The sequence below is a fragment of the Bacillus sp. JZ105 genome (assembly GCF_053903125.1).
In genome coordinates, this window is the sequence record NZ_CP096387.1 from 865072 (window position 1) to 922742 (window position 57671).

The window sequence follows — 57671 nt, forward strand, 5'->3', positions numbered from 1 at the left end:
TATTTTTAGTGTTGAGGCCGCCTGTTGAATACTATAGACAATACTACGCTCAGTGGACAGGCAGTAAGGTATTATTTGATATTCGAGAAAAACTGTTCTCGCATATTCAAAAGCTAAGTCTTCGTTATTATGCCAACACGAGAACAGGAGAAATTATTTCAAGAGTGATCAACGATGTGGAGCAGACAAAGGAATTTGTCATCACAGGTCTCATGAACATTTGGCTGGATATGATGACCGTACTGATCGTGATCGCTATTATGTGTACACTGGATTTGAAGCTCACCATCGTGTCTGTCATTATTTTTCCGCTATACGCGTTTGCAGTAAAGTATTTTTACGGACGGCTTCGCAAACTGACGAAAGAGCGGTCACAGGCGCTGGCTGAAGTGCAAGGGCATTTGCACGAGCGTGTTCAAGGAATGCCGGTCATTCGCAGCTTTGCGATTGAAGAATATGAACAAGAGAATTTTCATGATGAAAACAAAAATTTCTTAAACAAAGCAATCAACCATACGAATTGGAATGCCAAAACATTTGCTGTCGTCAATACCATCACCGACATTGCACCGCTGTTAATCATTGCATTTGCGGGTTATACAGTAATTAACGGATCGCTGTCGATCGGGACCATGATCGCCTTTGTCGGCTATATTGACCGGATGTATAATCCGATTCGCCGTCTCATAAACTCATCTACGACGTTAACCCAGTCCGTTGCATCAATGGATCGGATCTTTGAGTTTATTGATGAGCCATATGAGGTCACAGACCGGCCGAATGCAAAAGAAGCCAATCATTTAAAAGGAGAGGTAGAGTTTAAACATGTGTCGTTTCGTTATGAACACACGCAGGAAGAGATTCTGCACAATATCTCCTTGAAAGTAGAAAAAGGACAAACGGTTGCTCTTGTAGGAATGAGCGGCGGAGGGAAGTCGACACTCGTCAGCTTAATTCCAAGGTTTTATGATGTCACAAACGGGTCACTTGAAATTGACGGCATTGATATCAAAGAGTACAAAGCAAGAAGTCTTCGAAATCAAGTCGGAATGGTGCTGCAGGATACATTCCTATTCAGTGACACGATTAAAGAAAATATTGCGGTTGGTGACCCAGAAGCATCTTTTGAAAAAATCGTGTCGGCTGCAAAAGCGGCAAACGCGCATGATTTTATTATGTCTCTTCCTGAAGGATATGACACGAAAGTAGGAGAACGGGGCGTAAAGCTGTCAGGCGGGCAAAAACAGCGGATTTCCATTGCAAGGGTATTTCTTAAAAATCCACCGCTGTTGATTTTAGACGAAGCGACGTCTGCACTTGATTTAGAAAGTGAGCATTACATTCAAGAAGCAATGCAAAAGCTGGCGAAGGATCGCACAACTTTTATTGTTGCACACCGATTATCAACCATTACACATGCTGACCAAATTGTGGTCATGGAACAAGGCGAAATTGTGGAAAAAGGAACTCATGAAGAATTAATGAACCGAGACAGCCACTATCGTCATTTATTTACCATTCAAACATTAAATTAGTAGAAGCCTATCCGATTCTAGCGGATAGGCTTTTTTATGCTTGTCAAAAACATGACATATTTCCCAGCTTGTCTCAATACAATTTTAAAAAGTATGACGGGGTGGTGAATATGTGAAAGAACAAGACGTGCTGCTAGATGTCAAACAGCTGTCCATTGCGTTTCAGCAGAAAAAGCAAAAAGTGCCCATCGTCCATCACATCTCGTTCTCGATTCAAAAAGGAGAAACGTTAGGGATTGTGGGCGAATCTGGCTGCGGGAAAAGTATCACAAGCATGTCATTAATGGGATTGAATCAGCAAACCGATACAACGGGTGAGGTTCATTTCGAAGGGCAAAATCTGCTGTCACTTTCAGAGAAACAGTGGCGAGAGATAAGAGGAAATGACATTTCGATGATTTTCCAAGAGCCTATGACCTCTCTGAACCCATTAATGACCATCGGCAAACAAATGACGGAAGCCCTTTTCACACATCAAGCAATCGGTCAAAAAGAAGCAAAAGCGAAGGCGGTTGACCTGCTTCAAACAGTTGGGTTGAAGCAAGCCGAATCGCTGCTGAAAAAATATCCACACGAATTATCAGGCGGCATGCGCCAGCGAGTCATGATTGCAATGGCAATGCTTTGTCATCCAAAGCTCATGATCGCTGATGAACCGACAACTGCACTTGATGTGACCATCCAAGCGCAAATCCTTCGTCTGCTCAAAAAGCTGAACGAAGAGATGGCCACTGCTATTTTATTTATTACCCATGATCTAGGTGTCGTGCGGCAAATATGCCAGCGAGTCATGATTATGTATGCCGGTCGAATTGTAGAAGAAGGAACCGTTGACCGTATTTTTCAAAAACCTCTGCATCCCTACACGAAAGGTCTTTTCGCCTCAGTCCCATCGTTTAAAGAGAAAAAAGAAAAACTCATCTCTATTGCAGGTCATGTGCCTAAGCCAGGGGCCATCCGGTCCGGCTGTCAATTTGCACCACGCTGCCCATATCAAATGCCGCAATGTCTTGAAAAAGATCCAGCCTTACAATCCATTGAACAGAATCACCGCGTGGCATGTTTTCTAATGGAAGGAGGAGAAGACACTGAGTCACCCACTCTTGCAAGTGAATCAGCTGACAAAACGGTATGACACAGCCGCTTTTTTTTCTAAACATAAACAATCGACTTTGGCTTTAAATCAAGTGTCCTTTCACGTGAAGGAAGGAGAAACGCTTGGCATTGTTGGTGAATCAGGCTGCGGTAAATCAACACTTGGCAAAAGCCTAATGAGATTGACTGAACCGACGTCAGGCTCTATTCAATTAAAAGGGCAGGAGATCACCCTTCTAAAAGAACGAGACATGCGTTCCTTAAGAAAAGATATTCAAATGATCTTTCAAGATCCATATGCTTCTTTAAATCCAAGAATGAAAATCAAAGATATTTTAGAGGAACCACTGATTGTCCATCAGCATGGGACGAAAGCAGAAAGACGGAAACGGGTAAAAGAGATGCTGCATATTGTTGGATTTGATCCTTCTTACGGGGAACGTTATGCGCATCAATTCAGCGGCGGGCAAAGGCAGCGTATCGGTATTGCTAGAGCACTTATTACACACCCAAGTCTTGTCATTGCCGATGAACCAGTTTCGGCTTTAGATGTATCCGTTCAAGCGCAAATTTTGAATTTGATGCTTGAATTGCAAAAGACGCTTTCTCTGACGTATTTGTTTATTTCTCACGACCTTGGGGTTGTCAGATATATGAGTGACCGGATCGCCGTCATGTATGCTGGGCGCATTGTCGAGATGGGACCTGCCGAGGATGTGTTTCACAGCCCGCTTCATCCCTATACATCGCTGCTTCTGACATCCATTCCACATATGGATCACGTACTAGAGGCGCAAGATGTGGCAGCAGAAGAGACCACAATGACGGAACGCGGCGGCTGTCCTTTCTACAAAAGGTGTCCAAAGAGATGGGAGAAATGCCTGAAAGCAGTTCCTGCTTTGTATGAGGAAGAACCGGGGCACGCGGCCGCGTGTTATTTATATCAAAAGGAGGAACACAATGAAGAAGACATGGTTATTCACTAGTTTCATTTTTGTGCTGGCACTGGCGCTCTTTTTAGGCGGATGCTCGTCTTCACCGACATCGGAAGAAAAGGCAACAAAAGATACCCTCGTATTTGGCAGAGGGGGAGATTCCACTTCACTAGATCCAATCACAACGACAGAAGGCGAAACCTTCAAGGTCACAGAGAATATATTTGAAAAGCTTTTGAATTACGGTGAGAAAGACACGACGATCCATCCTGGCCTCGCAACAGAATGGGATGTTGCAAAGGACGGAAAGTCATACACGTTCTACTTAAGAAAAGGTGTGAAATTTCACGATGGTACAGACTTTAACGCAGAAGCAGTGAAATTCAATTTTGAGCGCTGGATGAATGGAGACGCAGAAAAGTTCCCTTACTATGGTATGTTTGGCGGCTATAAAAAAGATAAAGGGCATGTCATTAAAGACATCATCGTCAAAGGCGAGCATGAAATTGAATTTCAGCTAAAGCGCCCGCAGGCGACATTCCTCAAAAACATTGCCATGTCACCATTTGGCATCGCCAGTCCAGCCGCAGTTGAAAAAAGCGGCGATTCATTTAGAGAAAACCCAGTGGGGACAGGACCGTTCAAGTTTAAAGAGTGGAAGCAAAACGACCGTATCGTGTTAGAAAAAAACAAGGATTATTGGCAGAAGGATAAACCAAAGCTGAATCAAATCATCTTCCGCTCCATTCCAGAAAACTCTGCTCGTTTAAATGCCCTTAAAACAGGCGAGATCGACTTAATGGATGGCGTGAATCCGTCAGATTTAGATGGCATTAAAACCGGCAAAGCACTCCAGCTCATTGAAAGACCATCGATGAACGTAGGCTATATCGGACTGACTGTCACAAGAAAGCCGCTTGATAACAAGCTGGTTCGTCAGGCACTCAATTATGCGGTCGATAAAGAATCGATTATTGAGTCATTTTATGGCGGACTTGCTGAGCCAGCAAAAAATCCATTGCCGCCAGCTTTAGAAGGCTACAATGACGACATTGAGCCATATCCGTATGATCCAGAAAAAGCGAAAGAACTATTAAAAGAAGCGGGCTTCCCTGACGGCTTTCGCATCAAGCTTTGGGCAATGCCTGTACCGCGTCCATACATGCCAGATGGGATGAAGGTGGCGGAAGTCATTCAGTCAAATTTTGAAAAGGTCGGCGTCAAAGCAGAAATTGTGACATATGACTGGGCGACCTACTTAGATAAAGCAAGTAAAGGGGAAGCAGATGTGTTCTTATTAGGCTGGACAGGGGACAATGGTGATCCTGATAATTTCATTTACACACTGCTGGACAAAGACAGCATCGGCGGTAACAACTATACATTCTTCGAAAACGATAAAATGCATGACATTCTTATTGAAGCGCAAACAGACACAGATCAAAAGAAACGAAATGAGCTGTATAAAAAAGCGCAGGAAATCATTCATGACGAAGCGCCTTGGATTCCATTGGTGCATTCGATTCCAATGCTTGCCGCTTCTAATGATTTAAAAGGCTATCAGCCGCATCCAACTGGTTCAGAAGCTTTAACTGACGTGTATTTCGAATAAGCAAATAAGGGGGATCTTGTATCTCCCTTATCAAACAAAGATAAAGGCGGTGAAAGCTGTTTGTTTGCTTATTGTATGAAGCGGGCAGGAATGCTCATCCCAGTACTGATCGGAATGACATTGGTCGTGTTTTCAATTATTCGTTTTATACCTGGAAATCCAGCGCAGGTCATCTTAGGACAGCGGGCAACGAAAGAGGCAGTAGAACAATTAACGATCCAGCTCGGTTTAGATCAGCCATGGTACGTTCAATACGGTCATTATATGCTTGGCCTTTTAAAAGGGAATTTAGGGACTTCCATTCGAACAGGAGCGGCGATTGCCCAGGAAATGAAGCCCTACTTATTTGCGACGTTAGAATTGACCTTTTTTGCCATGGTGCTGGCGATTGTCGTGGGAGTGAATGCCGGAATCATTAGTGCTTGGTTTAAGCATTCTTTCTTTGATTATGCCGCGATGTTTATTGCACTCATCGGAGTGTCCATGCCAATTTTCTGGTTAGGCTTAATGGGGCAGTGGCTGTTCTCGATCGAATTAGGTATTTTGCCGACGACGGGCCGAGAAGACGTAAGGAACCCAGTCGAATCGATCACGTATATTCATACGCTGGACACGCTTTTGCAGGGCCGGTTTGATCAATTCGCTGACAGCATCGAGCATTTGATCTTACCAAGTACAGCACTCGCCACAATTCCTGCTGCGATTATTGCGAGAATTACAAGGGCAAGTATGCTGGAAGTGCTTCATTCCGATTTTATTCGAACAGCAAAAGCAAAAGGAGTACGTTCATTTTTCATCATTTATCAGCATGGTCTGAAAAATGCGCTCATTCCGATCTTGACGATTATTGGTCTTCAGACAGGACTCTTGCTTGGTGGAGCGATTTTAACAGAAACCATTTTTGCTTGGCCGGGAATTGGCCGGTATATATATGACGCCATCAGTTATCGTGATTACCCAGTCATTCAAACAGGCATTCTTGTCGTTGCGCTTATATTTGTTCTGATCAATTTCATTGTGGACATCTTGTATGCGGTCATTGATCCAAGGATTAAATATTAGGGAGGGAGAGTGACAATATGGAAGCACAAAAAGAGCTTGAACCACCTCAGCCAAAAGATGAACGCTCTCAATCATTGATTCTTGAATCGGTGAAGCAGTTCTTTCAGCACAAGCTGGCGGTCATTGGCAGTGTGATAGTCTTTTTATTTCTAATCCTAGCGTTCTTTGCACCGCTCATTGCTCCTTATGGAATCAATGAACAATCACTCGGTGAGCGATTTAGTGCTCCTTCAGCTGCACACTGGTTTGGTACGGATGATTTCGGCAGAGATATATTTTCAAGAGTTGTGCATGGAGCGCGGATTTCCTTATGGGTCGGCTTCTTCTCGGTCCTCGGGTCTGTCATTTTAGGCACACTGCTTGGATTGATAGCAGGCTATGGCGGAAGAGTGCTAGATGCTGTGATCTCTAGACTGTTTGATATTTTACTCGCTTTTCCTAGCATTCTATTAGCGATTGCTATTGTCTCCATCCTAGGCCCCTCCTTACAAAATGCCCTTATCGCCATTGCGATTATTAATGTCCCAACCTTTGGACGGCTCGTTCGTTCAAAAGTGCTGAGTATTAAACAAGAAGAATACGTGCTGGCAGCAAAGGCGGTTGGGATGTCACACCGCCGCATCGTGCTGCGTCACATCCTGCCAAATAGTATGGTGCCGGTCATCGTACAGGCAACGCTAGCGATCGGAACAGCAATTATTGAGGCAGCGGCTTTAGGCTTTTTAGGATTGGGTGCACAGGCGCCAAGTCCAGAATGGGGGAAAATGCTCGCCGATGCGAGACCTTATCTCGTTCAAGCCCCCTGGACATTATTTTTCCCAGGAATAGCGATCATGCTGACGGTTCTAGGCTTTAACCTGATGGGGGATGGATTAAGAGACACACTGGATCCTAAAATGAAGAAAATAAAATAAGACCGATTCTCAGAATCAGTCTCAGCGCGCGGGCAAACCCTCGCATTCGGTGTCAGTCCTGCGTGCCGGTGCTCACGAATACTCAATTCGCTCCGCTCCGGTACTCGTTCTTCCTAGACTGCAAAGGTTTTCAGGTCACGCTGAAAAGAAGACAAAGAGCTAAAATCAAGATCATTTTAGCCCTTTGTCAACAATTTAAGGCCGATTCTCAGAATCGGCCTTTTCTGTTTATGCTTCTTTTTCTTCTGTCTCGATTTCACTATCTTTTGGGTGATACGTCTGGAAGCTTGTAATCAATGTATCTAAATGTTCTAATTCATCACGGTATTCGATGATGCTGGACATGACATTCAGCATGTTGTAATCGAGTAAGTCGTTTTCTTGGTTTTGCTGATGCTGAATAAATGATTTCGTTAACGTCTCAAGGCGAAGAGAGCATTCATCTTGAAATTCATCGTCCTGCGGCTTCATTTTTCCGACGAATTTCATCAAGGTGCGCTCATGCCAATACAGTAAATAATCAATTTCATCCGTTAAGCTTTCCCTGAAATGCTCTGGCATCAAATGAATTTCATTTTCTAATTTATGAAGCTTTTTCAGCAAATACAACGCGCGATTTGATGTCATAATGGCCTGCCTGAACAAAACAAGCTTTCTTGATTTGACATAGGTGGTTTTCTTTAAATAGCTTCGTTCCTCTTTGTATAACAAGTAAATGTGATCTAATTTGATCATGCGTTCTTTTATTTGATCGATGTCATCCTTTAATGTGGAATGATCAGTAGACTGTCTGGAGGTTAGACGAATCCATTTTAAAATCTCCTCCGTATTCTCCATAATGTGATGAACAAGCTTTGTTTCATACTTTGGCGGCAGGAAGATTAAATTCACTAAAAATGAAGAAAGAACCCCTAACACCACAGTAGCTGTTCGGATTAAGGCAAAGGAAAGGAAATGATCCCCTGCACTTTCTAAAATCGCGATGACGGTTACAAGTGCAATCGGAATGGTCTGTTCAATTTTCAGCTTTAAATTAATGGCGATGACCATGACGGCGGTTAAACCGATAATGACTGGTCCTGTGCCAAAAAGCAGACCGAAGGTAATGGCAAGCGCTGCGCCAATAATATTGGCTTGCACTTGATCAACAATGGTTAAAAAAGATCGATAAATAGATGGCTGGATAGCAAATACAGCTGCAATTCCCGCGAAGACGGGCGTTGGCAACCCAAGCCATGTTGCCAGGTAAAGCGCGAGTACAATGGCGATACCAGTTTTTAAAATACGGGCTCCAAGTTTCATTGGTTTTGTCCCTGCATTCCTTTCTTTTCGATAATAGATGATCACTCGTCATTTATCATGCATATTTTGATGAAACAACTAAGTAATATACAGCGGTCTTCCGAAATATTCAAGTGATTTTTGAAAGTTCATGAAAACATCTAAAGAAGGTATTGAGAAGAAATGTAACAGATTCGCACGCTTTTGACAAACAAGAGCTGGTAAATAAAAAAACAGGCGCATGTTTTTACGCCTGTTTTGGACTTCATGATGATTGTTTTAGCTGTGCAAATGCATGATCTACTGCTTGCAGCGTCTCAGAAATATCTTTTTCAGTATGTGCGATCGTTAAGAACCAAGCTTCATATTTAGAAGGAGCGAGGTTAATGCCTTGCGCGAGCATTAATTTGAAGAAACGTGCAAACATTTCGCCATCCGTATTTTCAGCCTGCTCGTAGTTCACAATCGTTTCTGTTGTGAAATAAATTGTGAGCGCTCCTTTTAAGCGATTCACTGTAATATCTACTTGATGCTTTTTGGCATGGGCTAAAATGCCTTCTTCTAACATAGCGCCAAGCTGGTCAAGACGCTCGTAAACACCGTCTTCTTTTAACACTTCCAAGCAGGCCATACCTGAAAGGATGGATGCAGGATTTCCTGCCATTGTGCCAGCTTGATAGGCTGGTCCAAGCGGAGCAACTTGTTCCATAATTTCTTTTTTACCGCCGTAAGCGCCGATAGGAAGTCCGCCGCCAATAATTTTTCCTAATGCAGTGAGGTCAGGTTTTACTTGAAGCAAGTCCTGTGCACCGCCATACATAAAACGGAAAGCGGTAATGACTTCATCATAAATCACCAGTGCGCCTTTTTCATGTGTGAGGTCATTGACCTGCTGCAAGAAACCGTCCTTAGGCTCTACGATGCCAAAGTTCCCGACAATTGGCTCGACAAGGACAGCTGCTACTTCATCTCCCCAGCGATCTAATGCTTCTTTATAGCTGTCAATATCATTAAATGGAACCGTAATGACTTCATTGGCGATACTTTTTGGTACGCCCGCGGAATCAGGTGTTCCTAAAGTGGAAGGACCAGAGCCTGCTGCCACCAGCACAAGATCAGAGTGGCCGTGATAGCATCCGGCAAACTTAATGATTTTTGTTCTGCCTGTAAATGCGCGAGCCACTCGAATTGTTGTCATCACCGCTTCTGTACCTGAATTGACAAAACGAACTTTGTCCAAAGCAGGCATGGCTTCCTTCAGCATTTTAGCAAAAGTGACTTCATGCTTCGTTGGTGTTCCGTAAAGGACACCTGTTTCAGCCGCTTTCGTGATGGCTTTTGTAATATGCGGGTGGGCATGTCCTGTAATAATTGGACCGTATGCTGCTAGATAGTCAATATAGCGGTTTCCGTCAACATCCCAAAAATAAGCGCCTTCTCCTCTTTCCATCGCAACGGGTGAACCGCCGCCTACTGCCTTATATGAACGAGACGGGCTGTTGACACCTCCAACAATGTGCTCCAGCGCCTCTTGATGTAATTTTTCTGATTCTGTGAATTTCATAAATAGCCTCCTATCTCAACGTATCACGTCGTCTAACATTATTTTAACATGCCGATGCAAGCGTCCTTAGTTGAATATCCTCTCAAAATTGGATAGGCTAATGAAAAAACAGGTTGGAGGGATTGTGTCATGACAATCGAAGTAGGGCAGCAAGTACCTGACATTGAATTAACCGGTGACAATGGGGAGAAAGTAAAGCTTTCTGATTTTAAAGGAAAACATATTGTCCTTTATTTCTATCCAAAAGATATGACACCAGGCTGTACAACAGAAGCATGTGATTTCCGCGACCGCCATCAAAGCTTTGCAGAATTAGATGCTGTCATTATCGGCGTAAGCCCAGACAGTCAGGACAAGCACCAAAAGTTTAAAGAAAAACATGATTTGCCGTTTCTGCTTCTTGTAGACGATGAACAGAAATTGTCTGAAGCATTTGGGGTATGGAAGCTGAAAAAGAATTTTGGCAAAGAATATATGGGAATCGAGCGTTCAACGTTTCTGATTAATAAAGAAGGCACGCTTGTGAAAGAATGGCGAAAAGTAAAGGTAAAAGACCACGTAGAGGAAGCGCTTGAGGAATTGAAAGCTCACGCTTAATATCCTCATATGATGAGATCGGCAGTCATGCCGGTCTTTTTTTGTAAAGAAGAATAGGTAAAAAAGAGGATTGTAATTGACAAAGTTTCGGCTCTGGGGGTACACTATTTATAAAGATTATAATATAAGAATATTTTTGAAGAGAGGTGCATGATGAAATGGCTGCTCACGAACTAAAAGACGCTTTAGATGCTCTAAAAGAAACCGGTGTTCGAATTACTCCGCAGCGCCATGCCATCTTGGAGTTTCTCGTAAATTCTATGACTCACCCAACCGCGGACGATATATATAAAGCACTTGAAGGAAAATTTCCAAACATGAGTGTCGCAACGGTTTACAACAATTTACGAGTCTTCCGGGAATCTGGATTAGTAAAGGAATTAACGTATGGTGATTCCTCAAGCCGATTTGATTTTGCGACATCTGACCACTACCATGCGATTTGTGAAAACTGCGGAAAGATCGTGGACTTTCACTATCCTGGCCTTGATGAAGTTGAACAGCTTGCATCCCATGTGACGGGCTTTAAAGTCAGTCATCATCGCTTGGAGATCTATGGAACTTGTCAAGAATGTGCGAAAAAAGAAAATCATTAATGAAAAAGCTGACCGGTTAAATTGGTCAGCTTATTTTTATGACTTTTTTCGATTGTAGGATTCATCAAACTCTTTACCTTCTAATGCTGGATCAAGTGTAAGCGGCTCTCTGCAATGCATGCACATGTCCACCCGCCCAAGCACTTTTGTTTCCTTCTCACAGCCTGGACAAACGACACGTACTGCCTTCGTAGAAAGCATACCAATCCAAAAGTAAACGGCTGTACTTAATCCAATCGATAAGACGCCAAGCAGCATAAAGAAAGTCGACAGCCAGATCGATTCCTTGAAGAACACACCGATATACATGATCAGAAAGCCAACAAAAACCAAACTAAGTGCAAATGTTCTGATTTTATTAATCTTACTGGAGTATTTCGCCATCCCTAGTCCCCCTTATCTCCAATATAGCACATTTTACCTTTCCGTTTGAATTAGTTATAGAGTTTTGTGAATAAATTGCTTATAATGATTCAATGATCTTTTTTCATGTATTGAAGGAATTTTGATTCTATGAGGAGAAATACATAGCATTAGAGAAGAACTTTACACCCGAGTATTGGAGGAATCACTATGGAAAATCTTCTCCGTCCTATTTATCAAGAGAGAGCAAGCCATCCAGACACATTAGCTGTGATTATAGTAGAAAGAAGACATAAAGTATCTTCTGAAACGGATAACTTTGATGCAGCACTTTTAGTCATCGTAAAAGAAGCGGAAGAGCCGTTATTTATCAAGCACTATGAATCCGATCACCAAACAGCTTCTTTAAACGTTGTCACAGATGACCAACTAAAGGAATGGATCACCCTCGGTACTAACCGCCGAATCATCGATTGGATTTTGAATGGAAAAGTCCTGTTTGATCGAAATGAATATATCTTCAACTTAATTGATGAACTAAGTACATTCCCGTTTTCAAACCGCAAGCTCAAAATCGGTTTAGAATATGGCAAGCTCATTCGCAGATATATAGAAGGAAAAGCATTTTTTGAGTCAAATCAATTCCTAGATGCATATAATTCCATTGTGCATGCCCTGCATCACTTAGCACGTATTGAAGTAATTGATAAAGGCTTTCACCCAGAAGTGACCGTTTGGAACCAAGTGCGTCATATGGAGCCGGAAGTATACAAACTTTATTCAGAACTGATTGAAAGCCATGAAAGTCTGCATAAACGTTTGGAACTTTTATTTTTAGCAAATGATTTTTTGATCCATTCAAAAGCAGAAATTGGTGCCGCTCATTTGCGTCATGTCATGGAACAGAAGGATATATGGCTTTTTGGTGAGCTTCTTGCACACCCTGATCTAAAGTATTTCACGCCTGACCTTAGCGTCATGATTGATTTCTTTGTGGAAAAAGGAATTGTTCAAGTGGAGCCGATTGAGACAAAGGGACAAAAAATCTATCATCGAGGATATTTTGTGAAAAAAGATATTGACGCATGAATATTATGATGGTATATTATTAAACGTCGCTAACGAGCAACTGAGTTGCTTTGAAAGAAAAGCTGACAAAAAGAAATTCTGAAAAACGCTTGACGCACACGGTGCTCAAATGTTATATTGAGAAAGTCGCCTCTGAGAGACGGCGGAGATGATCTTTGAAAACTAAACAAGACAAAACGTACCTGTTAATTCGAGTTTTTATAAAAAATCCTATGATACTTCATAGGTAGTCAGTCGAACGCTGACGAAAAACAAAACTTCGGTTTTGTACTTTTTCGGAGAGTTTGATCCTGGCTCAGGACGAACGCTGGCGGCGTGCCTAATACATGCAAGTCGAGCGGACAGAAGGGAGCTTGCTCCCGGATGTTAGCGGCGGACGGGTGAGTAACACGTGGGTAACCTGCCTGTAAGACTGGGATAACTCCGGGAAACCGGAGCTAATACCGGATAGTTCCTTGAACCGCATGGTTCAAGGATGAAAGACGGTTTCGGCTGTCACTTACAGATGGACCCGCGGCGCATTAGCTAGTTGGTGGGGTAATGGCTCACCAAGGCGACGATGCGTAGCCGACCTGAGAGGGTGATCGGCCACACTGGGACTGAGACACGGCCCAGACTCCTACGGGAGGCAGCAGTAGGGAATCTTCCGCAATGGACGAAAGTCTGACGGAGCAACGCCGCGTGAGTGATGAAGGTTTTCGGATCGTAAAGCTCTGTTGTTAGGGAAGAACAAGTGCGAGAGTAACTGCTCGCACCTTGACGGTACCTAACCAGAAAGCCACGGCTAACTACGTGCCAGCAGCCGCGGTAATACGTAGGTGGCAAGCGTTGTCCGGAATTATTGGGCGTAAAGGGCTCGCAGGCGGTTTCTTAAGTCTGATGTGAAAGCCCCCGGCTCAACCGGGGAGGGTCATTGGAAACTGGGAAACTTGAGTGCAGAAGAGGAGAGTGGAATTCCACGTGTAGCGGTGAAATGCGTAGAGATGTGGAGGAACACCAGTGGCGAAGGCGACTCTCTGGTCTGTAACTGACGCTGAGGAGCGAAAGCGTGGGGAGCGAACAGGATTAGATACCCTGGTAGTCCACGCCGTAAACGATGAGTGCTAAGTGTTAGGGGGTTTCCGCCCCTTAGTGCTGCAGCTAACGCATTAAGCACTCCGCCTGGGGAGTACGGTCGCAAGACTGAAACTCAAAGGAATTGACGGGGGCCCGCACAAGCGGTGGAGCATGTGGTTTAATTCGAAGCAACGCGAAGAACCTTACCAGGTCTTGACATCCTCTGACAACCCTAGAGATAGGGCTTTCCCTTCGGGGACAGAGTGACAGGTGGTGCATGGTTGTCGTCAGCTCGTGTCGTGAGATGTTGGGTTAAGTCCCGCAACGAGCGCAACCCTTGATCTTAGTTGCCAGCATTTAGTTGGGCACTCTAAGGTGACTGCCGGTGACAAACCGGAGGAAGGTGGGGATGACGTCAAATCATCATGCCCCTTATGACCTGGGCTACACACGTGCTACAATGGACAGAACAAAGGGCTGCAAGACCGCAAGGTTTAGCCAATCCCATAAATCTGTTCTCAGTTCGGATCGCAGTCTGCAACTCGACTGCGTGAAGCTGGAATCGCTAGTAATCGCGGATCAGCATGCCGCGGTGAATACGTTCCCGGGCCTTGTACACACCGCCCGTCACACCACGAGAGTTTGCAACACCCGAAGTCGGTGAGGTAACCTTTATGGAGCCAGCCGCCGAAGGTGGGGCAGATGATTGGGGTGAAGTCGTAACAAGGTAGCCGTATCGGAAGGTGCGGCTGGATCACCTCCTTTCTAAGGATATATGGAGCAGAGTGCGTTTTCGTCTTGTTTAGTTTTGAAGGATCATTCCTTCAAAACATGTCTCTAGCGAGACAGGATTGTTCTTTGAAAACTAGATAACAATAAGTAATACATTCACATTGAATGCAATGCAAAGTTCATCACACATAGTGATTCTTTCTAAAGTAAGAAATGGTTAAGTTAGAAAGGGCGCACGGTGGATGCCTTGGCACTAGGAGCCGATGAAGGACGGGACGAACACCGATATGCTTCGGGGAGCTGTAAGCAAGCTTTGATCCGGAGATTTCCGAATGGGGAAACCCACTGCTCGTAATGGAGTAGTATCCATACTTGAATACATAGAGTATGAGAAGGCATACCCGGGGAACTGAAACATCTAAGTACCCGGAGGAAGAGAAAGCAAATGCGATTCCCTGAGTAGCGGCGAGCGAAACGGGAACAGCCCAAACCAAGAGGCTTGCCTCTTGGGGTTGTAGGACACTCTATACGGAGTTACAAAGGAATGATATAAGCGAAGAGGTCTGGAAAGGCCCGCCAAAGAAGGTAACAGCCCTGTAACTGAAATGTCGTTCTCTCCAGAGTGGATCCTGAGTACGGCGGAACACGTGAAATTCCGTCGGAATCCGGGAGGACCATCTCCCAAGGCTAAATACTACCTAGTGACCGATAGTGAACCAGTACCGTGAGGGAAAGGTGAAAAGCACCCCGGAAGGGGAGTGAAATAGATCCTGAAACCGTGTGCCTACAAGTAGTCAGAGCCCGTTAACGGGTGATGGCGTGCCTTTTGTAGAATGAACCGGCGAGTTACGATCCCGTGCAAGGTTAAGCAGAAGATGCGGAGCCGCAGCGAAAGCGAGTCTGAATAGGGCGCATGAGTACGTGGTCGTAGACCCGAAACCAGGTGATCTACCCATGTCCAGGGTGAAGTTCAGGTAACACTGAATGGAGGCCCGAACCCACGCACGTTGAAAAGTGCGGGGATGAGGTGTGGGTAGGGGTGAAATGCCAATCGAACCTGGAGATAGCTGGTTCTCTCCGAAATAGCTTTAGGGCTAGCCTCAAGGTAAGAGTCTCGGAGGTAGAGCACTGATTGGACTAGGGGCCCCTACCGGGTTACCGAATTCAGTCAAACTCCGAATGCCGATGACTTATCCTTGGGAGTCAGACTGCGAGTGATAAGATCCGTAGTCGAAAGGGAAACAGCCCAGACCGCCAGCTAAGGTCCCAAAGTATACGTTAAGTGGAAAAGGATGTGGAGTTGCTTAGACAACCAGGATGTTGGCTTAGAAGCAGCCACCATTTAAAGAGTGCGTAATAGCTCACTGGTCGAGTGACTCTGCGCCGAAAATGTACCGGGGCTAAACGTATCACCGAAGCTGCGGACTGTTCTTGCGAACAGTGGTAGGAGAGCGTTCTAAGGGCTGTGAAGCCAGACCGGAAGGACTGGTGGAGCGCTTAGAAGTGAGAATGCCGGTATGAGTAGCGAAAGACGGGTGAGAATCCCGTCCACCGAATGCCTAAGGTTTCCTGAGGAAGGCTCGTCCGCTCAGGGTTAGTCGGGACCTAAGCCGAGGCCGAAAGGCGTAGGCGATGGACAACAGGTTGATATTCCTGTACCACCTCCTCACCATTTGAGCAATGGGGGGACGCAGGAGGATAGGGTAAGCGCGGTATTGGATATCCGCGTCCAAGCAGTTAGGCTGGGAAATAGGCAAATCCGTTTCCCGTAAAGGCTGAGCTGTGATGGCGAGCGAAATTTAGTAGCGAAGTTCCTGATTCCACACTGCCAAGAAAAGCCTCTAGCGAGGTGAGAGGTGCCCGTACCGCAAACCGACACAGGTAGGCGAGGAGAGAATCCTAAGGTGATCGAGAGAACTCTCGTTAAGGAACTCGGCAAAATGACCCCGTAACTTCGGGAGAAGGGGTGCTTCTTAGGGTGTTAAAGCCCCGAGAAGCCGCAGTGAATAGGCCCAGGCGACTGTTTAGCAAAAACACAGGTCTCTGCGAAGCCGTAAGGCGAAGTATAGGGGCTGACGCCTGCCCGGTGCTGGAAGGTTAAGAGGAGCGCTTAGCGTAAGCGAAGGTGCGAATTGAAGCCCCAGTAAACGGCGGCCGTAACTATAACGGTCCTAAGGTAGCGAAATTCCTTGTCGGGTAAGTTCCGACCCGCACGAAAGGCGCAACGATCTGGGCACTGTCTCAACGAGAGACTCGGTGAAATTATAGTACCTGTGAAGATGCAGGTTACCCGCGACAGGACGGAAAGACCCCGTGGAGCTTTACTGCAGCCTGATATTGAATGTTGGTACAGCTTGTACAGGATAGGTAGGAGCCTTGGAAACCGGAGCGCTAGCTTCGGTGGAGGCATCGGTGGGATACTACCCTGGCTGTATTGACCTTCTAACCCGCTGCCCTTATCGGGCAGGGAGACAGTGTCAGGTGGGCAGTTTGACTGGGGCGGTCGCCTCCTAAAATGTAACGGAGGCGCCCAAAGGTTCCCTCAGAATGGTTGGAAATCATTCGCAGAGTGTAAAGGCACAAGGGAGCTTGACTGCGAGACCTACAAGTCGAGCAGGGACGAAAGTCGGGCTTAGTGATCCGGTGGTTCCGCATGGAAGGGCCATCGCTCAACGGATAAAAGCTACCCCGGGGATAACAGGCTTATCTCCCCCAAGAGTCCACATCGACGGGGAGGTTTGGCACCTCGATGTCGGCTCATCGCATCCTGGGGCTGTAGTCGGTCCCAAGGGTTGGGCTGTTCGCCCATTAAAGCGGTACGCGAGCTGGGTTCAGAACGTCGTGAGACAGTTCGGTCCCTATCCGTCGCGGGCGCAGGAAATTTGAGAGGAGCTGTCCTTAGTACGAGAGGACCGGGATGGACGCACCGCTGGTGTACCAGTTGTTCTGCCAAGGGCATCGCTGGGTAGCTATGTGCGGACGGGATAAGTGCTGAAAGCATCTAAGCATGAAGCCCCCCTCAAGATGAGATTTCCCATTCCGTAAGGAAGTAAGATCCCTGAAAGATGATCAGGTTGATAGGTCTGAGGTGGAAGCGTGGTGACACGTGGAGCTGACAGATACTAATAGATCGAGGACTTAACCTATATTCTATTGTGAAGCATGAACATTGTTATCTAGTTTTGAGAGAATATTTTTAAAATATCTCTTGATTTATTTTCAATACATAGTATAATATCTTTTGTCACTAAATTGTCTGGTGATGATGGCGAAGAGGTCACACCCGTTCCCATACCGAACACGGAAGTTAAGCTCTTCAGCGCCGATGGTAGTTGGGGGTTTCCCCCTGTGAGAGTAGGACATCGCCAGGCTTTCTTCATTCCGCAGTAGCTCAGTGGTAGAGCTATCGGCTGTTAACCGATCGGTCGTAGGTTCGAATCCTACCTGCGGAGCCAATTTGGAGAGCTGTCCGAGTGGCCGAAGGAGCACGATTGGAAATCGTGTAGGCGGTAACCCCGTCTCAAGGGTTCGAATCCCTTGCTCTCCGCCACAATTTACATAATAAAGGGCCCGTTGGTCAAGCGGTTAAGACACCGCCCTTTCACGGCGGTAACACGGGTTCGAATCCCGTACGGGTCACCATTTTTATAGAATATACACCAGCATTTATTATTCGGAGGATTAGCTCAGCTGGGAGAGCATCTGCCTTACAAGCAGAGGGTCGGCGGTTCGAGCCCGTCATCCTCCACCATATCTTTTATATCGTCGCGGGGTGGAGCAGTTCGGTAGCTCGTCGGGCTCATAACCCGAAGGTCGCAGGTTCAAATCCTGCCCCCGCAACCAAAATGGTCCGGTAGTTCAGTTGGTTAGAATGCCTGCCTGTCACGCAGGAGGTCGCGGGTTCGAGTCCCGTCCGGACCGCCATTTTTCAAAAGAATACTTGGCTCGGTAGCTCAGTTGGTAGAGCAACGGACTGAAAATCCGTGTGTCGGCGGTTCGATTCCGTCCCGAGCCACCACTATTTGCCGGTGTAGCTCAATTGGTAGAGCAACTGACTTGTAATCAGTAGGTTGGGGGTTCAAGTCCTCTTGCCGGCACTGTTTTTCAAAAGTGGAGGGGTAGCGAAGTGGCTAAACGCGGCGGACTGTAAATCCGCTCCCTCCGGGTTCGGCGGTTCGAATCCGCCCCCCTCCACCATTTTTTGTTTTCATAGGGGCATAGTTTAACGGTAGAACAGAGGTCTCCAAAACCTCCGGTGTGGGTTCGATTCCTACTGCCCCTGCCAATTATACTTTATAATTCATTACATCTATGGCGGTTGTGGCGAAGTGGTTAACGCACCAGATTGTGGCTCTGGCACTCGTGGGTTCGATTCCCATCAATCGCCCCATTTTATTATTGGGCTATAGCCAAGCGGTAAGGCAACGGACTTTGACTCCGTCATGCGTTGGTTCGAATCCAGCTAGCCCAGTTGATATGCGGAAGTAGTTCAGTGGTAGAACACCACCTTGCCAAGGTGGGGGTCGCGGGTTCGAATCCCGTCTTCCGCTCCAATAATGGCGGCATAGCCAAGTGGTAAGGCAGAGGTCTGCAAAACCTTTATCCCCGGTTCAAATCCGGGTGTCGCCTTTTTTGAAAAGACTGCCGGGGTGGTGGAATTGGCAGACACACAGGACTTAAAATCCTGCGGTAGGTGACTACCGTGCCGGTTCAAGTCCGGCCCTCGGCACCATTGTTTTTTAATATAAGATGCGCTCTTTTATAATCATGCCGGTGTGGCGGAATTGGCAGACGCGCACGACTCAAAATCGTGTTCCTCACGGAGTGCCGGTTCGACCCCGGCCACCGGTATCAAATTGCTTTAGAATCAAGGCCTCAACATTAAGTTGAGGCCTTTTTCTTTGTGTTCTAACGCGCGACTATAAGCGACTAAAAAACCAAAATCGTGTGCGTAGATTGATTGAACTTTTGCTCTAAAGATAGCCTTCTGCATTATCACGTAATGAAGCTGGCTCTTCTCCTAATATAGCCTATATAAGGATATAAAAGTAGTTGAAATACCGGCTTTGGACCGCTTCTTTCTTCTGCCAGCGATACAACCGTCTCCAGATTTCCTCCTGCACTATCTCCACCGGAATAGAGAATTTGCCATACGCATTTACATACCTTCCGTATGATCTGGATATAATTCATAATATGTAAGATAACATTATTAAACTTGGAAAGAGTAAGTCTGAAACCGTCCAGTTTAAAATACCTTCATAAATATGCACAAAATTATATTGTACGAAAATGATGTTCTTATTGAACCAACCTTTTTAACATTAGTTTGATAAGCATAAAAATAAAGTAGGGATAGTACCACCTAATTAGGTACTATCCCTTTTCACTCCATTTACTTTTTAATTCTGCCGATGTAATCTTTTTGATTCTTTCTTTTGTGAAAAGTTTAAACCTCTGCCTTTACTACTCTTTCGAAAGCCTTCTTAACGGCTTGTAAATATTCATTCTTAGTTTGGACAGATATGTCTGCATTTGGATTCAATTCTTCGAAACCATGATAGCATCCAGGATACAAGTGAAATTCTACATCAACACCAGCTTGGGCAAGTTTAGTTACATAGGTTATTGTTTCATCGCGGAACGGGTCTAATTGACCGACACATGTGTAGGTGTACGGCAAGTTACTATAGTCCTCTGCTCGTGCTGGGGCTGCATAGGCAGGAATGTTTTCCGTACCATATATTTCACCTAAATACATTTTCCATCCCTGTTCATTTGTCTTTTGATTCCAAATTAAGCCTTCTTTAATTTCATTTGCTGATGGTGTATTATTTTGGTCATCAATCATTGGATAGAGCGGCATTTGAAAACAAATATCAGGATATTTTCGATCGCGGGCTAATAATGTCAATGCTGCTGTTAGTCCGCCGCCAGCACTATTCCCTGCGACACCAATTTTTTTCGGATCAATGTTTAATGTATCTGCATTATCAGCAATCCATTTTAACGCTGCATAGCAATCTTCAATTGGTGCTGGATAAGGATGCTCAGGAGCTAAGCGGTAGTCTACAGAAACGACCACACAGTTAGCTTCTTTTACAAATTTCATACAAAGATCATCATCACCCTCAATAGTCCCTATGATATAACCGCCACCATGTATCCATAATAGAACAGGTAAGGATTCATTCATTGATTTTGGCCGATAAATTCTTACCCTTAATGGATTAGCATTTGGTCCTACAATGGTTTCATCTGTTAATGATAGGGAATCATCAACAATTGCAGGTATACGCAGTTGAGCTTGGCTTTCTCGGAGTGCTGGCACATCCTCTGGGCGTAGATCGTCAAATGAAAACATTTCTAAGACTGATAATAAATCAGGGTTTATTCGGTTCTTCATTTGAACACTCCTTCAGGATTGTTTTAAAATATTTATCTTTAAAATTAGTATGAGGTCCAGCCTGCGTCAGCTGCGATTACTTGCCCATTTACGAAGCTTGATTCATCAGAACCTAAGAAAACAGCAAGTTGAGCAATTTCAACTGGTTTCCCAGCACGTGGCATTGTACCCATACCAGTAATTTGGCGACCATTTCCAAATTCGGAGATATTCGTCATAGATGCAGCGATATTAGTCTCGACACCACCAGGTGCAATACCATTACAACGTATACCAGATAAAGCATACATGTATGCAGTGTTTTGCGTTAGTCCGGTTACTGCGTGCTTAGAGGCTGTATAAGCTGCTCCAGCACGTCCCCCGCGTATGCCGCCTGCTGAAATGTTATTTACGATTACGCCATGACCTTGTTCTAAGAAGATGTTAGTTGCGATACGCATTGCACGCATAACACCCGTCGTGTTAACGGCAAATACACGGTCCCATCTCTCATCAGAAATTTCACCAACCGGTTCCATTCCATCCATAATACCTGCGTTGTTGACTAAAATGTCTAGCTTTCCAAAGGCCTCTTTTGTTTCAGTAAATAACTTTTCTAAGTCTGCTAATTCAGCAACATTAGTACGGTTTGCAACGGCAACCCCTCCATTGTTGTTAATAGCTTCTGTGACTGCTTGAGCCCCTTCGAAATTGTAGTCAGAAACGACTACTTTTGCTCCTTCTTTTGCATAAAGTTCTGCGATTGCTTTCCCCATACCTGAAGCTGCACCTGTTACGATAGCTACTTTGTTTTTTAATCTCATCGTAGATCCTCTTTTCTTTATTGTACATTTGTTTGATAAAATTATATTATTAATTTGAAAGCGAATTCAATAAACAAAAAACTATCAAATTGTTTAATATTGAACAGAAAATCAGAAAGTGTTTAATAAAGGAGAAGATCTATGTGAATAAAAATGATCTGCGTGTTCTAAAAACAAAGCAAAATATACATTTTGCATTAACTAACCTATTAAAAAAGAAACTATTAACTAATATAAAGGTAACTGAACTTTGTAAAGAGGCAAATATAAATCGAGGTACATTCTACTTCCATTATCAAGAGGTGGGAGATGTCTTTAAGGAGTTTTTTGAGGAAATCATGTTAGATTTAAAAGAATCTTATTATGAGCCTTATCGTCATACAGAACTTCTTGAAATAGAAAGTTTGGATCCAAATACAGTTCGTATTTTTCACCATATAAAAAAATATGAGGATTTTTATAAAATTGTATTATCTCAAGATGTATCTACAGAGTATTATTTCATGTTATTCGATGAGATACGTTTACTTTGTAAAGAAGATAAATATGTGGTACACCACGTGGTACATAATGAGTATTTCTATTCCTATTTAGCTAATGCAATTATTGGGTTAATTATTGAGTGGTATCGTCATGATTTTAAAGAATCCGCTGATGAAATGAATGTACTTTTAGTAAACATCCTTAAATTATAAAATGCAGGGACACATGCAAAGACTGTGGGAAGATACTTCAAAAGGAAAGATGGCTTTTTTATCTTTTACCACATAAAAGATTGTTAAATATTGCACTGAAAGTAACGGGTGCTTTAGTAAAAGAAGCCAAAAGGGAATTCTGAGATTCCTTCCTTGTGTTTAGTTAATAATCATTCCCAGTTTTCTTCAACCCTCGGTATATTCTCATTATTGTAGAATTCGTAAAACATTTCTGATAAAAACTTTTGACGTTCTTCATTAGACTTCCAAATGCTAAGGTACATAGCAATCTTCCATCATTTCTTCTACTGTATTCATTTCGACATCCCCCATCAACTTTTCTAATAGTATTTTCCCATTCTTGCTTTACACTCTAATTTCACTCGACATAAGAAGCTCGAGGTTTATTTTTTGTTTTGTAGATAGAACATATCAACCTATTAGAAAATAGAGAACATGATACCTTTAGATGATTCACAATATTTGATAAGATACATTTAGCGATCTAAAGACAGGTGGATCAATCAGATACTTGCCCGGGAAATAACCTTGAAACGATGATCTAATGATTAAGTCAAAAGTTACTGACTGTGTGATCTAAGATATTCGATTGTTTTTAATCATCGTTTAAACTGAATTGATCATTGGGGGCAAATATACATCTTTAACGGACATAAGCATTGTCACCTAGTTATAGGGAAGATCTTCATGAAAAATTAATATGACAATGAAGAATTACTGACAGGAGGGAATGTTTCAAACGTATATCGTTTGATGGTGATATCGCTTTTTAAAACATGATTCTTGAAGGACATCTTGAACATGATCAAAAAGACATTCAATTCATTCATCAACATAGAAAAGAATAGATGTAAAAAGGCGGTGTTGTGATCTTGCAATCGAAGACGATATTACAGACCATCATTCAAGACGAGGGCTCAAATGATTATCCTCTTTTTAGACAGTACTGTGTGAGAAAAGAACAGGGCTTGCGTAAAGATGCGCTAAAAGTTCTTCAGTCCTTTATTGAAGAAATGAAGGAGAATGATTTTGAAGTACAGCGTGAATTTGCTGCTTGGCTGTTTGAGTGGATTGAACGATTTGAGGATGGTCATCATCTGCTTGTGTATCCGCTGGTAAATGGGGTGATCCAGCCTGTTTTTCAAACGTGGGAGAATGTTGACCCAATGGATGTGAGACCGTACCGCTGGCAAGGTATGTTTGTACATCAAGGAGAAGGGCTGCCCTATTTATTAAAGGCACTAGAGCTTGGGGGCAGCAAGGAGCAGCGTGTGATTGTTCAAATTTGTGAAATCTATTTATCGGCCTTGTGGTATTCGTTTCATCATATACATGAAGATCTTTATTTAAGCACCTATGAGAAGGATCAAGAGAGAATTCAAGGGATTGAACGTGTTATGATGCTAATTCAAGATCAAAGAACTCGCACGAATGTTCAAAAACAAGCTGTCTATTATGACCAGCTTTTAATGGATTGGATGGCGTTTCAGCAGACCGAGACAAGAGGCTTTATGAAATGGTGTGCGGAGCGTAAGAAACCGTATGAGTGGGTAGAGGCCTTTTATTATCAGCAATAGATGAGAAAACGGCAGAGTTCATTCTACCGTTTTTTATTGCCATATTCGCTTTGCTTCTATATGATCTGGACTAAAATATTTCAGGATATAGACATCTGGATTGCTTAGTTTCTTCCACTCCTCGAATCCAATCGTTGGATCGGCGTGTTTAAGAAGCAGGCTCATGATATTGCCATGTGTGACGAATAGGGTATGATCTTTTTCTAATTTTATTTGTTCGTGGAGTGCTTCTACAATACGATTCATGGCTTCTTGGCTCGATTCTCCGCCTTCACAGGCCATATGTAAGTCTGTAAAACTGAGCTTTAGTTTCTCATACCAATCGTCTATTGGTTTACTGCTTAATACACGTTCAGAGAGGCGCTGATCGATTTTTATCTCGAGCTGTTTTGCATGAGCAAGGGGCTCAGTAGTTTGGATCGCTCGTTTATAAGGACTTGAGATAATTTGATTGAGATGAATGCTGGAAAAAAACTGTACCAGTTCTTGAGACTGAGTGATGCCTTGTGGTGTTAAAGCTGCATCTTTAGATTGTCCATCTGCATGGCAGTGTCTGACGATAATAGTATGTTTTCATTGGATACACCTTTCATTTAAGTATAAAAAAATCATCCAGTATTGGATGAGGATTTACGAAGATCTAGGTAAGCTTGTTCGTTTCTGTTTCTTTATAGGGATCTGTGAGCTTGGAGGTCAGGTCTAGGTTGAACAAAAAATCATCGACGGTGTCTGTGCCAAAGGGAAGTGTGGAGAAGTTGATTGGGATGCTGTCTTCTTGCTTTTCTGAAGTGACTTGCTGTGCAGGCTGCTTTTTTCTCCAATTCTTAAACAAGCGCATGTGAGGCCCCCTTTTCTTTGAAAAAGATGGATTTATACATAATATACGGGGAGAGTTGTCCAGGCGTCAAATGTTTTCTTCAAAAGGAACGATTCACTTGATAAAAAAAGAGCCACAGGAAAGTGCGGCTCTTGTTGTCAGTTTACATTGCGCGTTGTAAAGCTTGCAGTAATTTACGTTCGCATCTTAAGTTGTATCGTTTCTTATGGAGTTTCTCCGTTTTAAACCTGCCTATGACACGTCGAACATCGGGATCATAAAAGATGAGCTCCCTGCAAGTTTGTTCATGTAATAGTGTTTGAAACCAGCTATATTTTTTGAGATGTGCTGCGTTCCTCGAGATCTCCTCTTCATCCACTTGTAGGAAAGGGATATACACAGCAAGTGAAAAGATGTCTAAAATGAATCCCATTTTGCTTCCTCCTTTCATATTATTCATTACGCTTAGGAGAAGGCTAGGTTTCATTCAATAAACGTTAAAAACAATCCCAGTGCATAAACCATTCTTTTGATTCTTTGTCGTAATAGAAATACATCGTGCCGTTATCACCAATCATGAAACGAGGTTTTTCTTCTGAGGCGATTTGCAGCATGAATTCGCCTTGTTGTTGATGGGGCGGGGATTGAATATACGCCCCATATCCACCGATTTTTGTGAACGAATAATTTGTGTATTGATTAAAGAAGTGGTTTGTGGCTTCTTCACTTTCGTTGACTTCTGATAAATCGACGTATGACCATGCTTCTTCCCAGCAAGGGAAGTCCCTTTGCTCATTTTCGTTCCATTGGATTTGAAAGGCTTTGAGCCCTCTCACTTCTTCAGGAGTTTCAGCTACTTCTAAACCTTCGATTGATGCATATTCAATGAGCTTCCAGCCTTCACCGTTTTTGGTGATATCAATCGGAAGTGTTTTCTGATTAAGAAAAATTTGAATCAGCTTACATTCATGTAAGCCGTTCATTCCTCCTGGCACTTCTGGTAAATAAATTTGTAAAATCGGAATCATGGCCCCATCTTGATCTGTCGGCCAGCCTTGGTTAGGATCAATGAAAAAATGGCCGGCAAACCAGCTGTGTACAGCTGGATCAGGACGGAAGCCGCCAATTTTGGCGATGGCTGGCGTTTTCCCGATTAGATTTAATTCTTGAAAAGCTTTGATCTCCATGGGTTATTCCTCCAGCCTTTAGCCTGCAATGTGTGCATCATGAAATGTGCCATTTATATTTCCTGTGACAATAATGACATGACCCCAAAATAAATCACCGTCATGATAGTAGACTTCAAACTCTCCCTCAGGGTAAACATGCAGGCTTTCAAGTGAAATGCGGCTTATAAATTGATTCAGTGTGAGTTCTTCTTGCTTTTCAGCTGATTCGTCTTGTTCCTGCCAATCTTTTGCTAGATCTATCAGTTGATTCGCCGCAAATGATTTAATAGAAGAATCCCATTTGGCTTGCTCTTGCATGAGCCGGTTTGCTGTTCGAAGAGAGTCATTTATTTTTTCATCTTCTTCGAGGTTGAAGTAGAGAAGGCACTCTTCATTGCTCCATTGAATTGTCTTTTCAAATAAGTCTAGTCCTTTTACTAACTCAAAGGTTCCAAGTGTGTCGTCATGATAAAACACAGGCTTTTGGGCTTCTTCTAAAATCTCTTGAAGTGCTTGATCCTTTGTATCTGTATTGATCAAAGATACAAGCATGAATTCACCTTCGCCTTTTCGGACCTGAATTGTAACGATTGATTCTTTATGTAATTGTGCCTGTTTTTCCCTTAATCCCTCGTCATCTGTTAACCAGCAAAGTCTTACATTTTCGGTTGTAATATGGCCGTTTTCTTTCCAAGCAATCAGTGGAATAGAAGCGATCCAAAGAGGTACCTGTCCTGCTTTCCCTGCACCAACGCCAGAAGGTCCTGTAACAGCAATGATAGTGACTACATCTTCTGAAAATCTTTCTTCAAAAGTGTTGATTTGTTTGTTAATCTTCATGTGATGTCCTCCAGCCTGATTTTTTTGTCATGAACATATAAGTGTTGTGATCAAATGCTACCTCTTTATCACACCGCACATCAGTAGGGCAAATCAAGCTTTTTTTGTTTAAAACTGTTTTTTAGGGAGGTACATGGATTAATGGAGGTTGAGTCACAATAAAAGAAGCAAGGATCGAATTTTGTATAAATTTGGGTAAATGAGTCGAAAAGCCTAGGTGATTCTTCCTTTTCTTTATAATTACTTTGACACGAATAGATGAAAAAAGTAAAGTAATACTGAGTGATTTACAAAACCTTCTTCATCCACTAAAACATGAAGTGTGCGCAAATTTAATGTAAATGGATATTTTTCCTTTTATTTACTCGTATTTTTTTTGAAACTTATGATGCTTCTCATTCGTTATATTAAAGGAGCGCATGTATCCGGCGGAGACAGAGCATCGGCATGCTTGGCAAAGAAGATTTACATTTGCAAAATGAATGTAAATTTTTTATGATTTCATTTATATCAGAACAATGATAAGAAAGAAGAGGTTTTATGAAAAAAATATTTGCAAACAAATATAGCTTTTTTGTTTTGGCTGTCCTTTTATTCTGGGCAAAATCGTACACAGCCTACAAAATGGATTTTAATTTAGGAGTAAAAGGTTCTATTCAAGAGGGGCTTCTCTTATTGAATCCATTTAGTTCAGCCATTGTGTTTTTTGGACTTGCTCTCTTTTTGAAGGGGCGTAAATCTGCCATTGTTTTAATTGTTATTGATTTTATTATGACCGCACTTTTATATGCAAATGTAGCGTATTACCGTTTCTTTGATGACTTTTTGACTTTCTCAACAATGAAGCAGGCAGGTAATCTTGGGGGAGGCATGACTGGCGGTGTGTTATCAAGTATTAAGCCGCATGACCTTATATACTTCCTTGATATCATCATCTTAATTGCGATTGTCATTTGGAGACCAGAAGTGAAGAAGTTCCAAATGAAAAAAACATTTGCACTACTGATTGTGGCTGCAGGTGTAGGACTATTCTTTGTTAACCTTCATTTAGCTGAAAAGGACCGCCCTGAATTATTAACAAGAACGTTTGATCACAAGTATGTTGTGAAATACTTAGGCGTTTATAATTATACGATTTATGATGGGGTACAAGCAGCACAAAACGCAACACAGGTAGCGAATGCGAGCAGTGAAGATTTAACGGATGTTGTGAACTATACGGCTTCTCACTATGCGAAGCCAAACCCAGAGTATTTCGGTAAAGCAAAAGGGAAAAACATCATTAAAATCCATTTGGAAAGCTTCCAGACTTTTTTAATTGACTACAAACTCAATGGAGAAGAAGTAACGCCGTTTTTAAACAAACTGGCTCATGGTAAAGATGACTTTATGTATTTCGATAACTTCTTCCATCAGACAGGTCAAGGAAAGACAGCTGACGCTGAGCTCATGATGGATAATAGTATGTTTGGCTTGCCAGAGGGAGCTGCGTTTGTGACAAAAGGTGAAAATACCTACCAATCACTCCCTGCCATTTTAGATCAAAAAGCAGGCTATACGAGCGCAGTGCTTCACGGGGACTATAAATCTTTCTGGAATCGTGACACGATTTATAAACATATGGGATATGATCAATTCTTTGATGCTTCATATTATAATATGGATGAAGAAAATCTTGTGAATATGGGTCTGAAGGATAAACCGTTCTTCAAAGAATCAATTCCAATGCTAGAATCAATGAAAAAGCCATTTTATGCACATTTAATGACGCTGACAAATCATTATCCATTTAATTTAGATGAAAAAGATGCGACAATCGCTAAGGCAACAACTGGCGATAAAACAGTCGATAACTATTTCCAAACAGCAAGATATTTAGATGAGTCATTAGAGCAATTCTTCAAAGACTTGAAAAAATCAGGTATGTATAAAGACTCAGTCATTTTATTATATGGTGACCATAACGGTATTTCTGAGAACCATAACCGTGCAATGAGTGAAATTCAAGGGAAAGAAATCACTCCTTATCAAAATGCACAAAACCAGCGTGTTCCGCTCATGATTCGTATTCCTGGTAAGAAGGGCGGCGTGAACCATACGTATGGTGGTGAAGTCGACGTCATGCCAACACTTCTTCACTTACAAGGTATTGATTCAAATGAATTCGTGAATTTTGGAACAGACCTATTCTCTAAAAAGCATGATGAGACTGTTGCCTTCCGTAATGGAAACTATGTGACACCAAAATACACACTTGTCGATAATACCGTTTATGATACGAAAACGGGTAAAGTGGTGAAACAAAATAAAAAGACAGAGGCGATTAAAGCCCGTGTTGATAATCAGTTAAGTCTTTCAGATAAAGTGCTCTATAGGGATCTTCTTCGATTCCATAAGTTATCTGATTTCAAACCAGTGAATCCATCGGATTATTTCTATGGTAAAGCAAACAAAGAAAAAGAAGCGGATTCTTCTGCTAACTAACTGAGTTTTGGGCAAGCACAGAAAGGTGCTTGCCTTTTTCTCTCTCATTGCTTGATTTGTTGGCAAAATATGTTTATATTTAGGGAGGAACAAGCGTGACGCCGGCTGGCAGCTGGTGACACACATTTCGTCCTTGGGGAATTCAGGAGGAGCTTATGACAACAAATACAAAAACACAAAAAAAGAAATCAGAACTATGGGGCTGGATCAAAGCCATCTTAATCGCATTTATTGCTGTTTTTATCATTCGGAACTTTTTATTCGCGCCGTACATTGTAAAAGGGACTTCTATGGCCCCAACACTGCATAACACAGAGCGGGTGTTTGTGAATAAAACGGTTGATTATTTCGGTGATTATAAACGGGGACAGATCATTGTTCTTGATGGGGAAGACCGCAGCACTCATTATGTCAAACGATTGATTGGTTTACCTGGTGATAAAATTGAAATGAAAAATGATCAGCTATATGTTAATGGAAAAAAAGTGGCGGAGCCTTACTTAGCGTCAAACAAAAAGAAAGCAGCGGCAGATGGCACCTTGCTGACACCTGATTTTGGCCCTCTGACTGTTCCAAAAGGAAAGTACTTTGTCATGGGGGACAATCGCCAAAATTCAATGGACAGCCGCAACGGCTTAGGTCTTTTTACAAAGCGTGATATTCAAGGAACTACCTCATTTGTATTTTATCCTTTCCAAGACATTCGATTACTCAATCAATAATAAACAAGAAAAAAGCACACAGCCGTGTGCTTTTTTCTATGTTATTCAGACTGACTTTTTGTAATCGCCTGTTCAAGATCTGCAAGAATATCTTCAATCGCTTCTGTTCCAACAGATAAACGAATGAGCTCTGGTGTGACACCTGTCGCTTTTTGTTCTGCTTCGCTTAATTGCTGATGCGTTGTGCTGGCAGGGTGAATAATGAGGGATTTAGAATCGCCCACGTTTGCGAGATGAGAGAAAAGCTGCACAGAATCAATGAGCCTTTTACCTGCTTCGCGTCCACCTTTAATACCGAATGTGAGGATTGCGCCTTGTCCTTTTGGTAAATAGGTTTGAGCAAGCTCATAGGATTCGTGACTTTCAAGACCCGGATAGCTTACCCAATCGACAAGAGGGTGATCCTGTAAGAATTGTGCTGTTTTCAAGGCATTTTCACTATGCCGCTCAAGACGAAGATGTAATGTTTCTAAGCCCTGCAGAAGTAAAAATGAGTTGAATGGCGACAGTGCTGCCCCTAAATCACGTAAGAGCTGTACTCGTGCTTTTGTGATATAAGCCGCTTCTCCAATCGCTTCTGTATATGTCAGACCGTGATAGCTTGGATCTGGTTCAGTCAGTCCTTTGAACTTATCGCTGTCAGCCCAGGGGAACCGGCCGCTATCAACGATGACGCCGCCAATTGATGTACCATGACCGCCAATAAATTTCGTCGCTGAGTGGACGACAATGTCTGCACCAAACTCGATAGGTCTTAATAAATAAGGGCTGGCGAGCGTATTGTCCACAATAAGCGGGATATGATGCTTGTGTGCAATGGCTGAGATGGCTTCAATATGTAAAATGTCGCCTTTTGGATTTCCAATGCTCTCTGCATACACTGCCTTTGTTTTGTCTGTGATCGCCGCTTCGAGTTCTTCAAGGTTGGATGAATCGACGAATTTTACTGTAATTCCAAGTTTTTTGAGTGTATGGGCAAATAAATTGTAGGTGCCGCCATAAAGACTGCTTGAGGAAACGATTTCATCTCCGGCTCCTGCAATGTTTAAAATAGAATAAGTCGTCGCTGCTTGTCCAGAAGAAACAGCAAGTGCACCAATTCCACCTTCAAGCTCAGCGATACGCTTTTCAAATACGTCATTTGTAGGGTTCATAATACGTGAATAAATATTTCCCGGTTCCTGAAGACCAAATAAATTCGCTGCATGCTCACTGTCTCTAAAACCAAAGGAGCTCGTTTGGTAAATAGGCACGGCTCTTGAATAGGTCGCTGAATCAAGCTCCTGACCTGCGTGAATGGCTTTTGTTTCTAAACGAAATGGACGTTCTTCTGACATGTGTGTATCCTCCTTTTGTTAGATAAAACCAACTGTTTTGATAAGAAATATTTAATAAGACTATAAATCTTGTTCCCTGCTCGGTCAATCATTTTTTAGATAAATCTGAAAAAACAATAAATGTAGTTGACAGGTAGGAATAGTGTGTATTAACATGAGCATACTGAAAACACGAACAAGAATGGCTGATCGGTCAACCGAAGGCTCTATCACTCAAGCATGAGTGAAGAGCCTTTTTTTATTTGAACAAGAAAGGATGATGAAGATGGAAAAAAAGAAAAAACGAAAAAAATACAGAAAACACATGGATCTCACACTAGACATATTGATTGAGCGGAACAAATATGAGATTTACAGCAGCAAGGAACGAATAGAAGCGATTTACGATCGGATCGATGAAAAGCATACAAGGACAAAATAACCATTTTATAAATTTGAGTTGATTTATGGGATTAATATGATTTAGGATGGTGCTAACAAATCAATATGATTAGCTGATCGGACAACGCGAAGGCTCTTATCTCTTTTTTGGGATAAGGGCCTTTCTGTGTATTTATCTGATCGCAAGAGGAGTGAAGGTTTCAATGACGATTTCAATTGATATTGTGGATAAATCCTTTTGGAAAGACAAACAGTCCATTCGGGTACTTGAAAACTTGAGATTGAGCATCATTCCTGGTGAATTTATAACAGTAATAGGTCCGAGCGGATGCGGGAAAAGTACGTTGCTAAAAATCATAGGCGGGCTCGACACAGCGTATGATGGGCAAATTTTGATAGGAGACAGACAGGTCACAGAACCAGGAATGAAACAGGGCTTTATCTTTCAGGAACACCGCCTGTTTCCATGGCTGACAGTCGAAGAAAATATAGCGGCCAATTTCAATTTAAAACAACAGGATGTGCGCCGCAAAGTGGATGAACTGATTGAAATTGTTCGTTTAAAAGGATTTGCACACGCTTATCCACATGAGCTCTCCGGAGGAATGTCGCAACGGGTTGCCATTGCGAGAGCACTCCTTCGTGATCCGGAGATCTTATTGCTGGATGAACCATTTGGTGCGCTGGATGCATTCACACGAAAGCACTTGCAGGATGTGCTGCTGGACATTTGGCAGGAGAAAAAAACAACAATGATTCTCGTTACTCATGATATTGATGAATCGATTTATTTAGGAAATGAAATTGTGCTAATGCAAGCGAGACCTGGCCGAATCCATAAAATACTTCCTGTGAATCTGCCTTTTCCGCGTGATAGAACGTCAACTGCTTTTCAAAGCTTAAGACAAAAGGTGCTTTCAGAATTTGAGAAAACAGATGAATTGTTACTAACTGATGGATCAGGGATTTAGGGAGGGGAAATCGCATGAAAAAGAAACAGATGATCGTTATCTTTTTGACTCTTCTGCTTGTTTTAGCAGGGTGTGATCAAGCAGCAGACGGCTCAGAAAACAAGGTGAAAGAAATTAGGATTGGGATTCAGCAAAGTTTGAGCCCGCTGCTTTTAGCAAAGGAAAAAGGGTGGTTTGAACAATCATTTGAAAAAGAAGGAGTGAAGGTAAAGTGGGTGGAGTTTCAAAGTGGTCCTCCCCAATTTGAAGGACTTGCTGCAAATCAATTAGATTTCTCGCAAGTTGGAAACTCACCTGTCATAGCAGGTCAGGCAGCAGGTATTGATTTTAAGGAAATTGGTTTATCTCAGGATGGGCTGAAAGCGAACGGTATTTTAGTGAATAAGAACAGTAAGATTCAAAAAGTAGAAAACTTAAAAGGGAAAAAAATTGCTGTCGCTAAAGGGAGCAGCGGCTTTGATTTTTTATACAAAGTATTAGATCAGGCAGGTTTATCTGCCAAGGATGTTCAGATCATTCAGCTTCAGCCAGATGAAGCGATATCAGCATTTGAAAATGGGTCCGTTGATGCTTGGTCGATCTGGGAGCCGTTCTTATCACTTGAAACGATAAAGAAGGGAGCAAAGCTGCTAGTGAATGGGGAAGCGACCGATTTATATTCTCCAGGTTTCACACTTGTTCGAACTCAGTTTGCTGATCAGCATCCTGAACTAGTAGTGAAATTTTTAAAGGTTTATGACCAAGCGGTGAAATGGCAGAAGGCACATCGAAAAGAGGCTGTTACTCTATATGCGCGTTTAAAAAATTTAGATAAGAAGGTCGTCACACAAGTATTAAACAATACGGAACCACTCAATAAGCCCATTTCGAAGAAGATCATCAATGCTCAGCAGCATACCGCTGATTTTCAATATCAAACAAAAGCGATCAAGCGGAAAATTGATGTCAATCAGGTTGTAGATAATTCGTTTATTGAAAAAATGCTAAAAGAGGAGATGAATAAATGAAAGCTATTTCGAACCCGGCTTTAGCATCTAAAATTGAGCGGTCAAAGAAAAAAAGGAGAAAAGCTTCTTCTTTATATAAGTTAAAGGGACTGGTATTACCTCTCCTACTTATTGCAGTTTGGCAGATCATAGCTGGTTCTCAAATCGTTTCTTCCACTGTCTTGCCTTCGCCTGTCTTGATTGCAGAATCCTTTAAAGAGTTGATTCGTTCTGGTGAACTGTTTGGCCATCTATACATCAGCCTTTATCGAGCGATATGTGGATTTTTACTAGGGGGAGGCTTAGGTCTTTTGCTGGGCGTATGCGTAGGGTTTTCTAAAAAAACAGAGCAGTATGTAGATCCGACATTGCAAATGTTGAGAACCGTTCCACATTTAGCGGTCACTCCTTTATTCATCCTCTGGTTTGGCTTTGATGAAACGGCGAAAATTTTATTGATTGCACTTGGGGCTTTTTTTCCGATTTATATGAATACTTTTCTAGGTATTCGCAGTGTAGACAATAAGCTGTTTGATGTGGCCCGCGCCTTAGAGTTTAATGTGTATCAAAGCATCACAAAGCTGATTTTACCGGCTGCTCTTCCTCATATTCTTCTGGGCGTGAGACTGTCATTAGGAATTGCTTGGCTTGGTTTAGTGGTAGCTGAGTTGATGGGTTCAAGCAGCGGGGTCGGCTATATGATTATGGATGCAAGGCAATTCTCTCAAACGGATAAAGTGTTTGTAGGAATTATTATCTTTGCAGTAGTTGGTAAGCTGACAGATTCATTTGTACGTCTGTTAGAAAAGCGTCTGCTCAAGTGGCGCACTAGTTATCAAGGTGAATAATAACAGGGGGCGATGTGATGAATATTTTATGGTTTATTCCAACGCATGGAGACGGCCGTTATTTAGGATCAGCAAAAGGGGCAAGACAGGCAGACTATCCATATTTTAAACAGATTGCTCAAGCAGCTGATCAGCTTGGGTATACAGGGGTCTTGCTGCCTACTGGGAGATCATGTGAAGATCCATGGCTGACGGCAGCTGCTTTAGCTGCGGAAACCACTCATTTAAAGTTCCTCGTGGCTCTTAGACCAGGGCTGATGCAGCCGTCTGTTGCTGCTAGAATGACTTCTACATTAGATCGTCTTTCAGGCGGAAGGCTGCTGATTAATGTGGTAGCAGGGGGAAGTAAAGAGGAGCTTGAAGGAGATGGGCTGTTCATTTCTCATGATGAACGCTATGAGGCAACAGAAGAATTTTTGACAATTTGGAAGCGGTTATTGAATGGAGAAAATGTACAATTTCATGGCAAACATCTACAAGCGGAGAATGGCCGTCTGTTATTCCCACCAGCTCAAACACCCCATCCACCAGTCTTTTTTGGCGGATCATCATCAGCAGGAATTCAAGCAGCCGCCAAGCATACAGATGTCTATTTAACTTGGGGCGAACCGCCTGCACAAGTAAAAGAGAAAATTGCACAAGTGAAGAAACAGGCTGAAAAGGAAGGAAGAACGGTGAAGTTTGGCATTCGTCTTCATGTGATTGTGAGAGATATCGAAGAGGAGGCATGGGAGGCAGCGGAACATCTGATTCGTCATTTGGATCAAAAAACAATTGATGAGGCGCAAAAAGTGTTACAGAGGATGGATTCAGTAGGTCAAAGAAGAATGGTGGAATTGCATCAAGGGAGGAAAGACAAACTTGAAATCAGCCCAAATCTTTGGGCCGGCATTGGTTTAGTACGCGGCGGTGCAGGAACAGCACTCGTCGGAGACCCGCAAACAGTAGCAGAACGTATCCTAGAATATGAGTCTCTAGGCATTGATACATTTATCTTTTCTGGATACCCGCATCTAGAAGAAGCTTATTATTTAGCAGAGCTTGTTTTCCCGCTCCTTCCATTCAAGAGATCAGGGGCTACAGGACTCTCTGTGCCAGCTGGTGAAATCATTGGGAACAATCATTTCCCAGATGCTGCCTATGCTGCTAGTTCCTCATAAATATGAATAAGCAAAGCAGTCTGCGATGGCTGCTTTGCTTTTTTTCATAGAATAGGAGCGAGTCATTTGTTGTGTATTGCTGAACAAGGTAAGGGCTTTTTTCCCAATCGATTTTCTTGTATATACATATTTTTAGAGCCAAGAGAAGAAGGAAAATGTGCTCACTCTTTTATCGGAATGATCAGTAAATATTTCATAATTGATGTTATTGCGACATATAATCAGGACTTTTATATCTGATATATCGGGGGAATTCTTTCTATCTCACAAAAAAGAAAGAATAAATATGATAGATGATAAATATGGACTATTTGAAAAAGAGAAGAAAAAAGATGGTGAGAATGACATTAAATGGGTTTTGTGGTTCTTAAGAGGTGTTAAAATCTAGTAAATAAGAGGCGGGTTAAACAGATGAAAGTGAATAATTGAATAAAAAGTCATGTTTTAATCAAATGTACGTTCGGTCAAAAATGGGATGTTCTGTAGATGTTTGGCGTGTGACGCCTATGATACGATCATCATAAGCTGGGAGGTGAAAAGTATGACTTATGCAGCGCCGCAAGTTGACTATTCCACTATGGAACCTGCTATTATGGACCAAGCTTGGTTCTTAGTATTTGTTGCTGTCCTTCTTGGATTGGGAGCAACAGTCGTTCTAGGAGCAGCAGTTTGGTGTATCGCAAACGGCAAGGGTAGCTTTACAGGAGCCGTTCAGTGGGAAAGTGGTTTAAAAGTCAAAATTGAATGTAAGTAGCTATACTTAGGATTCATCTTTTTGCTTCTTAGATAAGACACCAGGGCTAAACCGTCTGTGGCGGGCGGTTTAGCCTGATCTGTTTTTAAAGAATATGCAGACACTTGGAGGTTATATGTTTACGATCGAGAATTTAACCAAGACGTATAAAAATAACGTGACTGCTGTCCATGATTTTCATTTAAAGATCGACCCTCATCAAATCGTTGCTGTTGCTGGACCGAATGGTTCGGGTAAAACAACGATGATTAACTGTATACTTGGCATCATTAAGCATACAGAAGGAAGGATTCACTTGCAGGACGTCCCAAATGATGAACCATCCTTTAAAAAACAAGTAGCCTATGTTCCAGATGACCTGCTGCTCCCTGAAGCATTGACTGGTGCTGAATATTTAGATTTTGTTTCTTCTATGTATGAATGTAAAACAATTCACAGAAGAAATCAACTAATTGAACTGTTTGATATGGACTCAGCATTATCAAGACCGATCGAAACCTATTCACATGGGATGAAAAAAAAGACACAGCTGATTGCTGCCTTTATGCTTGATAGTCAATTGGTGATCATGGATGAGCCCTTTAGAGGACTTGATATTGAAGCGGTTATAAACACAAAGAAACTGATGAAGCGGTATGCCGAGTACCATGGTGCGATCTTGCTTTCAACGCATGATATGCTTTCAGCGGAAGAGCTGTGCCACAAAATCGCCATTATTTCTAAGGGAAATAAAATGGATGAAGGAACGGTCTCAGCCTTAAAGGAGAAGTATCAATCAAGCACACTGGAACAGGTGTTTCTGAAAGCTTCAATGTTAAGTGATAGGGGTGCACATTTTGATGAAATCATTAATCATTTCTAAAATGATGCTTAAAATGTGGCAGCAGGAAATGTATAAGCTCTTTGATACTCAAACGAAGCGGATCATTGTGGTCTTATTCTTTTTGTTTGCCGTCACAATGGGAGCCATTATCGGATACAGCTTTACAGGTGTCTTTATGAAGGCTTTCTTAAATGGTGATGAACGTTCACTTGGATTACTCGTCGTGTCAATGGCGATCAATGCCTCTATTTTTACAAGCTTGTTATTTGTTTTGATCAAGGTCAGAACTCCTGAACAAGACCGGTTTTCTATGCAGCTGAGCTGGTTTCCGCTCTCTACCTTTCAGAAAAGTTTTGGATACTTCATTCCGATGGTGACAGTAGTGGCAGGGCTTGTTTTGTTTTTTATCGGCATCCTGCTTTTACCTAATTTTATTGCCCAGGGAATAGGTATTTTCTTTATCTTCACTTTCTTTTTGATGGTGCTTTTGCAGTCGCTTTTTGTCTTCATGCTGCTGCAGTTTATTTACAATATCACTTATTTGCTCGTTTTGAAATTAAGATTACCGTTGCAAAAATTTGCAGCGATATTTGTTTTATTGGCACTGGTTGTCATGTATGGATTGACGCACTTTAATATTAGCCAAATTCAGCAATCATATATTCAGTTTGATTATCATTTGATGTATTTGACAGCTCCGTTTTTCCTAGCGGCACAAGGAATGCCTCCTGAAGGGGTAAATTATGGGATCTTGATTCTGTTCATCCTCTTATCGGCAGTCGGCGCATTTGTTTCTCTAGCAATGATGCCGATTATGGCAGAGAAAAAAGCGTTAACCTTTTTACACAAGCTGCCGTTCTCTTCTTCAAAGAAGTGGTCGCTTATTGTGAAGGAAATGAAATCACAGGTGCGAAATGAAGAAAATATTTTAAATTTTCTTATTCTCCTCATTGTGATCTTATTCGTCCGTTATCAGTTTGGATTCCGCTTTGAAGAAGAAGCATTTTATGTTCTATGTGCTCTTGCTGGATTAACAGCCTTTAATTCGTTTGGCAATGATAAACGAATGCTGGGCATGTATAAAACATTTGGCCTGAGATCGTGGGAAGTGGCTTTGTATAAGTTTATCGGCCTTCTGCTCGTAGGTGTACTGCAAATTGTTTTATTCATGCTGACAACGCTGACGCTTCCTGATCAGATTTGGCACGCGTTGATTGGTGCTGCTGTGTTATGCAATGCCACTGCGCTCTTTTATGTAGTAGGTATTTTACTTCCCCTAGATCGAAACAATCCCTACACAGGCATATTTTCATTTGGAGCGCTTATTTTACTTATGATTCCGATTGTTTTTATTGGAAACTATGTCATAGGGGCGTCGAGTCAAACGCTTCAATGGCTGCTTGTGGCTGCATTTGAGTGTCTGCTCATCTTTGCCATATACAAAGGTTTTTCATGGAGGTATTCACATGATTCAACTTCTTAATAATAAGCTAAAGATTGAGCGGGTACCGGCACTAGCGCCGTATGTGACCTTACAAAAGAGGCATCTCACGGATACGCAGTATGGAAGCACACTCCCGATCAATGAAAGTGCCTATCATATGTTAACGAAAGTGGACGGTAAAAGAACTGAAGCGAGTATTACCGCAGAGCTCGCCGATTTGTTTCAGGTCGATGAGTCGGTGATTGCTCGTGACTTTTATCAGCTGATGATGGGATTGAATCAGCATCACTTGCTGTCTATTCATTATCATTCACCATATCGGATTGTGACAGCCTGCTGCCAATTTTTCAAGCAGTATCAAGTCAAAATGAAGGAACGATTTGATTGTACTGGTCACTCGTTCCTTCACATTTTTGGGACGGCTTTGCTCATGGTGACGCGTAAAATCATCTTTTTCTGGATGCTTTTCATGGTCATGGCAGGGATCGCATTTTTATTCATTCCTGATCCGTCGATTGCAGCCATTGCGATTTATTTTACGATTATTTATTTCGGGTTAATTACCGGAACCGCCTTACATGAGGCGGCACATGGCTATGCGCATCGAAAATTTGCAGGGCGGGATGGTCCTCAAGGCTTTTTTGCGAGTGACATGATGTCAGTGAAGTTTGTAAGACCTGCATTAGATCCGTTTCAGAAAAAGCAGGTGTGGATTACACTGCTTGGACCGCTCGTTCCCGGTGTGATTGGCGCAGCAGGCATCGTTGTGACCATTTTATTTCTAAAAGAAAACCCGGTTTCGACAGGTTTTTTCATTTTTTCAATCACGTATTTTATTCAATTACTCTATCTTCTTCCATTTATGGGAGATGGTAAGTCCATTATGAAGCAGTTATTGCTCGGGGGAATGGGAGGACAACGATCATGAACGTACAGGCGATGAAACAAGGCGCGATAGTTGGTAGTTTTCTAGGATTCTTAGGCTTTCCAATGCTGACAATCGGCGTATTATTCTATCATTTATTTCAATCAAAAACGAATGATGCTTTATTATTTAACAGTCTCGCTTTTGAGATGGAAGGCTCGTCCGCATTTACTTTTCAGATCAAGCCAAACTTTTTTATTTATATGATGGTGATTTTTGCTGTGAGTTTTCTTATTGTGGCATGCCTATCAGCAATGAAGCAGAAAAAAGCGAAAGATTAGGAGAATTCTCCTAATCTTTTTGTATTATGACCAAATTTTAGTATAATAAGAAATAAAAAACATCAAAGGGGATCACAATGTTTAAAAAATGGAGCATTCTTTTATTCACAGTTTTTCTACTAGCAGGATGCGGCGAGAAGGCTGCAGAAACCACGACGACAGAGAAGACGGTATCAGAAAAACCTGCAACAGAGAAAAATAAGGAAACATCAAATCACGATAAAGTAACTGTTAGACCAATGAAACTAACAAAGAGTGAAGAAAATCTTTTGGATGTATTAACAGCAGATAAACCCGAATTAATGATGACAGTGCAGGGGCTCAAAGCAAGTAATAAAAGCATTTCCTTAATCGGTGTGCATTACAAGGATGGACAATTACTGAAAGAAGACACAAAAGATGTCACCATAAAACTTCATCAAAATGGTGTCGATAAGAGTGTGAATTTTATCTACCAGCTAGATGAGGAAAAAGATGATCTGTTAAAAGCAATGTATGGCTTTTGGATAGATAAAGAGAACAACGAACTACGAAAACTTTCGACTAGCATAGATTTTAAACAGGACGTGGGAGGAAACACAACGATAACAGAATCAGATATTTTTCACATGTCTCCTGGAGAGAAAAAATTAATTTCTACTACCATCACAACTGGAATGAACTATGAGTTTTCTGGTTTAACAGGTTCTGAAAAGAATCTAAGAAAGGAATTAAAAGATGTGAAGCAGGCTTATTTGGTTTATTTGCAGCTAGATAAATAACTATCGTAATATATACGGAGAATATGAAGTTTTTTGACGAAAAATTTTCATATTCTCTTGACGAATTGTTAAGAAAGTTGTAACATAATAAAAGTCAACACGATGACGTTGCTTTTAAAAGATTGATGCGGGTGTAGTTTAGTGGTAAAACCTCAGCCTTCCAAGCTGATGTCGTGAGTTCGATTCTCATCACCCGCTCCAATACATAATTTTGTTTATAACGCAGTATTTCGTTTCTTAGATAAACGAAGTGTTGCGTTTTTTATTATGTCAGTATAATGTGAAAAAGCACTGTCAGGTTACAGTGCTTTTTCAATGAGTTCATATTTGCTTTCTCCGCCATGTATTTGTACAAACATCTTCGTCAAGGATTGAATAAGAGCTTCACTCTTTTCCCGGGAAATAGATGGCGGGAAAAGGATAATTTGAAGAATGTTCTTTGTGTCTTGAGAAATTTGTGCTTTACTTGCTTGAGAAAATAATCCATTCAGTCCTGCGCTGTCCTGCCATTCGATGTGACCAGCCTCATGTTTTGCCAGTGAAAGCGGTCCTTTGATGCGATCGGCATCTAAAGTCAGGATAGGTAAGAAATATTTTAGTGAGAAAAATATCGACAAATCCTGTACGGAATTGGTCGAGTCAATAAATTGTTCCTTTTGGATGTTAGAAAGAAGTGGAAGGAAAGGAACGTCTTTTAAAATATCCGTCCATTCTTTGATGGCTGATACTTCTTCTAAAACTTTATCTTCGTATTCAAAAAATAAAGATTCTTGAAACAGGCGTAATCGGCCTTTTAACATTTGAGGTGATGTACCCACTTCAATATGCGAATATTCAATCTGTCCAACATGGATAGACGGGTTTTGAGGATGAGAAATTTCCATATGTATCTTCACAGTGACTCACTCCAATCGGTCATGATACACTCGTATTATACTGAAAACAACAGAAGAAACAAAGAAAGGAGGTTTGCAAGGTGATTCATGTTGGAGAATTAAAAGAAGAATTGATTCAATATGCGAAAGAAATTGGTGTCGATAAAATTCGATTTGCAAGTGCCGACACATTTGATTCATTAAAGGACCGCCTCATCTTACATGAATCGTTAGGGTATTTGTCAGGCTTTGAAGAGCCTGATATTGAAAAAAGGACAAACCCTTCTTTGCTGCTTCCGAAGGCCAAATCAATTGTTGCGATAGCGCTCGCGTATCCTTCCAAAATGAAAGATGCTCCTCGAAGTACAAAGGATGCGAGACGGGGGATTTTTTGCCGGGCTTCATGGGGAACGGATTATCATGTTGTGCTGAAAAAAAAGCTTGATATGCTCGAAGAATTTTTGCGAAGCAAACATGTTGATATACGGACAAAATCAATGGTGGATACAGGAGAATTGTCTGATCGTGCTGTAGCAGAACGTGCTGGCATTGGTTTTAGTGCAAAAAACTGTATGATTATCACGCCAGAGTTTGGATCTTATGTGTATTTGGCTGAAATGATCACAAATGTCCCATTTGAACCGGATGAGAAAATTGAAGATCAGTGCGGAACTTGTAATAAATGCGTGGATTCGTGTCCAACGGGTGCGCTGGTGAATCCAGGGCAGCTGAATTCTCAGCGGTGTATTTCATTTTTAACGCAGACAAAAGGCTTTTTACCTGATGAGTTTCGTTCGAAAATAGGGAATCGATTGTACGGGTGTGATACATGTCAAACTGTCTGCCCGATCAATAAAGGAAAAGACTTTCATCTGCACCCTGAAATGGAGCCAGACCCTGAAATTGCGAAGCCGCTGTTAAAGCCGCTTCTGACGATCAGCAATCGTGAGTTTAAGGAAAAATACGGTCATGTTTCAGGTTCATGGCGGGGGAAAAAGCCCATTCAGCGGAATGCAATTTTGGCACTCGCTCATTTTAAAGATACATCTGCCTTACCAGTGTTAGTTGAGTTGATGCACAAGGATCCAAGACCGGTCATTCGAGGAACGGCTGCATGGGCAATTGGCAAAATTGGTGATGATCAGCAGCTCCCAGAGCTGGAAAAGGCTCTTGAGCGGGAAAGTGATGAAGAAGCGAAAGAGGAGATTGTGAAGGGGATTGAACTTTTACAGACACCTTTAAATACTAAATAACATCCCTGTGAACATAGAATGAACCAAACAAAGATTTTATAAAATGTTTGGTGGTGTCTGTGTGAAACAATTATTAGAGAAAACTTTAGAAGACAGGCTAGCGTATTTAATCAATGACCGTGTAATCAAACAGCCGCAGCTTATGTCTGATGTGGAAGCAGTAGAGCGGAAAAAAGAGCTTTTTGCTAGAAGACGGGTTGAGATTGTGAAGGCAAAAGCAAAAACAAAACTTCTCGATTCAGCCATTCAAGATGATGGGGCTCAGCATGTGCAGTACCTTGCTCATCTCACATATGTATGCAAGGATGTAGACGATTCTTTTTATTTAGAGGAACAGGTGGAAAAAAGAGAAGCGTTTCTTTATAACAACATGCTTGTTAAAGATCGGATGATGTTAGAAGAGCGGCAAAGCGAAGAGCATATGGATGAGCGCTTTCAGACCGAAGATCAATTTGGGAGAGCCTTTCATTATGACCGGCGGGCTGCCGTGAAGTATGCGGAGACATATTGGAATAAACGGAATCCAGCCTATAAAAACTTTGAAGATAACTGTACAAATTTTATTTCACAATGTTTGAAAGCAGGGAATGCGCCAACGAGAGGGTATCCGAACCGCGGGTCTGGCTGGTGGGTGCGTCCGCATACGTGGAGCTATAGCTGGACGGTGGCTCATTCGATGAAAAATTATTTAGCGAATTCAAAAGCGGGTTTGAGAGCAAAGAAACTCAAAGAAGCGCACGAGCTTCAAATTGGTGATGTCATTTGCTACGATTTTGAAGGTGATGGAAGGTATAATCATACAACCATTGTCGTTGATCATGACAAAGGCGGAATGCCTCTTGTGAATGCACAGACGTATGACTGCCGCATGCGTTATTGGTCATATGAGGATTCGACTGCCTATACACCTGCTATTCGATATATGTTTTTTCACATTTTGGACGATGCCGCGAAGGATAGTTAGTGGTATAATGTTGAGCGGAAAAGAAAATTAGAGGTGAACTTTTTTGGGACTTCATGTCGTTTTATATCAACCAGAGATTCCAGCTAATACTGGAAATATTGCGCGTACATGTGCAGCAACAAATACAACCCTTCATCTGATTCGTCCGCTTGGTTTTTCGACAGATGACAAAATGCTGAAGCGTGCAGGACTCGATTATTGGAAATATGCCAATGTGGTCTATCATGATTCACTTGATGAATTGTTTGAGGCACATCCGAAGGGGCAATTTTTCTATATCACTAAATTTGGCCAAAAGCCGCACACAACATTTGATTACTCTCAGCTGGATGAAGACTATTTCTTTGTGTTTGGAAGAGAGACAAGTGGATTGCCGAAAGATTTGATTGAACAAAATATGGACCGTTGTCTTCGTTTACCGATGACAGAACATGTTCGTTCTCTGAATCTGTCGAATACGGCAGCCATTCTTGTATATGAGGCACTTCGCCAGCAGCAATATCGCGATCTCACATAAGATCATGATAAAAGCCGAGATACTGAACTCGGCTTTTTTATGTGAAATCACTTTTTTTGACATGTTGAAAATGAAAAGGATGTTCCGCAAATGGAACATCCTTTTTTTCATTTACCAGGCTTGCCTTCGTAGCCAGCAGTGAAAATGGATACTAAAAACGTAATGATGACGCCCATCATAATGACCGTTCTCATATAAGCTCCCCCTTATCCCTTTGTTCCGTTCGCTGCCTGTTTCATATGATGTGAAGTTCACCTTGAAAAGCAGGAGAAGAAAATCATTTTTCTCCTATTTTTCCTTTATTATGAAGGGTCTTGCGGATGGTTGTCAATTCAGTTTGCCAATTCGTCATTTTGAAGAACGAAAGCATGTAATAGGACGCCTCCGCATAGATTGTAAAACAGTATCTGATTTCTAGCTTCAATCTTGAAAGAGGAGGTTCATATGGATATTTTAAAGAAAATCGAACAGCACAGAGAAGAAGAGCAGCGTCTCAAATGGGAAGGCACATTCAGCGATTATTTAGACATTATTAAGGAAAATCCACTTGTCGCTCAATCTGCTCATTCTCGCGTTTATCATATGATTAAAGACAGCGGGATTGAAGAGGAGAATGGGGTCAGAACCTACAAATTTTTTGATCAGGAGCTGTTTGGGTTAGAGGAATCACTCGAAAGATTAGTAGAGGAATATTTTCACCCTGCTGCAAAGCGGCTAGACGTCAGGAAGCGTATTTTATTACTGATGGGACCAGTAAGCGGGGGGAAATCGACGCTTGTCACTAGATTGAAAAGAGGACTTGAAGAATATTCATTGACAGATCATGGCGCAGTTTATGCGATCAAAGGCTGCCCTATGCATGAAGATCCGCTTCATCTCATTCCGCAAAATCTGCGGGAGGATTTCTATAGAGAATATGGGATTCGTGTGCAGGGGAATTTGTCGCCTCTGAACATGATGAGACTGGAAGAGGAATATGGCGGCAGAATTGAGGATGTAAGGGTCGAGCGGATCTTTTTCTCTGAAGATAAACGGACCGGTATTGGTACTTTTAGTCCGTCTGATCCGAAATCTCAAGACATTGCCGATTTAACAGGAAGCATTGATTTTTCAACCATTGCTGAATTTGGATCAGAGTCAGATCCACGTGCGTACCGCTTTGATGGAGAACTCAATAAAGCAAACCGAGGGATGATGGAGTTTCAGGAGATGTTAAAGTGTGATGAGAAATTTCTCTGGCACCTCCTGTCATTAACGCAGGAAGGTAATTTTAAGGCAGGAAGATTCGCCTTGATTAGTGCAGATGAATTGATCGTCGCCCATACGAATGAAACCGAGTACCGGTCGTTTATTTCAAATAAAAAGAACGAGGCGCTCCATTCAAGAATTATTGTGATGCCAATTCCTTATAACTTAAAGGTCACAGAAGAAGAACGCATTTATCATAAAATGATTTCAGAAAGTGATGTCTCAGATGTGCATATTGCCCCGCATACGCTGAAGGTAGCAGCGATGTTCTCCATTTTAACGAGATTGAAAGAGCCGAAACGTTCTGATATTGATTTGGTGAAAAAAATGCGTTTGTATGACGGAGAAAGTGTCGAAGGCTTTCAATCAGTCGACATTGATGAGATGAAAAAGGAATTTCATGACGAAGGGATGAGCGGAATTGATCCGCGGTATGTGATTAACCGAATTTCATCCACCATCATTCGAAAGAATATGGAATCGATCAATGCACTGGATGTTCTTCGCTCCTTAAAAGAAGGGCTCGATCAGCATCCGTCTATCTCCAGCGAGGACCGGGAGCGTTATTTGAATTTCATTTCAGTCGCACGAAAAGAGTATGATGATATTGCGAAGAAGGAAGTGCAAAAGGCCTTTGTGTATTCCTATGAAGAGTCTGCGAAAACGCTGATGGATAATTACTTAGATAATGTCGAGGCATACTGCAATAAAAACAAGCTGCGTGATCCGTTAACGGGTGAAGAAATGAATCCTGATGAAAAGCTCATGCGTTCAATTGAGGAGCAGATCGGTATATCTGAAAACGCCAAAAAGGCATTTAGAGAAGAAATTCTGATTCGTATTTCGGCTTATGCGAGAAAGGGAAAACGCTTTGACTATAATTCGCATGAGAGATTGCGGGAGGCCATTCAGAAGAAGCTGTTTGCTGATCTAAAAGATGTGGTGAAAATCACGACATCGACGAAGACACCGGATGAACAGCAGCTGAAGAAAGTCAATGAAGTAGTGGCTAGATTGATTGATGAGCATGGCTATAATTCAACAAGTGCGAATGAACTTTTAAAATATGTAGGCAGTCTTCTGAATCGTTAATAAATGAAGGAGGCATTATTGGCGCATCAGCACCGGTAATGTCTTTTTTAGAAATGATCGTCAACTTGGATAACGAGCAGCATAGGATAAAGGAATCGATGGTTAGAAGAATTGTGGAAATAGGTGAGGAGGGGGATGGATGTCCCGGCAAGAAAAAAGTCAGTTTATTGTGTCTCAGGAAGACTGGTCCCTCCATCGAAAAGGCTATGACGACCAGCAGCGTCATCAGAAAAAAGTCAAAGAAGCGATTAAAAATAATTTGCCGGATCTTGTTACAGAAGAAAGCATCATCATGTCGAATGGTAAAGATGTTGTGAAAATTCCGATCCGTTCATTAGATGAATATAAAATTCGGTATAACTACGACAAAAATAAACATGTGGGTCAAGGCGATGGAGACAGCGAGGTTGGCGATGTTGTTGCGCGTGACGGCTCAGACAGCAAGCAGGGTCAAGGAAAGGGGCAGGGTGCTGGAGATCAAGCTGGTGAGGATTATTACGAAGCAGAAGTCTCATTAATGGATCTCGAGGAAGCACTGTTTCGTGAACTGGAGCTGCCAAACCTCAAGCAAAAGGAGCTTGACGACATCATTGTTGAACAAATTGAGTTTAACGATATTCGCAAAACCGGGTTAACAGGAAATATCCACAAAAAACGAACGATGCTGTCGGCATTTAAACGAAATGCGATGACAGGCAGTCCTTCCTTTTATCCAATCTACCCAGAGGATATCAAGTATAAAACGTGGAATGAAGTGACCAAACCAGAGTCGAAAGCCGTCGTTTTGGCGATGATGGATACGAGCGGAAGCATGGGGCTTTGGGAAAAATATATGGCGAGAAGTTTTTTCTTTTGGATGACACGTTTCTTACGGACAAAGTATGAGACGGTCGATATTGAATTTATTGCCCACCATACAGAGGCAAAGGTGGTAGACGAAGAACATTTCTTCTCACGAGGTGAGAGCGGGGGAACCATTTGCTCGTCTGTCTATCGAAAGGCACTAGAGCTCATAGACGAACGATACCCCCCGTCGCGATATAATATTTACCCTTTTCATTTTTCTGATGGTGACAATTTGACCTCAGACAACGCCCGGTGTGTGAAACTTGTTTCTGAGATCATGAAAAAAGCCAATTTATTCTGCTATGGTGAAGTCAATCAATACAACCGGCATTCTACGTTAATGTCAGCATATAAGCACATTCAGGATGAGAAATTTAAGCATTATATTTTGAAGCAAAAATCAGACGTGTTTCTCGCACTAAAAAAATTTTTTCAGCAGGAAGAAATTCATTCATAACGAACACATTTGAAAAAACCTTTCAGCATAAGGGCTGAAAGGTTTTTTGTGTGGAGAAGGAAAGGATCGCCAAAAAAAAAGTAAAACTTTCTCTTTGACATTTCAATTTTCATTTATTAATATTTAATCTTGTTAAATATAAGTTTTTCAAAAAAGATGCCGATTGTCTTTTCTTCTTTTTCTGCTCTTTGCTCATAAGTGAACAATAAGTATAAATGGGCTGCACACCATGATAGGGGCGGGGGGAGATCAAGGGAAAAGGACAGATTGTTGAGCTTGTTTCATATTCTGTCAGATGATGGGCATTCTAAGTTTGCTAAAGCAGATGACACTATATTTTTATACATGAAAGGAGAAACAAAACATGAACAGAGGGCGTTTATTGCTAACGAACATTATTGGCCTTATTGTGATTCTTGCCATTATTGCCGGAGGTGCTTATTACTACTACGAAAGCACAAACTTTGTTAAAACAGACGAGGCAAAAGTGACAGGTGACATGTATCAAATTACAGCACCAGCAGCTGGACAAATCAAAGGCTGGGATATCAACGAAGGTGACGAAGTCGAAAAAGACAGCACAGTTGCAAAAGTTGAAGGACAAACAAAAACAAACATTAAAGCAGTGGCTGATGGCACATTAGTCAAAAAAGAAGTACAAAACAATCAACAAGTGCAGCCTGGTACAGTTCTTGGTGAAACAATTGATTTAAGCAAGCTTTACATCACAGCAAATATTAAAGAAACAGATATTAAAAACATTGAAAAAGGCGACAAAGTCGACATCGTTGTAGATGGAGATCCTGATACAACATTTGAAGGTACTGTTGAACAAATTGGTTATGCGACAAACTCAACATTCAATATGCTGCCAGCAACTAATTCAAGTGGTAACTATACAAAAGTAACGCAAAAAGTAGCAGTGAAAATTTCAATTAAAAATCCATCAGACAAAGTACTTCCAGGTATGAATGCTTCTGTCAAAATTTCATCTTAATGATGATTGATATCAAAAAATGAAAGGAGGTTGTCTGAGATGGCAAATCAACCTGCAGCGACAAAACAGGGAACAGGCTCCTTGTCTTTACTGATCATTTTAATGGCCGGTTTGTTCGTAGCGATTTTAAACCAAACGCTTTTGAACGTAGCCATGCCTCATTTAATGACAGAATTTAATGTGAGTGCAACGACGATTCAGTGGCTGACAACAGGCTACATGCTTGTCAACGGTGTGCTGATTCCGTTGTCTGCTTTTTTAATCACACGTTTTGGACAGCGCAGCTTATTCCTAGTGGCTATGATCTCGTTTACACTAGGTACATTTATTTGCGGCATTGCGCCAAACTTTTCAACGATGCTTATCGGCCGTTTGATTCAGGCTGTCGGCGGCGGTATCTTACAGCCGCTCGTCATGACAACAATCCTTTTTATTTTCCCTCCGGAAAACAGAGGGAAAGGAATGGGGATTTTTGGTCTTGCGATGATGTTTGCTCCTGCAGTAGGACCGACATTATCTGGTTACATTATTGAACATTATTCTTGGCGTATTATGTTTTATGGACTTGTGCCAATCGGTGCGATTGTCATTATCGCGGCTTTCTTTATGTTTAAAAATATTATAGAGCCTAAAAAAATTAAGCTGGACAGTCTTGGTGCAATTCTTTCAATCGTCGGTTTTGCTTCTCTTCTATACGGAGTGAGTGAAGCAGGAAGTGATGGTTGGACAGATCCGATCGTCTTATCTACGATTATTATTGGTGCGATTGCGATCATTCTCTTTATTTTCCAACAGTTGAAAGTTGATAATCCGATGCTTGATTTCCGCGTATTTAAATACAGCATTTTCTCATTATCAAGTGTCATTAACGTCATTATTACGATTGCCTTATATACGGGGATGTTCTTACTTCCGATTTATCTGCAAAACCTCGTTGGGTTTACGGCATTGCAATCTGGGCTATTAATGCTTCCAGGGGCACTTGCAATGCTCATTATGTCCCCGATTTCAGGAATCTTGTTTGATAAATTTGGACCTCGTCCGCTTGCAGTTGTGGGGATGCTCATTACCGTTGTCACGACATATGAGTTTACAAAGCTGACCATTGATACTTCTTATAGTCACATTGTGCTCATGTATGCAGTACGTGCATTTGGTATGTCACTTCTTATGATGCCGGTTATGACAGCAGGGATGAACCAATTACCGCAGCACTTAAACAGCCATGGTACAGCGATGTCTAATACATTAAGACAAATCAGCGGTTCCATCGGTACGAGTTTGATCACAACGATTTATACGAATCGGACGACATTCCATTATTCCAATATGGCGGATCAAACAAATACAGCGGACCCGTTCTTTATGAATTCATTCCAGGCGGCTGTATCGAATGTGATGCATCATATGGGCATGACAGCAGAAGCTGCTCAAAAATATGTATCCACCCAGCTCTTTACGAAAGCACAGGTTGATTCAAACGTAATGGGCATCAATGATGCTTACATGTGGGTGACATTATTCTGTGCGGCTGGTGTCATTCTCAGCTTGTTCCTGCGAGATGTACGTAAGGATAAAAAGCGAAAAGAACAGCAGCATAAGAAACAAGAAATATCACTGCTTCCAGCACCTAAGGAAGCAAACCAAGATGCAAGATAAGTGTGGAGGGACCGTACATGAAAATTTATGTTGTATACGATAGTGAAGGTGACCATACAAAAGCACTTGCAGAAGCGATTGCAGCAGGCGCAGGTGAAACAGAGCAAGCTGAAGTATTCATTGATCACGTGAAAGATGCGGATATTCGCAAGCTCGATCAAATGGATGCGATCATTTGGGGCTGCCCTGGTCACTTTGGTACCATTAGTTCTGGGTTAAAGACATGGATTGACCGTCTCGGCTACTTATGGGCAGAAGGAAAACTAATCGATAAAGTCGGTGCTGTTTTCTGTACAACTGCTACAACACACGGCGGTTTAGAAATGACAATGCATAATTTGATTACACCAATGTTCCACCAAGGAATGCTTGTTGTCGGCCTTCCTGGAAATGTTCCAGAGAATGCTTTATACGGTTCTTATTATGGAGCTGGTGTGACATGTCCGATCGATTCAGATGAAGTGATTTCGGCTGAAGGCATTGAACTTGGAAAAGCACTAGGAAGACGTGTAGCATCAGTCACTGCATCATTTAAGCGATAAGGAGAGGGTTCTTTTGGCGACGATTATTGTAGCGTTAGTAGCTGCTGTTCTAGTCATTATTGGATTAGTAGCGTTCAATGTCAGACACGCATCAGCCGATAAGGAAGAGATCAAAGAAGATGTCTCTAATCAGCCTGACGTGCCGCATAGCGAGTCAGAAGCTGCGGCGAGACCTGTAGAGCCTGAAGTTGAAAAAAAAGCGTCAGAGCCTTCTCAAACGGATGATGCTGTGTCTGGCGACGATTTCTATAGACAGGCGCTTCAAAAGTTTAAGCAGCCAGAACCACCTGTCAAAGAAGAAGAACCAGAGACAAAAATGAATGATGATATGTATCGTTCTGTTTTGCAGAAGTTAAAGCAGAAGGACAAATAAAAAGAGAACCTCTCAGCAGGTTCTCTTTTTTTTATAGCACAAAAAAACCGCCGGCAGAAGCCGAGCGGTTTTCCTTCACTCTATAAAGTGCTAAAAGAGCAGATGCTCTTAAATTACGCTTTGTTAACGTTAGCAGCTTGTGGTCCACGGTTACCTTCAACGATTTCGAAAGAAACTGATTGACCTTCTTCTAAAGTTTTGAAGCCTTCGCCTTGGATAGCAGAGAAGTGAACGAATACATCGTCTTGACCTTCTACTTCGATGAATCCGAAACCTTTTTCAGAGTTGAACCATTTTACTTTACCTTCTAACATGAAATTTCCTCCTAAAGCGATCTTAACGCTTAAATTCACTATTCTTGCTCTTACACAAACTTCAAAGACGAAAACTCTTTCAAAACTTTCTTCTTAAAGATGATACGAACAAAAATAATTACCTTTACTTTACCAGTGTTTGCGGGAAAAAACAACTGTTATACGAAAACTTTTTTAAAAATAATTAGCGCTAACAAATTGAGGAAAATGCCTATGTCAAAAGGTCTTTTGTTCTCTCTGAAAAGCTCACTTGATTTCGGCCAGACTCCTTCGCTTTATAGAGCTCCTGATCAGCTATAATCGGTAATTGATTGATGTCTGCACCAGTTCCAGGAGAATAAGCACACCCAATTGATACCGTAGTGTGAATGGACATGCCATTTTTTAAATAAATCGGCTGATCGGCTATTTTTTTTCGTAAGCGTTCTGCAATCTGCCATGTTTTTTCGATTGTACAATTTGGTAGCAGGACAGCGAATTCTTCACCGCCAATCCGCCCAATATAATCAGAGCTTCTTGTGTTTTTAATCAGCCTTGTACCGATTTCTTTTAAAACAATATCTCCCTCATGGTGCCCATATTGATCATTGATGGTTTTGAAGTAATCGATGTCTAGGTAAATAAGGGACATTTGATGGATAGGCTGCTTCAACTTCTTAGTAAAAGCATCACTTAATACCTCATCGAACTTCCGTTTATTTAAAACACCTGTTAAAAAGTCGTAATGAGCTTGGAATTTGTATAAATTTAACAGCTGGTATGCTTTTGTTTGATGCTCAATGACATAAAAGTTAAACAGTCCAGCAATATATGAGAAAATCCAATAGGCAAAATGCAGCTGAAATGATGTCTCATGAACGACCATGATAAACAGGCTTGTGGCAACCACATTACCAATCGTAATGGATAACAGCATTTTCACAACATGATTCATATGACGCTCTGCAATCAAAAAAGAAGAGGCTGCGATAAACATCATGGAAAAAATATTGATGGAAGAAGCGATATTGGCTTCAATTAATAATCGGCCAATGATCACAACAAAAGCTGCAATCATTGTTTGGGTGATGCCTCCATAAAAGGCCGTTAAAATAAGGGGAATATGTCTTAAATCGATGATCGCTGGTCCTGTTTTAATAGAGAAGAACATTAAAAGGACACCGAGTAACCCAGAAAGCATGCCTTTGCATATTTGTCTGAGCAAGGTATCTTCTTTCTTCAGAAAATTCTCTTTAAACACAAGTATAAATAAGTAATGGAAAGTGACAAGAATTGTTAAATTAATAAAGAGGTCTCTTAGCAAAATAGAATCACCTTTTTAAAATTACTAAAATTTGTTGCAAAAGAAAAGGGGAAAAAAGATAATTAATAAAAATTTTAATGATAAGGAATTGAAGAAAATGCGAGGAGAACATTTTCCAGATCAAACGGACTGGCTTTCTTTTTTTGAAAAAATGCCAGATACCGGATTTGAAAAAGAAATGCCGGTTGAATATCAAGATTTGACGTTTCGGTTCGAGAATCAGGAGGAGCGATTTGTTGTGAACATGTCGCTTGCTATGAAGGAGTTTAGCTTACACGTCGTTCGGAAAAAGACCGAATCCGTTTTAGGAATATATGATTTTAAAACAGTGCAGCATGTAGAAATTAAAAAAGATCGGAAGGAAGAAAAGGAGCTTTTGCTGATATTAGAGCATCATGACGACTTCATCACAACAATCGAAATCACATTTCTACCTTTCTTTTGTCTTATGGTCAAAGAATTTTTTCAGGAGAATAAACAGGAGCCTCTTTTTATGAAGGCTCCTGTTTTATTATTTGTGCTCGATGTCATTGATGACTTGCTGGATCGATTCATCATCCATCACATTCATCACACTTTCATCAATGTGAAGAGATTGCGCATAAGACTCTCTTGGCTGATGAGTTCTTGATGGTGATTGGTGCTGGTTCGTTTGATTTGGCTGGACAGCTGTGAATGCCTGCTTGATCATTTGGCCAACTTCACCTGATCCTTTTGATTCCTTATGTGAGCGGGACTCATGACGCGATGAATCTTGGTGCTGATGGTTTGCGCCTTTCATCATTGAAGACATATTCATTTGTGTCATGCTTTTCATTCTTCTTCGTAAAACCGGGGAGAATAATGCAATGATTGCTGTTGATACTGCGATCATTGCGCCAGTACTCATACCTTTTCTTTTTTTAAACAAACGAATCCCTCCATTTGATCTTAATGATCTTTCATCAAGATTAGGATGACCAATCACAGCTGAATTATGAATTCATTTTGCGGGTACAGAGGATGTGTGCATAAAAAGCCGGCTGGATGAAAAACCTATGAGCAAAAGGAGGGAATAATTGATGAATAAGAAATGGATGCTATCTTTACTGCTCGTGCCAACATTAATCACGGCTGGGTGTGGAATGAACAACCAAGGCGATGAACGTAGAGGAACAATGAAACGGCAGTATGAAAATGTCACATATAAGAATGACAACATGAGACAGGATCAGCCAGATGTTCAAACACCTCAGAAGGTCAAAGTATCAGATAAGGCGTCAGAGCTCGTAGCCAATATGTCTGAAGTGAAAACAGCGAACGTGCTTGTCACAGGAAAAAATGCATTTGTTGCCGTTGTGCTTGAAGGCAATAAAAGCGGTGATGTGACGGACGATCTGAAAAAGAAAATTTCAGACAAAGTCAAATCAACGGATCAACAAATCGACAACGTGTATGTATCTGCTAATCCAGACTTTGTCGATCGTATGGAAGGTTACGGAAAACGTATTAGAAGCGGAGAGCCAATTTCAGGATTTTTCGATGAATTTACTGAAACGGTTAGACGTGTCTTCCCTGAATCAAAATAGCTACGACAAAAGCCGTATGTCATATGCGGCTTTTTTGTTTGGAACCGCACCTCGCACATCTGACTGCATAAAGTAAAAAATATATCACCTCTTGTTGATCTTTGTTTCTTCATAGAGAGAGAAAGAGGGTGCAGGATGAATTCAGGTGGGGAGCAAATGAAAGCAAGGCCGTCATTGATTCATAAAAAACTTGTAGGCGGAATAATTGCAGCAGGTCTGATTTTTTATGCTTTCACCGCGTACTTGATTTATGTTGCGTTTCAGCTGACAGGACAATATTTGGAGCAGTCTTCCCCTAAAACGGTTATCACGGAGGGACTCAATAAGCAAGTCTATGAACATATTCGAATCTACTATGCAGAGGAAGAGGACGCTTTTGTTGATCTGACCATAGAGGCCATGAAGCAGGCAGAGAAGAGGACAGCGTCAGTGTTTCAATTTGAAGCAGACAGACCTTTAGACGTTATTTATTTTGATGATAAAGAGACGATCGAACAAATGGCTGGTATCAAGCATATTACGGGGTTTTACTCCGATCATGATCAAATGATTGGGTTATATCCAGATAAACGGGAAGCATTATTGAAGAAAGAGACACTGCCTTTATACTTTTTCAATACGCTTTTTCTCCATGAGTATGCTCATTTTATTTTCTATGAAAAGGTCCATTCATATGAAGTATCACCAGGCATTTTTCCGCTTTGGTTCCACGAAGGAACAGCAGAGTGGACGGCCTATGACGTGTTAAATGCTACGTCTGAACGCTTCGACGTGATTCCTTTTCAATCTCTTCATTCTGATCAAGACTGGCAGAACTCCCGGGTGACATATGAGACAGATGTATATTTACAAAGCTACTATATAATCTATGAACTGGTGCAGCTTTACGGACGAGACATCATACATGAGATCATGGAGGAAACTGCGAAAACGGGCCAATTTGCTAGCGGCTTTGAACAGGCGACGGGTGAGAGGCTCTCAGATTTTGAAGAACAGTTTAAAGGAATGTATCAAAGAAAAAACGGCTGACCAGAGAAGAGGGTCAGCCGTTTTTTTAATGAAGAGGCCTTTGTTGATCTGCCTTGCTAGGAGGCATTTGAACCTGCCCCTGAAGCGGTGCAAAAGCTGATGTCATGGCTGTCATGTCTTGTTTGGAAAGCTGAGGAACTTGATAGTAGCCATGCTTGTTTTGATACAAGAAGATTTCATAGGCCATTTCGATAAAGTTCGGGATCTGAGCAGCAAGCACACGTCTGACAACAGGGTTTGTAACTTCTAATGCGGACATGGAAAGCAGCCCAGCGTGTGATTTGACTAGACTGAGCATATGTCCTGTGATGCCTAAATCTTTTACATCCTGTAATGACTGATTCGGCTTCTTCGGCTGAGAAGGTTTGATTCCGTATGTCACTTGTGTGTGTTCTTTCATCATATAAGTAGCGGTTTCTTCACTAGGCTTTTGGCCTGTAGAAAAACAATCTACAGTGACATTGTACTGGGATAAAACGAATTGATATTGTCGATCCAGAATGTCGGATAATGCAGGATCTTGAATAAATTGCCGCAGGATCATATATTGATCCAAAATATTAATTGTACCGGCTAAAATTTCATGTAAATCGAATAACTCATGCCCGCCATGGTTGAGCTCAGGCTGCTGAGCGCTTCCTTGAAACATTGGCTGCTGATCGTTTTGCATTGAGATTCCTCCTTTTGTTTATACAATCTGTTTTAATGTGAGGATGTTTTCACGTTTTCATGCAAAAAACATTATTTACAATTAGAGGGTTTTCTTTCTTTTTGTCGAAAAAAAGTATCAGACGAATGAACATGGGGGTACCAGATGCAGGACAAAATCATTAATCGTTTGATAGAAGACGAACATGTGCAGGCACCAGTGATCGGCATCGGTGTTTCGCCGTTTGAACAGCATCATCTCGAGGCTTTTTTTCAATCGTTGCCACATGAATTAAATGCCTCTTTTATTGTTGTGCAAAATCATGTGACAGGCGATTGTATCACAGATTTAGAAGCACTTGTTTTACCGATTGGCTACCGGGCAAAAACGATTAAACATGGTGAGAAAGTCATGGAGAAGACCATCTATTTTTGTCCGCAGCATGCGGTTGTAACGTTAACAGAAGATCATCGGCTTCATGTATCAGAACAGCTGCCAGCAAACAAGGCATGCTCTGTCGATTCACTTTTTAAGTCACTTGCCAGTGTTCAAAAGGAAGAGGCGTTTGCGATCTTTTTTCAAAAAGGTCATTGTGTGGGGAGTGGATTGCTTCGGTTGGTTGAGCAAGGCGGTACAGCCTTATCATGCAGTGAGGTAGAGAGTGGTTTTGACAGCATGTATCATCACACATTCAAAAATCCATCCACCCTTGCAGTTTATATGGCCAATATCATCAATGTCCCGCATGCGGATGAGACGGATCCGGCTTTACTAAGAATCATTGAACGTCTCGAAATGTATAAAGGGATTGCCTTTTCAACCTATGAAAAGAAAAGGCTGCTTTCTGTTATTCAAAAACGCATGTGCACTGCAAACGAACCGATGTCATTATTATCAGAGTACGATCGTTTATTAGAAAGAGAACCAGATGAGCTTGATCGCCTGCATGCCCAGCTCCTAAGCGGCACGACTGCTTTCTTTAGAGATATGGAGGCTTTTCGAGTATGTGAACAGAAGGTGATCCCGTCAATCATCGATCATTCAATGAACAACGGGAAATCTCGATGCCGAATTTGGATTGCGGGATGTTCGACAGGGGAAGAAGCGTATTCTTTTACGATTTTATTTTTAGAAGAAATGAAGCGAAGAGATGTGTCCATTGAACTTCAAGTCTTTGCGACAGATATCAACCGAAAAGCCATTCAAATAGCTAGTAAAGGTCTTTACTCGATAGAGTCTATGGCAAGCATACCGGAAAAATGGCGGGCGCGATATTTCGAAAAAAAAGGTGACGCTTTTATTGTGAAGCAGTCGCTTAGAAAACATATTGTTTTTGCTCCTCACAATTT

The 57671-nt window shown here is 41.8% G+C and carries 52 protein-coding genes, 17 tRNA genes, 3 rRNA genes and 1 pseudogene (2 of these 73 only partly in view); 56 read left to right on the plus strand and 17 right to left on the minus strand.

Going from position 1 to position 57671, the window contains the following annotated elements:
- The 6 genes from M1D81_RS04270 to M1D81_RS04295 all read left to right on the plus strand — a co-directional run.
- Positions 1-1535, plus strand: the 3' portion of a protein-coding gene (locus tag M1D81_RS04270) for an ABC transporter ATP-binding protein (protein WP_456265530.1). 208 nt of this gene lie to the left of the window's left edge; the window shows 1535 of its 1743 coding nt (coding positions 209-1743); the start codon falls outside the window, past its left edge; it ends in the stop codon at positions 1533-1535.
- 112 nt (positions 1536-1647) lie between these two features.
- Positions 1648-2670 (plus strand): ABC transporter ATP-binding protein, encoded by a 1023-nt coding sequence (locus M1D81_RS04275; protein WP_456265529.1) that lies wholly within the window; start codon positions 1648-1650, stop codon positions 2668-2670.
- Positions 2639-3616: an ABC transporter ATP-binding protein gene (locus M1D81_RS04280; protein WP_456265528.1), complete on the plus strand. Its 978-nt coding sequence runs from the start codon at positions 2639-2641 to the stop codon at positions 3614-3616. Before M1D81_RS04275 ends, M1D81_RS04280 begins: the two co-directional genes overlap by 32 nt.
- Positions 3591-5177 (plus strand): ABC transporter substrate-binding protein, encoded by a 1587-nt coding sequence (locus M1D81_RS04285; protein ID WP_456265527.1) that lies wholly within the window; start codon positions 3591-3593, stop codon positions 5175-5177. The genes M1D81_RS04280 and M1D81_RS04285 overlap by 26 nt, the downstream gene beginning before the upstream one ends.
- Before the next feature lie 60 nt (positions 5178-5237).
- Positions 5238-6239 carry an ABC transporter permease gene (locus M1D81_RS04290; protein WP_456265526.1) on the plus strand — a complete coding sequence of 334 codons (1002 nt, stop codon included), beginning with the start codon at positions 5238-5240 and terminating at the stop codon, positions 6237-6239.
- 17 nt (positions 6240-6256) lie between these two features.
- Complete coding sequence (locus M1D81_RS04295; RefSeq protein ID WP_456265525.1) at positions 6257-7153, plus strand: ABC transporter permease; 897 nt, start codon at positions 6257-6259, stop codon at positions 7151-7153.
- Between the two features lie 228 nt (positions 7154-7381).
- Here M1D81_RS04295 and M1D81_RS04300 read toward each other — a convergent pair whose 3' ends face one another.
- Complete coding sequence (locus tag M1D81_RS04300) at positions 7382-8455, minus strand: aromatic acid exporter family protein (RefSeq protein ID WP_456265524.1); 1074 nt, start codon at positions 8453-8455, stop codon at positions 7382-7384.
- Between the two features lie 244 nt (positions 8456-8699).
- Complete coding sequence (locus tag M1D81_RS04305) at positions 8700-9998, minus strand: glutamate-1-semialdehyde 2,1-aminomutase (protein WP_456265523.1); 1299 nt, start codon at positions 9996-9998, stop codon at positions 8700-8702.
- 129 nt (positions 9999-10127) lie between these two features.
- Here M1D81_RS04305 and bcp point away from each other — a divergent pair, with 129 nt between their 5' ends.
- Positions 10128-10595 (plus strand): thioredoxin-dependent thiol peroxidase, encoded by a 468-nt coding sequence (gene bcp / locus M1D81_RS04310; RefSeq protein WP_024425791.1) that lies wholly within the window; start codon positions 10128-10130, stop codon positions 10593-10595.
- 158 nt (positions 10596-10753) lie between these two features.
- Positions 10754-11191 (plus strand): peroxide-responsive transcriptional repressor PerR, encoded by a 438-nt coding sequence (perR, locus tag M1D81_RS04315; RefSeq protein WP_012009347.1) that lies wholly within the window; start codon positions 10754-10756, stop codon positions 11189-11191.
- Between the two features lie 36 nt (positions 11192-11227).
- On the opposite strand, the gene M1D81_RS04320 is transcribed toward perR, so the two are convergent.
- Positions 11228-11575 (minus strand): YgzB family protein, encoded by a 348-nt coding sequence (locus M1D81_RS04320; RefSeq protein WP_024425201.1) that lies wholly within the window; start codon positions 11573-11575, stop codon positions 11228-11230.
- A gap of 189 nt (positions 11576-11764) precedes the next feature.
- Between M1D81_RS04320 and M1D81_RS04325 the strand changes: the two genes are divergently transcribed.
- The 20 genes from M1D81_RS04325 (at position 11765) to M1D81_RS04420 (ending at position 19282) form a co-directional block, all read left to right on the plus strand.
- On the plus strand, positions 11765-12643 hold the full coding sequence (locus tag M1D81_RS04325; protein ID WP_024425790.1) for a nucleotidyltransferase-like protein: 879 nt from the start codon (positions 11765-11767) through the stop codon (positions 12641-12643).
- A 272-nt stretch (positions 12644-12915) separates the two neighbouring features.
- Positions 12916-14464, plus strand: a 16S ribosomal RNA gene (locus M1D81_RS04330).
- 182 nt (positions 14465-14646) lie between these two features.
- Positions 14647-17577, plus strand: a 23S ribosomal RNA gene (locus tag M1D81_RS04335).
- Positions 17578-17686: 109 nt separating this feature from the next.
- A 5S ribosomal RNA gene (gene rrf, locus M1D81_RS04340) occupies positions 17687-17802 on the plus strand.
- Together the 16S, 23S and 5S rRNA genes with 16 tRNA genes alongside form the textbook arrangement of a ribosomal RNA operon.
- 9 nt (positions 17803-17811) lie before the next feature.
- A tRNA-Asn gene (locus tag M1D81_RS04345) sits at positions 17812-17886 on the plus strand.
- Between the two features lie 4 nt (positions 17887-17890).
- Positions 17891-17981: transfer RNA gene (locus M1D81_RS04350), tRNA-Ser, on the plus strand.
- A gap of 17 nt (positions 17982-17998) precedes the next feature.
- A tRNA-Glu gene (locus M1D81_RS04355) sits at positions 17999-18073 on the plus strand.
- A 33-nt stretch (positions 18074-18106) separates the two neighbouring features.
- Positions 18107-18182, plus strand: a tRNA-Val gene (locus tag M1D81_RS04360).
- Positions 18183-18197: 15 nt separating this feature from the next.
- A tRNA-Met gene (locus M1D81_RS04365) sits at positions 18198-18274 on the plus strand.
- Between the two features lie 4 nt (positions 18275-18278).
- Positions 18279-18355, plus strand: a tRNA-Asp gene (locus M1D81_RS04370).
- An 18-nt stretch (positions 18356-18373) separates the two neighbouring features.
- A tRNA-Phe gene (locus M1D81_RS04375) sits at positions 18374-18449 on the plus strand.
- Positions 18450-18455: 6 nt separating this feature from the next.
- A tRNA-Thr gene (locus tag M1D81_RS04380) sits at positions 18456-18528 on the plus strand.
- Between the two features lie 15 nt (positions 18529-18543).
- Positions 18544-18628: transfer RNA gene (locus M1D81_RS04385), tRNA-Tyr, on the plus strand.
- Positions 18629-18642: 14 nt separating this feature from the next.
- A tRNA-Trp gene (locus M1D81_RS04390) sits at positions 18643-18716 on the plus strand.
- A 29-nt stretch (positions 18717-18745) separates the two neighbouring features.
- Positions 18746-18821 (plus strand) — tRNA-His (locus M1D81_RS04395).
- A 9-nt stretch (positions 18822-18830) separates the two neighbouring features.
- Positions 18831-18902: transfer RNA gene (locus M1D81_RS04400), tRNA-Gln, on the plus strand.
- 7 nt (positions 18903-18909) lie between these two features.
- Positions 18910-18984: transfer RNA gene (locus M1D81_RS04405), tRNA-Gly, on the plus strand.
- Positions 18985-18989: 5 nt separating this feature from the next.
- Positions 18990-19060 (plus strand) — tRNA-Cys (locus M1D81_RS04410).
- A 14-nt stretch (positions 19061-19074) separates the two neighbouring features.
- Positions 19075-19163: transfer RNA gene (locus tag M1D81_RS04415), tRNA-Leu, on the plus strand.
- A gap of 37 nt (positions 19164-19200) precedes the next feature.
- Positions 19201-19282: transfer RNA gene (locus tag M1D81_RS04420), tRNA-Leu, on the plus strand.
- A gap of 125 nt (positions 19283-19407) precedes the next feature.
- Here the strand turns inward: M1D81_RS04420 and M1D81_RS04425 are convergent.
- From M1D81_RS04425 to M1D81_RS04435, 3 genes and pseudogenes are all read right to left on the minus strand, one after another.
- A pseudogene (locus M1D81_RS04425) lies at positions 19408-19564 on the minus strand (alpha/beta hydrolase fold domain-containing protein); the annotation flags it as partial.
- A 316-nt stretch (positions 19565-19880) separates the two neighbouring features.
- On the minus strand, positions 19881-20837 hold the full coding sequence (locus tag M1D81_RS04430) for an alpha/beta hydrolase (RefSeq protein ID WP_456265522.1): 957 nt from the start codon (positions 20835-20837) through the stop codon (positions 19881-19883).
- A gap of 44 nt (positions 20838-20881) precedes the next feature.
- The gene (locus M1D81_RS04435) at positions 20882-21640 is read right to left on the minus strand and encodes an SDR family oxidoreductase (RefSeq protein ID WP_456265521.1); all 759 of its coding nucleotides are present in this window, start codon (positions 21638-21640) and stop codon (positions 20882-20884) included.
- Positions 21641-21783: 143 nt separating this feature from the next.
- Here M1D81_RS04435 and M1D81_RS04440 point away from each other — a divergent pair, with 143 nt between their 5' ends.
- Positions 21784-22335, plus strand: a complete 552-nt coding sequence (locus tag M1D81_RS04440) for a TetR/AcrR family transcriptional regulator C-terminal domain-containing protein (RefSeq protein WP_456265520.1) — start codon at positions 21784-21786, stop codon at positions 22333-22335.
- Positions 22336-23228: 893 nt separating this feature from the next.
- A complete protein-coding gene (locus M1D81_RS04445; RefSeq protein ID WP_456265519.1) occupies positions 23229-23933 on the plus strand; it encodes a hypothetical protein in 705 nt (234 codons plus the stop codon).
- A 33-nt stretch (positions 23934-23966) separates the two neighbouring features.
- On the opposite strand, the gene M1D81_RS04450 is transcribed toward M1D81_RS04445, so the two are convergent.
- The 5 genes from M1D81_RS04450 to M1D81_RS04470 all read right to left on the minus strand — a co-directional run bounded on the left by M1D81_RS04450 (position 23967) and on the right by M1D81_RS04470 (position 26759).
- Positions 23967-24497, minus strand: a complete 531-nt coding sequence (locus M1D81_RS04450) for a histidine phosphatase family protein (protein WP_456270898.1) — start codon at positions 24495-24497, stop codon at positions 23967-23969.
- 76 nt (positions 24498-24573) lie between these two features.
- Entirely contained in the window at positions 24574-24771 is a 198-nt protein-coding gene (locus M1D81_RS04455) for a hypothetical protein (protein ID WP_456265518.1), read from the minus strand.
- Between the two features lie 142 nt (positions 24772-24913).
- Entirely contained in the window at positions 24914-25183 is a 270-nt protein-coding gene (locus M1D81_RS04460; protein WP_456265517.1) for a hypothetical protein, read from the minus strand.
- Positions 25184-25247: 64 nt separating this feature from the next.
- Positions 25248-25937 (minus strand): DUF1963 domain-containing protein, encoded by a 690-nt coding sequence (locus M1D81_RS04465; protein ID WP_456265516.1) that lies wholly within the window; start codon positions 25935-25937, stop codon positions 25248-25250.
- Between the two features lie 18 nt (positions 25938-25955).
- The gene (locus M1D81_RS04470; protein ID WP_456265515.1) at positions 25956-26759 is read right to left on the minus strand and encodes a DUF2262 domain-containing protein; all 804 of its coding nucleotides are present in this window, start codon (positions 26757-26759) and stop codon (positions 25956-25958) included.
- A gap of 540 nt (positions 26760-27299) precedes the next feature.
- On the opposite strand from M1D81_RS04470, the gene M1D81_RS04475 reads away from it, so the two are divergent.
- Both M1D81_RS04475 and lepB read left to right on the plus strand, forming a co-directional pair.
- Positions 27300-29243, plus strand: a complete 1944-nt coding sequence (locus M1D81_RS04475) for an LTA synthase family protein (RefSeq protein WP_456265514.1) — start codon at positions 27300-27302, stop codon at positions 29241-29243.
- Between the two features lie 155 nt (positions 29244-29398).
- Positions 29399-29965 (plus strand): signal peptidase I, encoded by a 567-nt coding sequence (lepB, locus tag M1D81_RS04480; protein WP_456265513.1) that lies wholly within the window; start codon positions 29399-29401, stop codon positions 29963-29965.
- 41 nt (positions 29966-30006) lie between these two features.
- Here the strand turns inward: lepB and M1D81_RS04485 are convergent, their stop codons facing one another.
- Entirely contained in the window at positions 30007-31302 is a 1296-nt protein-coding gene (locus M1D81_RS04485) for a homocysteine synthase (protein ID WP_034624044.1), read from the minus strand.
- A gap of 265 nt (positions 31303-31567) precedes the next feature.
- Between M1D81_RS04485 and M1D81_RS04490 the strand changes: the two genes are divergently transcribed.
- From M1D81_RS04490 to M1D81_RS04545, 12 genes are all read left to right on the plus strand, one after another.
- Positions 31568-31723 (plus strand): FbpB family small basic protein, encoded by a 156-nt coding sequence (locus M1D81_RS04490; protein WP_029706872.1) that lies wholly within the window; start codon positions 31568-31570, stop codon positions 31721-31723.
- Positions 31724-31886: 163 nt separating this feature from the next.
- Positions 31887-32654 (plus strand): ABC transporter ATP-binding protein, encoded by a 768-nt coding sequence (locus M1D81_RS04495; RefSeq protein WP_456265512.1) that lies wholly within the window; start codon positions 31887-31889, stop codon positions 32652-32654.
- 29 nt (positions 32655-32683) lie between these two features.
- On the plus strand, positions 32684-33661 hold the full coding sequence (locus M1D81_RS04500) for an aliphatic sulfonate ABC transporter substrate-binding protein (RefSeq protein ID WP_456267161.1): 978 nt from the start codon (positions 32684-32686) through the stop codon (positions 33659-33661).
- Positions 33658-34488, plus strand: coding sequence for an ABC transporter permease (locus M1D81_RS04505; RefSeq protein WP_456265511.1), 831 nt, complete (start codon positions 33658-33660; stop codon positions 34486-34488). The genes M1D81_RS04500 and M1D81_RS04505 overlap by 4 nt, the downstream gene beginning before the upstream one ends.
- A 17-nt stretch (positions 34489-34505) precedes the next feature.
- Positions 34506-35648 (plus strand): FMNH2-dependent alkanesulfonate monooxygenase, encoded by a 1143-nt coding sequence (gene ssuD / locus M1D81_RS04510; protein ID WP_456265510.1) that lies wholly within the window; start codon positions 34506-34508, stop codon positions 35646-35648.
- A 541-nt stretch (positions 35649-36189) separates the two neighbouring features.
- Positions 36190-36402: a hypothetical protein gene (locus M1D81_RS04515; RefSeq protein WP_024425336.1), complete on the plus strand. Its 213-nt coding sequence runs from the start codon at positions 36190-36192 to the stop codon at positions 36400-36402.
- A gap of 115 nt (positions 36403-36517) precedes the next feature.
- Entirely contained in the window at positions 36518-37264 is a 747-nt protein-coding gene (locus M1D81_RS04520; protein ID WP_456265509.1) for an ABC transporter ATP-binding protein, read from the plus strand.
- Complete coding sequence (locus M1D81_RS04525; RefSeq protein ID WP_456265508.1) at positions 37242-38708, plus strand: hypothetical protein; 1467 nt, start codon at positions 37242-37244, stop codon at positions 38706-38708. Before M1D81_RS04520 ends, M1D81_RS04525 begins: the two co-directional genes overlap by 23 nt.
- Positions 38692-39597 carry a PqqD family protein gene (locus M1D81_RS04530; RefSeq protein ID WP_456265507.1) on the plus strand — a complete coding sequence of 302 codons (906 nt, stop codon included), beginning with the start codon at positions 38692-38694 and terminating at the stop codon, positions 39595-39597. The genes M1D81_RS04525 and M1D81_RS04530 overlap by 17 nt, the downstream gene beginning before the upstream one ends.
- Positions 39594-39875 carry a hypothetical protein gene (locus tag M1D81_RS04535; RefSeq protein WP_456265506.1) on the plus strand — a complete coding sequence of 94 codons (282 nt, stop codon included), beginning with the start codon at positions 39594-39596 and terminating at the stop codon, positions 39873-39875. Before M1D81_RS04530 ends, M1D81_RS04535 begins: the two co-directional genes overlap by 4 nt.
- 77 nt (positions 39876-39952) lie before the next feature.
- Positions 39953-40636: a hypothetical protein gene (locus tag M1D81_RS04540; RefSeq protein WP_456265505.1), complete on the plus strand. Its 684-nt coding sequence runs from the start codon at positions 39953-39955 to the stop codon at positions 40634-40636.
- A gap of 127 nt (positions 40637-40763) precedes the next feature.
- Positions 40764-40837: transfer RNA gene (locus M1D81_RS04545), tRNA-Gly, on the plus strand.
- A gap of 98 nt (positions 40838-40935) precedes the next feature.
- On the opposite strand, the gene M1D81_RS04550 is transcribed toward M1D81_RS04545, so the two are convergent.
- On the minus strand, positions 40936-41532 hold the full coding sequence (locus tag M1D81_RS04550; RefSeq protein WP_025093299.1) for a hypothetical protein: 597 nt from the start codon (positions 41530-41532) through the stop codon (positions 40936-40938).
- 83 nt (positions 41533-41615) lie between these two features.
- On the opposite strand from M1D81_RS04550, the gene queG reads away from it, so the two are divergent.
- The 9 genes from queG (at position 41616) to M1D81_RS04595 (ending at position 51459) form a co-directional block, all read left to right on the plus strand.
- On the plus strand, positions 41616-42764 hold the full coding sequence (queG, locus tag M1D81_RS04555) for a tRNA epoxyqueuosine(34) reductase QueG (protein WP_024425329.1): 1149 nt from the start codon (positions 41616-41618) through the stop codon (positions 42762-42764).
- 61 nt (positions 42765-42825) lie between these two features.
- The gene (locus tag M1D81_RS04560; protein ID WP_456265504.1) at positions 42826-43728 is read left to right on the plus strand and encodes an amidase domain-containing protein; all 903 of its coding nucleotides are present in this window, start codon (positions 42826-42828) and stop codon (positions 43726-43728) included.
- Between the two features lie 43 nt (positions 43729-43771).
- Entirely contained in the window at positions 43772-44245 is a 474-nt protein-coding gene (gene trmL / locus M1D81_RS04565; protein WP_024425327.1) for a tRNA (uridine(34)/cytosine(34)/5-carboxymethylaminomethyluridine(34)-2'-O)-methyltransferase TrmL, read from the plus strand.
- A 444-nt stretch (positions 44246-44689) separates the two neighbouring features.
- Positions 44690-46585 carry a PrkA family serine protein kinase gene (locus M1D81_RS04570; protein WP_024425326.1) on the plus strand — a complete coding sequence of 632 codons (1896 nt, stop codon included), beginning with the start codon at positions 44690-44692 and terminating at the stop codon, positions 46583-46585.
- A gap of 139 nt (positions 46586-46724) precedes the next feature.
- The gene (gene yhbH / locus M1D81_RS04575; RefSeq protein ID WP_456265503.1) at positions 46725-47888 is read left to right on the plus strand and encodes a sporulation protein YhbH; all 1164 of its coding nucleotides are present in this window, start codon (positions 46725-46727) and stop codon (positions 47886-47888) included.
- Between the two features lie 364 nt (positions 47889-48252).
- On the plus strand, positions 48253-48885 hold the full coding sequence (locus M1D81_RS04580; protein ID WP_024425324.1) for an HlyD family efflux transporter periplasmic adaptor subunit: 633 nt from the start codon (positions 48253-48255) through the stop codon (positions 48883-48885).
- Between the two features lie 39 nt (positions 48886-48924).
- Entirely contained in the window at positions 48925-50544 is a 1620-nt protein-coding gene (locus M1D81_RS04585; protein WP_456265502.1) for a DHA2 family efflux MFS transporter permease subunit, read from the plus strand.
- Between the two features lie 17 nt (positions 50545-50561).
- Positions 50562-51086 carry an NAD(P)H-dependent oxidoreductase gene (locus tag M1D81_RS04590; RefSeq protein ID WP_008358701.1) on the plus strand — a complete coding sequence of 175 codons (525 nt, stop codon included), beginning with the start codon at positions 50562-50564 and terminating at the stop codon, positions 51084-51086.
- 13 nt (positions 51087-51099) lie between these two features.
- Entirely contained in the window at positions 51100-51459 is a 360-nt protein-coding gene (locus tag M1D81_RS04595) for a hypothetical protein (protein ID WP_456265501.1), read from the plus strand.
- Positions 51460-51572: 113 nt separating this feature from the next.
- Here the strand turns inward: M1D81_RS04595 and cspB are convergent, their stop codons facing one another.
- The 3 genes from cspB to M1D81_RS04610 all read right to left on the minus strand — a co-directional run bounded on the left by cspB (position 51573) and on the right by M1D81_RS04610 (position 53986).
- Positions 51573-51773, minus strand: coding sequence for a cold shock-like protein CspB (gene cspB, locus M1D81_RS04600; protein WP_008349061.1), 201 nt, complete (start codon positions 51771-51773; stop codon positions 51573-51575).
- Positions 51774-51984: 211 nt separating this feature from the next.
- On the minus strand, positions 51985-53076 hold the full coding sequence (locus tag M1D81_RS04605) for a GGDEF domain-containing protein (protein WP_456265500.1): 1092 nt from the start codon (positions 53074-53076) through the stop codon (positions 51985-51987).
- 511 nt (positions 53077-53587) lie between these two features.
- On the minus strand, positions 53588-53986 hold the full coding sequence (locus M1D81_RS04610; protein ID WP_456265499.1) for a spore coat protein: 399 nt from the start codon (positions 53984-53986) through the stop codon (positions 53588-53590).
- Between the two features lie 151 nt (positions 53987-54137).
- Between M1D81_RS04610 and M1D81_RS04615 the strand changes: the two genes are divergently transcribed.
- On the plus strand, positions 54138-54644 hold the full coding sequence (locus tag M1D81_RS04615; RefSeq protein ID WP_456265498.1) for a YhcN/YlaJ family sporulation lipoprotein: 507 nt from the start codon (positions 54138-54140) through the stop codon (positions 54642-54644).
- A gap of 156 nt (positions 54645-54800) precedes the next feature.
- Complete coding sequence (locus tag M1D81_RS04620) at positions 54801-55673, plus strand: hypothetical protein (protein WP_456267160.1); 873 nt, start codon at positions 54801-54803, stop codon at positions 55671-55673.
- 25 nt (positions 55674-55698) lie between these two features.
- On the opposite strand, the gene M1D81_RS04625 is transcribed toward M1D81_RS04620, so the two are convergent.
- Complete coding sequence (locus M1D81_RS04625; RefSeq protein WP_122632191.1) at positions 55699-56343, minus strand: spore coat protein; 645 nt, start codon at positions 56341-56343, stop codon at positions 55699-55701.
- A gap of 144 nt (positions 56344-56487) precedes the next feature.
- On the opposite strand from M1D81_RS04625, the gene M1D81_RS04630 reads away from it, so the two are divergent.
- On the plus strand, positions 56488-57671 hold the 5' portion of the coding sequence (locus M1D81_RS04630; RefSeq protein ID WP_456265497.1) for a CheR family methyltransferase. Its footprint extends 2197 nt past the window's final position; 1184 of the gene's 3381 nt are visible here — the first part of the coding sequence; its start codon is at positions 56488-56490; its stop codon lies beyond the right edge, outside the window.

Bases quoted from the DNA above. Each gene is read 5' to 3' on its own strand.
- M1D81_RS04285 (WP_456265527.1), top strand. From the start codon at position 3,591: ATGAAGAAGACATGGTTATTCACTAGTTTCATTTTTGTGCTGGCACTG.
- M1D81_RS04295 (WP_456265525.1), top strand. From the start codon at position 6,257: ATGGAAGCACAAAAAGAGCTTGAACCACCTCAGCCAAAAGATGAACGC.
- M1D81_RS04300 (WP_456265524.1), bottom strand. From the start codon at position 8,455: ATGAAACTTGGAGCCCGTATTTTAAAAACTGGTATCGCCATTGTACTC.
- M1D81_RS04305 (WP_456265523.1), bottom strand. From the start codon at position 9,998: ATGAAATTCACAGAATCAGAAAAATTACATCAAGAGGCGCTGGAGCAC.
- bcp (WP_024425791.1), top strand. From the start codon at position 10,128: ATGACAATCGAAGTAGGGCAGCAAGTACCTGACATTGAATTAACCGGT.
- perR (WP_012009347.1), top strand. From the start codon at position 10,754: ATGGCTGCTCACGAACTAAAAGACGCTTTAGATGCTCTAAAAGAAACC.
- M1D81_RS04320 (WP_024425201.1), bottom strand. From the start codon at position 11,575: ATGGCGAAATACTCCAGTAAGATTAATAAAATCAGAACATTTGCACTT.
- M1D81_RS04325 (WP_024425790.1), top strand. From the start codon at position 11,765: ATGGAAAATCTTCTCCGTCCTATTTATCAAGAGAGAGCAAGCCATCCA.
- M1D81_RS04430 (WP_456265522.1), bottom strand. From the start codon at position 20,837: ATGAAGAACCGAATAAACCCTGATTTATTATCAGTCTTAGAAATGTTT.
- M1D81_RS04435 (WP_456265521.1), bottom strand. From the start codon at position 21,640: ATGAGATTAAAAAACAAAGTAGCTATCGTAACAGGTGCAGCTTCAGGT.
- M1D81_RS04455 (WP_456265518.1), bottom strand. From the start codon at position 24,771: ATGCGCTTGTTTAAGAATTGGAGAAAAAAGCAGCCTGCACAGCAAGTC.
- M1D81_RS04460 (WP_456265517.1), bottom strand. From the start codon at position 25,183: ATGGGATTCATTTTAGACATCTTTTCACTTGCTGTGTATATCCCTTTC.
- M1D81_RS04465 (WP_456265516.1), bottom strand. From the start codon at position 25,937: ATGGAGATCAAAGCTTTTCAAGAATTAAATCTAATCGGGAAAACGCCA.
- M1D81_RS04470 (WP_456265515.1), bottom strand. From the start codon at position 26,759: ATGAAGATTAACAAACAAATCAACACTTTTGAAGAAAGATTTTCAGAA.
- M1D81_RS04475 (WP_456265514.1), top strand. From the start codon at position 27,300: ATGAAAAAAATATTTGCAAACAAATATAGCTTTTTTGTTTTGGCTGTC.
- lepB (WP_456265513.1), top strand. From the start codon at position 29,399: ATGACAACAAATACAAAAACACAAAAAAAGAAATCAGAACTATGGGGC.
- M1D81_RS04485 (WP_034624044.1), bottom strand. From the start codon at position 31,302: ATGTCAGAAGAACGTCCATTTCGTTTAGAAACAAAAGCCATTCACGCA.
- M1D81_RS04490 (WP_029706872.1), top strand. From the start codon at position 31,568: ATGGAAAAAAAGAAAAAACGAAAAAAATACAGAAAACACATGGATCTC.
- M1D81_RS04495 (WP_456265512.1), top strand. From the start codon at position 31,887: ATGACGATTTCAATTGATATTGTGGATAAATCCTTTTGGAAAGACAAA.
- M1D81_RS04500 (WP_456267161.1), top strand. From the start codon at position 32,684: ATGATCGTTATCTTTTTGACTCTTCTGCTTGTTTTAGCAGGGTGTGAT.
- M1D81_RS04505 (WP_456265511.1), top strand. From the start codon at position 33,658: ATGAAAGCTATTTCGAACCCGGCTTTAGCATCTAAAATTGAGCGGTCA.
- ssuD (WP_456265510.1), top strand. From the start codon at position 34,506: ATGAATATTTTATGGTTTATTCCAACGCATGGAGACGGCCGTTATTTA.
- M1D81_RS04515 (WP_024425336.1), top strand. From the start codon at position 36,190: ATGACTTATGCAGCGCCGCAAGTTGACTATTCCACTATGGAACCTGCT.
- M1D81_RS04520 (WP_456265509.1), top strand. From the start codon at position 36,518: ATGTTTACGATCGAGAATTTAACCAAGACGTATAAAAATAACGTGACT.
- M1D81_RS04525 (WP_456265508.1), top strand. From the start codon at position 37,242: ATGAAATCATTAATCATTTCTAAAATGATGCTTAAAATGTGGCAGCAG.
- M1D81_RS04530 (WP_456265507.1), top strand. From the start codon at position 38,692: ATGATTCAACTTCTTAATAATAAGCTAAAGATTGAGCGGGTACCGGCA.
- M1D81_RS04535 (WP_456265506.1), top strand. From the start codon at position 39,594: ATGAACGTACAGGCGATGAAACAAGGCGCGATAGTTGGTAGTTTTCTA.
- M1D81_RS04540 (WP_456265505.1), top strand. From the start codon at position 39,953: ATGTTTAAAAAATGGAGCATTCTTTTATTCACAGTTTTTCTACTAGCA.
- M1D81_RS04570 (WP_024425326.1), top strand. From the start codon at position 44,690: ATGGATATTTTAAAGAAAATCGAACAGCACAGAGAAGAAGAGCAGCGT.
- yhbH (WP_456265503.1), top strand. From the start codon at position 46,725: ATGTCCCGGCAAGAAAAAAGTCAGTTTATTGTGTCTCAGGAAGACTGG.
- M1D81_RS04580 (WP_024425324.1), top strand. From the start codon at position 48,253: ATGAACAGAGGGCGTTTATTGCTAACGAACATTATTGGCCTTATTGTG.
- M1D81_RS04585 (WP_456265502.1), top strand. From the start codon at position 48,925: ATGGCAAATCAACCTGCAGCGACAAAACAGGGAACAGGCTCCTTGTCT.
- M1D81_RS04590 (WP_008358701.1), top strand. From the start codon at position 50,562: ATGAAAATTTATGTTGTATACGATAGTGAAGGTGACCATACAAAAGCA.
- cspB (WP_008349061.1), bottom strand. From the start codon at position 51,773: ATGTTAGAAGGTAAAGTAAAATGGTTCAACTCTGAAAAAGGTTTCGGA.
- M1D81_RS04615 (WP_456265498.1), top strand. From the start codon at position 54,138: ATGAATAAGAAATGGATGCTATCTTTACTGCTCGTGCCAACATTAATC.
- M1D81_RS04620 (WP_456267160.1), top strand. From the start codon at position 54,801: ATGAAAGCAAGGCCGTCATTGATTCATAAAAAACTTGTAGGCGGAATA.
- M1D81_RS04625 (WP_122632191.1), bottom strand. From the start codon at position 56,343: ATGCAAAACGATCAGCAGCCAATGTTTCAAGGAAGCGCTCAGCAGCCT.